We start from the raw sequence: 57,362 nt of genomic DNA on the forward strand, positions 1-57,362 counted from the left end.
TTCTTCGGCCTCGACCATGCCCGAACAACCATCGCCGAATGGGCAGACGACTACAACCGAGCGCGTCCACATTCGGCGCTCGGATACATCACGCCTGCGGCCTATGCCGCCAATCTCACCGCAACGGACGATCGGCTGCGCAACCCCGACCAGCTCCGCCGATCACCCGTTGCTCAACCCGCGCCATACGGCGCAAAACCCGCCGAGGCTCTAACTGCAGCCGGATGAAAATTCAGTGGCAGGTCAGGCCGTTTCTGCCCGTGACATCACCATCGCCGAAACGCGATGAGCAGTTGCGAAGAGAGCGCGCCGAGGCCGCCCTTCGCATCCAGCGCCTGCAGCTGCAGATCGATCGCTTCAACCGCAAGGCCTTCGGCCGTTCGTCCGAGAAGCTGGGCCAGATGCGGCTCGAACTCGAAGATCTCGAGACCGATTTCGCCGCAAATTCATTTGAAGTGGTATACTCCCAATTCTTCAAACGTCTTGTAGATCTCGTCGGCATACGCAGAGAATTCTGGGTATTGGCCGAGGTAGGCGGGCCGCGGCCGCGGCAGATCAATTCGAATTTCCTTCACCACTCTACCAGGCGAGTTCGACATCACTAGGACCCGGTCCGATAGACCAATAGCTTCCTCGATCGAGTGAGTAATGAATAGCACACTCTTGCGCGTTTCCATCCAAAGTATCTCAAGATCGTGTCTTATTTGGGTCCTCGAGATAGCGTCCAGGGCTCCAAACGGTTCGTCCATAAGCAGGACGGCCGGATTGTGCACTAAGGAACGCGCAATTGAGACGCGCTGTTGCATACCGCCCGACAGTTGCCGAGGGTAGCGCGCCTCCGCACCAGATAGTCCAAGTTTCTTGAATAGTTCCCGCGCGAGCTTTTCGGTTCCGCTGCGGTCAAGACCGCGAATTTCTTGCTGAAGAAGAACGTTGTCGAATGCAGTTCTGAATTCAAGTAAAAGATGATCCTGAAAAACAATACCGACGTCCGTCAGCGGCTTAGTTAGCAACTTTCCGTTGACCTTAATTGATCCCCTTGTTGGCTGCAGCAGGCCTGCGATCATTAACATCAAAGTGCTTTTACCGCATCCGGAAGGCCCAAGAACACTTACAAACTCACCTTCGCCTATTTCGACGTCAACCGGCCCCAGTGCAGCAAATTCCCCAAACGACTTAGAGACATCCGACGCGGCAATAGAGCCCCCGTTGACTTCAGCCACTGTGAGGGATCGTATGTTTTGAACCATGGGAGGGTTCATCCGTCGTAGAGTTCCTTCATCGAAACCACCTATTGCGCTCATTGATCTCTCCTCCAGGGCATCATGACTCTCTCAAGCCCGAGCAGCATACCAGTCAACAACATGGCTAGCACGGCGGTCGCAATTACTCCCGCGAACATAAGGCCGATATCCATATAGCTCGACGCTGTCAGTATTAGAACTTCCAGTCCTTCGTTTGCACCAACGAATTCAACGGTTATACAGGCTGTTACTGCATAGACCATCCCGATTTTCAAGCCAGAAAAGATATATGGCATTGCACCCGGAAATCGGATGAATCGAAAAGTCTGCCAGGGGTTGGCACCCATTGATTTTGTTATCAAATGCAGGCGCGGATTGACAGACGAAAACCCAGCGATGCTATTAACCAGTATCGGAAAGAACGTCATGAGAGCCGTCAATCCGATACGAGGCGTGAAGCCGAAGCCAAACCAGACGATCAAGAGGGGAGCAGTGATCGTTTTCGGTATGATTTCGAAAAACACGATTAGTGGAAACAAACTGCGCCTCAGGGACGAATACGAGGCAATCGCCAGTCCCAGCGGGATCGCAATCAACGTCGCGACGAGGAACCCGACTATCACTACATATCCGGTCGCAGCAAAATGATAAGCGAGGGTGCTCCGTTCAGTAATGAATTTGCCGATGAAGTCGCTTGGCGCTGGAAAGAGGTACTTTGGGATACCAAACCAGTCACTGCTAAACTCCCAAGCAAAAACAAAGACGATCAATATAATTGCCGGAGGAAGAACCCGATCAAGCCCTTGCGCCAAATGCGGCAGATAAGGTTTTTTGCTCTCGGCAAGCACGTTCGCCATCATTTTCCTGCTTCTTGTCGTAAGCATTTTAAGGTCGATAGCGCCACGGTACCCGTGGCGCCACGATTGTCATAGCCGATTAGGGACAGGGAGGAAGCTGAGCGGGAAGGTAGTCCTCAGTGTATTTCGTTTCGATACCGCCGTCGCCGAGTGACCCCAAGGTTTGGGTCAAAACCTCGCCGGTAATCTTCCATTCGTCGGCAGAAGGCTTGCCCAGACCAGCGGCGCCAGGTCCGCACAAGTTGGGGATTTGATACTTCGTCAGTTCTTCCATCAGATCCGATTTCGGCTGGGCATCGGAATTCCTCGACCGAAGGGCGTCGACTGCTGCCTCCGGACTCTTAACTACTGCAGCCATTCCTCTGAGAGTTGCATCAACAAACCTCTTATAAAGATCAGGATTCTTCTTGAGCCGGTCCTCTCGGGCGATGAGGCTCAGCCCCACGATAGGTGCTCCGTAATCCTTGTACCACATTGCCTTGGTTTCGACGCCCTTCGGTCCGAGCGGGATCATCACGTCGCCGGCTGCTGCGGAAACGGCATCAACTTTCTTCTCGGCCAAAAGCCCGATGAAACCTGCAGCATCGGCTGAAAGAACGTTTATTTTGGACCTATCGACCCCATTCACCTTAACCATCGTCTCAAAGAGAGGAATGTCTGCGCTCCCTGGCGATATAGCGATTGTTTTTCCCTCGAGGTCCTTTGGAGTTTTGATGGGCGTATCCTTAAGGGAGATGACACCCCAATCCGGCGCCTGATAAATGACCGCGATGATTTTGATCGGCGCTCCCTTCGCTGCGATTGAGATAGCAGATGCGCCGTTGGCAAGCCCGATATCAGTGCTGCCGGCCGCCACGATCTGGGACGTTGTTCCCGAGCCTTTTCCAGGCTCTATTTCAAGGTCGATCCCAGCTTCCTTGTAAAACCCCAGGGCTTCAGCATATTGAATTCCAATATCCGAATTGCCTGGAGTCCAGTTGAGGGTTATTTTGAGTTTGTCTGCCGCCAAGGCTGGCGAGATTACAAGAGCAACAGCTAGATACCCGCCTCCAGCTATGCGCAGACAACGGTTCAGGTATTTTTCAAACATCATGCTATCCTCCATTGGTATGACGTTCTTACTGCAGTTATCTCGGTTTAGTCGCGGTACCTCCGCATTATCTTGCGCTCCAATAGCAAGCTTGTCGTGTTGAGCAGGACGCCAACGAGAGCCGTTATCAGGACGACCGCGATGACTTGCACAGTGTCTCTATGTCGAGACCCTACCAACGCCACGTATCCGAGGCCGTCATTCGCCGCGAGGAACTCACTAACGACCGCGACGGTAGTAGCAATCGCCAAGGAGATGCGAAAAGCGCTCGTCAGATAAGGCAGTATCATGGGCCAATCGACGTATCGAAAGGTCTGCAGGGCGTTGGCGCCCATAGTTCCCGTCACGAAATAGAGACGATCAGGAATGCTTTTTATGCCAGCAATAGCGTTGACCAAGACCGGAAAAAAAACGCTGAAGCCAACTAGGATCGATGTCGGAACTAGTCCGTATCCAAACCAGATAATTAGAACCGGGATGACCGAGATCAGCGGCATCCCCTGCGAGAATGCAATGAACGGATAGAGCGCTCGTTCTACCCAACGTACTTTCCCCAGTAACAAACCTGCCGGAACCGCGGTGACGACTCCGCAAAAAAAACCGACGGCTATGACCGTAAGCGTGGAGACGGTACTGACCAGGAGATAAGCGGGCTTGGAGCTGATAAACCCGAACACCTGCTCAGGAGCCGGAAGGATGTAGTCCGGAATTTTCAGAAATCGAACGGCAGCTGACCAAATTCCAGCGAGGATCGAGAGCCAGAGGGATGTGATCATCCAATCTGGAAGAGCTGCAGTCGATCTTATAATTTTCATCATCCGCCAAGGCTCAACTGGAACATGTAAACAAATGGAACGTTGTTCCACGTTATCCATTTCCGGGCGTGTGTCAATCGAAACTTTAAAACGCAGCAGCATCCGACAACTTTGCCTTTGCGCGCATGGGGCTCGGTGTCGCGCCACAGGAGCGCAGTTGTCGAGGACCCTACGCTCTGGCGGCAGGCCTGCTTATTAAAAGCGCGTCCGCAGGCGCTTGACGGCTTCGCGGTTGCGCCGCTTCTGGACGGTCTTGTCTGCACATATCCGTCCTGATCAACCGCTCAGTGGGAACCGTCATCCGTCAAGGCGGTTTGCGGCGCATGCGGCGCAATCAGGGCCGTGCTTTCGGCGCCATCCTGGCAGATGGTCTCCGAGGAACGACGGCCCGATCGCGTATAGCCCACCCGTCTGCAAGGGCATTAGAAGATCAGCTGCGTTCCTCGTTCAAAGACCGAGCGATCCTAACGGTCGCTCCGGAGAGAGACAGGCTCCCCGCTCACACTGACCAGTTGACACGCCATTCTTCGATAAGCAGCTACATTCCCCTCCTGAGTGTCTGGAAACGATCGGTGCATCTGCGCCCCCTGTGAGATGCGCCCGGAGTGGTCGCCCCGATCGTAAAATTATGTCGTTCTGACTGGAACATCATTCTCATAACTGCTATGTTGCAAGCGTTTCACGAAGGGTCCTGTTAAATGTCAAATCAGTCATGGGATTTCGAAGCCGACTACTGTGTGGTTGGTGCCGGGTCAGCCGGGAGCGTCGTTGCTAGCCGACTTGCCGAGAACGGTCGTTTCAAGGTGCTGCTTCTGGAAGCGGGCCCCAAGGACTGGCACCCCTTCATTCACATCCCCGCGGGCTATTTCTTCCTTCTGAAGGACAAGCGCTTCAATTGGATGTACGAGACCGAATGTGACGCGAAAACCGGTAACCGGCGAATGGTTTTACCCGCAGGGCGCGGCATGGGTGGCAGCAGCTCAATCAACGGCATTTTGTTCGCCCGAGGGCAAGCGGCAGAGTACGACCGCTGGGCTGACGAACTTGGCTGCACAGGCTGGGATTATAACAGTTTGCTTCCCTATTTTCGACGAGCAGAGACATTCGCAGGGGAGCCATCTCAGCATCGAGGCGGCTCTGGCCCAATCTCTGTCGGTCCGTTCCGCACGATACACCCCTTGGCTAGGGACTTTGTTAACGCTTCGGTCCAGGCCGGCCATTGTGCCGTCGCTGATATGAATTCGCCTGTTCGAGAGGGAGCGAGCCTTTTCCAGCAAAATCGGAAAGGTCGTTTCAGGGCCAATACGACATCCGCGTATGTCCGGCCGTTGCTCAGAAAACGGCAGAACCTGCGTGTGGAAACAAATGCGGTCGGGTCGCAGGTAATCTTAGACGGGAGGAAGGTTATCGGCTTCGAGTTCATACGGGATCACCGGCGCTATCGAGTAAAAGTCAACAGAGAGGTTGTGCTTTCAGCGGGGGCCCTTCGTTCCCCCCAGATTCTTCAGATTAGCGGAATTGGCGAGCCGGGCCATTTGCGGGATATCGGCATTGACGTCGCGCTGCAATCCGTGAACGTCGGTCGCAATTTTAAGGACCAATTTATCGCAAGGACCTCCCACCGCACGAAAAATGTCCTCACCGTCAACGAGATGAATAATTTCCGGACCATAGCCTTCGAAACCCTAAAGTATGTATTCGGCAACAGAGGCCTGCTTACTCTCGGTGCCAGCATGGCTAGCCTTTACTGCAGAAGCGATCCGGCGGAAAAGTTCCCCGACCTTCAATTGATGTTTGCCCCCGTAAGCTTTTCTCCTAGTGAGCCTGGGGCATTGGAGCCATTTGGGGGAATGACGATCGGGACCTTTTTGGTGTGTCCCGATAGTTCAGGCTCAGTGCTTGCCCGGACCTGCGACCCGCTCGAGCGGCCCGTACTGCGTCCGAACTACCTTCATGAAGAAAGCGACAGAACGCGTTTGTTGCTGGGGCTCCGTATGGCGAGAAAAGTCTTTGCCTCTCCCGCGCTCAACCAATGGAGCGCCGGCGAGACCAGGCCCGGGGCTGATGTGCAGACCGACGACGAGCTTCTGGATTTCGCGCGCCGCACGGGATCTTCCGCTGCCCACTACGCAGGCACGTGTCAGATGGGGGCCGACGAAGACAGCGTAGTCGATCTGAATCTGCGAGTGCGCGGCGTCTCGGGCTTGCGGGTCGTCGACAACTCGGTTCTTCCGAGCCCTGTATCGGGCGGCATGAACGCAACCGCTGTTATGATAGGTGAGCGCGCTTCAGATCTCATCCTGCAATCGTAGTTTGAGGTAAAGAGATCGGCCCGTNACCGCTGTTATGATAGGTGAGCGCGCTTCAGATCTCATCCTGCAATCGTAGTTTGAGGTAAAGAGATCGGCCCGTCCGAAGCCGCCGGTCTTGAGTCCTAGAAAGCCATGTGGCCCGCGAATACAGGCGTCACGTTGGCGCGTCCAGTCTTACTGAGTCAGAAAGTCGCGACCGATCCGGGCGTGGATCGTCGACGACACCGGCTTTCCCAAGAAGGGCAAGCACTCGGTGGGCGTAGCGCGCCAGTATTGCGGCCAGTTGGGCAAGCAGGACAACTGTCAGATTGCGGTTAGCCTATCGATCGCAAATGACGCAGCCTCGCTTCCGATCGCCTACGAACTGTATCTCCCGCACAGCTGGGCGGAGGATCCGGAACGACGCAAGAAGGCCAAGATTCCGGCAGAGATCACGTTCCGGACCAAGCCGCAGATCGCGCTCGAGCAGATCAGGACGGCCAAGGCCGAGGGCGTCGCGCCCGGCGTGGTTCTCGCCGACGCCGGATATGGCGCCGACGGCGGTTTCCGGGCGGGCCTGTCCGAGCTCGGTTTGACCTATGTTGTCGGCGTTCAGCCCACACTCAGCGTCTGGCGCCCAGGCGAGAGCCCGCTGCCGCCCAAGCCTTGGAGCGGAATAGGCCGGCCGCCGTCTCGAGTCGGCCGAACCGACAATCACAAGCCGATCTCGGCCAAGGCCCTGGCCGAGGAGTTCGACGCCGAGACTTGGCGCACGATCGCCTGGCGTGAAGGAACCAACACCGAGCTCAATTCCCGCTTCTGCGGCGCGACAATGAAGCTGCGAGCGTTGCGTCAATCAAGATGAGAATGCTGGCGGGTTGGAACGCAGGGAGGGCGTAGCCCGACTGGAGTTTCAACCCGCCAGCGCCGCTGCCTTTTCGGGGGCGTTTGTCTGGTGATCGCGGTCGACCGGGTATGCCGGTGGTTTTTCCGATTTGGAGGAATCACTTTGTGCCCGGCCGCCACGTAACCGATCACCAGATGAGGCTCTACATGAAGTTCCGTCAGACCAATTCGACAGCCGTCGCGGCGGCAAAGGCGTCGATCAGCACAGCCACGGCCTATCGCATCGAGAAGGATTCGAGGCTGCCCTCGCAGAAGAAGGCGCCGCGGGAACGACGCCGTGCCGATCCGCTTGCCGATATTTTTCAGACCGAGGTCGTGCCGATGCTGCAAGCGGCGCCCGGCATTCGCGCGATAGCTATCTTCGAGGAGATGCTGCGCCGTCACCCCGATCTGGGCAACGGCGTTCGCCGCACGCTGGAGCGGCGCGTCCGCTCCTGGCGCGCCGTCCATGGCGCGGAGCAGGAGGTCATCTTCCGACAGGTGCATGAGCCCGGCCGCCTCGGCCTATCGGATTTCACCGACATGGGCAAAGCCGGCATCACGATCGCCGGCCAGCCGCTCGACCATCGGCTCTATCATTTCCGGCTCGCCTATTCCGGCTTCGAGCACGCTCATGTCGTGCTCGGCGGCGAGAGCTTTGTCGCCCTGGCGCAAGGCCTGCAGAACGCGCTGTGGTCGCTCGGCGGGGCTCCCCGCGAGCATCGCAGCGACAGCCTCTCGGCGGCATTCCGCAACCTGGACAAGGACGCCCGGGAGGACCTGACGCGCCGCTACGACGAACTGTGCGGCCACTACGGCATGATCCCTTCCCGCAACAATCGCGGCATCGCGCATGAGAACGGCTCCATCGAAGGCCCGCACGGCCATCTCAAGCGGGCGATCGACGAGGCGGCTCTGATGAGAGGATCGAGTGATTTCGGCGATCTGGCCTGCTACCGCCGCTTCGTCGACGAGATCGTCAGCCGTGTGAACGCCCGCAATTCCAAGCGCATCGACATCGAGCGCGCCGAGCTCCAGGAACTGCCCGTCCGGCGCACATCCGACTACGAGGAGGTCACCGTGCGCGTCACCTCATCGGGCGGCTTCACGCTGCGCAAGGTGTTCTACACCGTGCCCTCTCGCCTGATCGGCCACCGGCTCAGGGTGCGCCTTTTCGACGATCGGCTGGACATCTTCATCGGCGGCACCCTTCTCGTGACGCTGCCGCGCGGACGTGCCTCTCCATCGGGCAAACACGACCAGGTCGTCAATTACCGGCATGTCATCCATTCGCTGCGTCGCAAACCGATGGCGCTGTTGAACCTGGTCTATCGCGACCAGCTCTTTCCGCGCGAGGCGTATCGGCACACCTTCGACATGCTCATGGAGCGGCTGCCGGAGCGGCAGGCCTGCCGCATCATGGTGGATCTTCTCGCCATGGCTCACGAGCGCGCCTGCGAGAGCGAACTGGCCGACCAACTGGATGCCGCGCTGCAGGCGCGCCGATTGCCCGACTGACATGGCCGCCTTGCGGGAACGCTTCGCCCCCGATCCCTCCCGACTGCCGAATGTCGTCGTGCGCCTTGCCCCGCTCAATGCCTATGAAGCCCTGCTCGGCGCCAGCCTGACGGGAGACGCGGCATGAAGACCAACGCCACTGTCGATACCGCCAAGCTCAGCCTGCTCCTCAACGAACTGCGCTTGCCGGCCATCAAGCTCATGTGGCCGCAATTCGCCGAACAGGCCGACAAGGAAGGTTGGCCCGCCGCCCGCTTTCTGGCCGCGATCACCGAGCATGAACTGGCCGAACGCGACCGCCGCCGCATCGAACGTCACCTCGCCGAGGCCCGCCTCCTGCCGGGCAAGACCCTCGACACCTTCGCGTTCGAGGCCGTGCCGATGATCTCCAAGGCCCAGGTGATGGCGATCACCGCCGGCGACAGCTGGCTGGAGAAGGGGGCGAACCTGCTTCTGTTCGGCCCGCCCGGCGGCGGCAAAAGCCATCTCGCTTCAGCAATCGGCCTTGCGCTCATCGAGAATGGCTGGCGGGTGCTCTTCACCAGAACAACCGACCTCGTCCAGAAGCTTCAGACGGCACGGCGAGACCTGGCGCTCGAGAGCGCTCTGGCCAAGCTCGACAAGTTCCATCTCCTGATCCTCGATGATCTCGCCTACGTCACCAAGGACCAGGCCGAGACCAGCGTGCTGTTCGAGCTCATCAGCGCCCGCTACGAGCGGCGCTCGATGCTCATCACCGCCAACCAGCCGTTCGGCGAATGGGGCAAGGTCTTCCCCGACCCCGCCATGACGCTTGCCGCAGTCGACCGCCTGGTCCATCACGCCACCATCTTCGAGATGAATGTCGAGAGCTACAGGCGCCGCGAGGCCATGGAGCGAAAGCGTGGCCCGGGACGCCCCGCGTCCTATGCCACATCCGCCAACAGCGTCGCTGATTGACGCGCCGCGACAATCAAACCGACAAACCCTCTTGCGCGCGACAATCAATGCCGCGATCATCACCTCCGCCGCGACACCAGATTCTCATCCAGATTGTCGCGCGCTTCTCATCAGAATTGTCGCGCCACACGCTTCGCCGCCGTGCGCTTGCGGCCGGCATCCAGGGACTACAATCGGCCCGAGGCTCACGCCGAAGAGTGGCTCCTGATCGAGTGGCCTGAAGGCGAGGTCGAGCCGAGCAAGTATTGGCTCTCCACCTTGCCGGCCGACGCTACGATCCCCCAGTTGGTCGACGCCGCCAAGCTGCGTTGGCGGATCGAGCGAGACTATCAGGAACTCAAGCAGGAACTGGGACTGGGCCACTACGAAGGCCGAGGGTGGCGGGGCTTCCACCACCACGCCAGCCTCTGTATCGCCGCCTATGGCTTCTTAGTCTCTCTGAGGGACACGATTCCCCCCTCAACTCCAACTCGCGCCCAGGGCCGCCAAACACCTGGTCTTCCCGACGGTTATCGACCCCGCAGATCCTCCGATCCGACCAGAGCGGCACGTCCCGACCTCAATCCCGACCCTCAGGCGACCCCTGACTGTGGCCCTGGCCAACCGTCTGCAACGATGTCCGTGCTGCATAAGGGCAATGGACAGTCCGCGTCAGGCTTGGCAATTTATGACGCAGTAGTACTACCGACCTGACGACAATTTGTTGGGGTTCTTGAATAGCCTGTAAATCGGGCAGGCTATGTCGGGTGGCTCGGGCGTTTCTGCAGGAAATCTCCATGTTCTCAGATGCTTGCATTTGCGGTCGTAGCTACCCGACATAGTCGGGCGCGGTAGATAGTGCCGGAAGATGTGCGGCGATATGGGGTTGTCGGCCAAGGCAGGCCTGATAGCCACGGCCTCGGCGGCCGCACGTCGTACGATATGGGTCGCTCCGAAATGAGTCAGGCGCTCGTTGCGGGCGCCGACGAATATCGGTCGCGGCTCGTGATGGGCGATCCCGCGCTCGCTCAACAAAGTTGTCAGCGATCGCGCCAGGTCCTTAGGAATGGGGATGACGCGGTCTCTGCGCCCTTTGCCGCGCAGCAGCACTTGCGGGTGGGGGCGCTCCAACTGAACGTCGTTTGCGTTAACGCCGGTGGCTAAGATTCCTGACAGTCCCATCGNAGACGTGTGCTCTTCCGATCTCTTGCGGGTGGGGGCGCTCCAACTGAACGTCGTTTGCGTTAACGCCGGTGGCTAAGATTCCTGACAGTCCCATCGCCTTCCGGCACTGACGCCAGTGCCGCACTTCTCTCGGCGCCCGTTACTTCGACGAAATCGGGGGGCGCCGTGTGTCAGCACCAGCTTGGGGCCGGCTATTCCGCCGCGGGTGCCTGCCCACTTCTCGCCGCAGTTGCTGGAGCGCTTGAACCGGCGCAAGCGTGCGGTCGGCAGCAAGTGGCATATGGACGAGACGTACCTCAAGGTCCGCGGCCAATGGATGTATCTCTACCGCGCCATCGACAGCCTCTTCAGCGAAAACCGTGACCTGGTGGCGGCCAAAGGCTTCCTCCGCAAGGCGCAGGCGCGGCATGGCCGGCCGGCCGCATCGTCCTCGACCGCAGCCAGACCAACCACAAGGTGATCCGTTCCTGCGACGCTGAAAGCCGCCTGCGGCAGCGACCGCTGAAGCCGATCCGCATCCGCATAAGCCGGTGCCTCAACAATCGGATCGAACAGGATCACCGGCGTATCAAGCGCCGCATTCGATCCATGCTCGGCTTCAAATCGCAGGCGAGCGCCGTGGTTAGCCTCTCCGGCATCGCGATCATCCACATGATGTGCAAGCGACAGGCAAGGTATGCGTACAATCCTAGTCCGCCGTCGCCAAGCAGTTCGATATCCTTGACGCAGGCCGAAATGCCGAAATGGCCGTTCACTCTGTCCATCTCCATCCATCTCCATCTTCATCTCCAACTTGGCTTGGCGACAGAATCGCGCCCACCCACAACGATTCGGCGAGGTAAGTGCCGAAGATTATTCCCGTTGGTCATTGGTCGGAAATGGTATAATCGACCAATTGATCAAGTCGACGGCACGCCGAAGTATCGCCTCGGTCCGGGCAAGGCTGGGTGAAACGGCGATGACATATCCGATGCAGTCTCGGGCATCGCCTTTCCTGATGATCGGCGTCTTCGGTTCTACATACAGTTTGACCTCGGCGACACCTGGTACAGCAGCAGCCTGACTATCGCCATCGATCCAATCGAGGGTGCCATCGCGATCAGCAACTAGGAACCGCGCGGCCGCCGTGTCCGAATGCCTTTTGCGCAAATTCCATTGGTCGCCGGTGACAAGCTTGATGTGGTTGGTGATGAGATCAATGCCGTAAGCCAGCTGAACCAGTTGAGGATCAGGCGTGCCAGCAAGACGCGGATTGACTTCAATGACGACTGGGCCAAGTTTCGTCCACCGGACTTCAATGTTCGTTGGCCCCCAGCCAAGACCGAGAGCTCGCAAACAGCTCAGCGAAACATCGGCAATGCGTTTATGCTCGTCATCGGTCAGCGGGGCCGGATAGAGGCACTCACGATAGACGAAATGCGGTGGGCGGCCGAAGTCGGCGGCGCAAATCCCAATGACCTCATTCCCCATTATTGCGGCGCTATAGAGCGGGCCCCGTGCGAATTCTTCGACCAATATCTTCGGCGAGGACGGCCATATGTGCTCCGCGCCCAACAGATAGGTCGTATGCTCGGCCAACTCAGCGACATTGCGGCATAATCGGACACCCCTGCTGCAGCTGCCTACGGCTGGCTTGAGAACCACCGGCAGGCCGATCTCCGCGGCGGAGTTTTCTACATCCGTCGCATTCGCTGCCAAGCGATAAGCAGGTATTGGAACGCCGGCCTCCGCAAGGACCTGACGTTGAATAAATTTGTCGCGGCATCGTTCAATGGATTCGGAGTTCGGTCCCGGCAGATCGAAATGCCGGCAGAGCTTGCCAACTGTCGCATAGAATGACTCTTCGACCCCCGCAAACCCAGTAATGCCAGCAATGTCATACGTCGCATGCAGCCGGGAACATTCGCGGATCAGCGCATCGAGATTGTCTGTATCGACACGGATTGCCTCAACGTTTTCCGCCGCGAGATAATCGTACTGAGCTGGATCAGCCGACAAGGTAATTGGATGAAGGCGAAGACGCTGGGCCGCCTGGACGTACCGCAGACCATTACCCCTTGGATGGCCTTCGATCAGGATGAGCGCCCTTCTTGCCATTGGCTGTTGCCCCGAGTTGCGTGCTGTGCGACGATCCGAGCCTAAATCTGCAACAACTGTTTAGCCGTGCCTGACCTCGGACTTGGTGGTGAACGTACCATTGGCAGCGATTTGCGATCGTAAAAGTTCTGTGAATTTATTCCGGAAGGATATGTCGCAACATTTTGATTACTGGCGATACGGCACGGAGCATCTCGACGAATCAGGGGATGACAGTTCGACCAGTGTGTGATTCCGCTTTGGACCTACAACAGCCGGGCCATAGCCACTTGCGCAATTGGGTATAAAACTAAACTACGCGAGAAGATCGGCTTCAAACGCCCCGCTGTCGCTGTCGTCCGCAAGCTTGCCGTCATCATGCGATGCTCCGCTCCGGTGAGTTCTTCACCAAGGAGATGGCCACGGCCTAAGTCTCGAGCTCTGCGCTCATGGCGTGAAGAGAAGTCCCTGCCGGGACCGAGGCTGGTCCATTCCGTTAAGACCGTTGCACCACGAGTTTGCTCGGAGACATATATTGGAAGGACCATCCCGCGAAGCCCCATGATGCGGCGACACATGTCGAGCGCGTAGACGACCGTGCTCCAGGCAAACAACCTCCCGCACAAAAAGGCGCTTGCAAGTCTCTCTTAGGGCCTGACTCGAAACTCGGTGACGTGCGAGGTGGAGCTGCGCGGCGGCGGAGCATGAGGCGGATGGAGGCGATGAATATCCATGCCTCGGCGCTGGCGATAGTCGCCTCGAAATCCTTGGCGAGCCGGCGACAACGTCCGNGCGGCAGGACCTCGAAGCCCTTGGCCGCGTCGGAGCGCTTGATGATTTCGATGGTCCATGTACCCAGGTCGGCGAGAGCCTGCGTCAGTTTTTCTCCGGCATAGCCGCCGTCGGCGAATAGATGGCGCAGCCACTGGTAAAGCTGTCGAATGGAGGCGGTAACACCGCCCGGTGGTCTCCGTTCAACCCATGTTGTGATCCTGCTCAAGTCTAGGAGCCCGTCCAGTTAGCTTTCTGGCCGGGCTTATTTGATGACGATAGCTGGCTCATGCTGCCCTTGCGAGCTTCACGAGTTTGGGGCGGTGCAGATCATCGCCCATTCGGCACGAACGTTTGCCAAGCCTCGCAACAGGAACTGGCGGAAGCCGCGCGCCTGCTTGATCTGTCCGAACACCGCCTCCACGATCTGCTTTCGTAACCTGTAGGGGGTGTCGAAACCGCCGTCGGCGATCTTTTTTCTCATCGCCTGTGTCAGTGGTCCGCCGACCTTGCCGTTGTCGGCCGTGGGGCGGCTGGCGCGTCCAGTGGCGACGTAGCCGTCGATCCCGCGCTGATCGAGATTCGCGAGGTTGTCCTCGCTTAGATATCCGCTGTCGGCGGAAGCTTGTTGCGGTTTGCGGCCGAGGTTGGCTTCGATGCCATCGACCAGCGGCACCAGCTGGCCATGGTCGCTTGTGCTCGGCGTCAGGGTGTGCGCGACGATGATCTGCGCTTTGCCATCGACGGCCGCCTGCGCGTTATAGCCATGTATGAAGCCATCCTTGGTTTTGAGAATACGGCTTTCAGGATCGGTGAAGTTGCGCTGTGCCTTTGCGGCAGGCTCGTCGGACGGCGGCGCGGCGGCCTTGCCGGTCTTGTTGCGGCCATCGGCCTCGCGGCTCTTCTGCTTCTCGGCCTCGATGCGACGCTCCTCGTCGGCCGCGGCCTTCGCCTCGGCCTCCAGCTCAGCCTTGGCCTCGGCAATCCTGGCGATCCGCTTCTGCTTGTCGGCGACCCAGTTGGGCAGCTCGTCGCCGCGTTTGTGGCCGTGCAACTTGTCCTCTTCGGCATCGGCGGCCTCGGCGGCGGCAGCCAGCGATCGACCTCGGCCTGCAACTCGGCTTGGCGCCTCTTCATCCGATCGTAGCTCATCGCCTTGTGTTTGGACGCATTCGCCTTGATCTTGGTGCCGTCGAGCGCGACATGCCCGAGCCGCACCAGCCCGGCCTTCTCGGCGAGCTTCAACACCTCCACAAACAGCCCAGCCAACGGCTTCAAGTGCCGCTTGCGGAAGTCTGAGATCGTGCGGAAATCCGGCGCATCAAGGGCGGCGATCATCATGAAGTTTCGGCGCGCTCGACGCACGCCTTGGCGATGCGCCGAGAGGAATAGATGCCGCTCGCGTAGCCATTCAGCAGCAGCGCTACCATCAGACGAGGATCGAAGGGCGGCTGGCCGAGGGCACTCGTGTAGCTGCTGGCAATCTCGCTCAGGTCGAGGCTCTCCCGCACCAGTTCCACAATGAACCGCGACAGGTGGTCCCTCGGCACGAAGTCCTGCACGCTCGGTGGCAGCAGATGAGGCTGATCTATCTTCCAGGGGCGAAAATGCTTGCTCATGGCATACCGTGTCGGCGCCCCAGCGGATGGCCTAGACCATCTTCTCGACCGCTTCCGCCATCGACGAGGTGACGGCGGAATTGCCGATATTGGCGTTGATTTTGGAAGAAAATTGCGGCCGATGATCATCGGCTCGGTCTCGGGATGATTGATGTTGGCGGGGATGATCGCCCGCCCGCGCGCCACCTCATCGCGGACGAATTCCGGATCCCGGCTCTCGTCGAGATAGACGGAATCTGAATCGTATTGCCTAGTCTCAGCAGCTGGGGCGAAGCAGCCGGTAAGAACTAGAACCTATCGTTTTTCTGATCAAATCAGATGCCCGAATTTGTCGAATGGGCAGAGTGAGCAATTTTGTGCGCGTGTAAGTCACTTTCTTTGTTGTACCGTTGCCTCAAGGGCCAGAGCTCACCGAGTTTGGCAGCCGTTGACAAAACCGATGATGCCACATCTCCATGCCGATCTGCGGTTAGGCGCGAACTCGGACCTGCGACGCTGACCGTGCCGACCGTTTGGCCATCGGCCAATTTAATCGGGGCAGCAATCGCAACGATACCAGTCTCAGCCTCCTCGTCTGAAATCGCCCAACCTCTTTTCCGAGTCAGCTCCAATTCCTCAATGAAATCTTCTACTGAGGCCATCGATCGCCTCTGTCTTTCATCGACGCTGTCACTAATAGCTATGCGAATGGCGTCTGTCTGGCCTAGCGTCGACAGATAAGCCCTGCCGTTGGCCGTGGCCGCTAAGCGAACTCTCGCTGCCATTTCCGGCTGATATTTCAAACCGTTGCGAGCGCCTTGAACTTGTGCGATCCAAGTCAATGTCTCGCCCTGTACCACTGCCATACGAACAAGCTCGGCGCTTTCGGCAGCCAATTCCTCTAGTACAGGCTGGCAGACGTCGGTCAGGTGTGTGGCGCTCAGAAAGCGCTGCCCAAGAATGGCAAGCCTGAGGGTGAGTTTGTAAAAGCCCGTGACCGGCTCCTGCTCCACCCAGCCTATCTCACACAACACGTTGAGCATCCGGTGGGCAGCGCTTTTTTGTAAGTCGAGCTTTTCAGCGATTTCACCAAGCCGCATTGCCGACGCCTCGTTTGCCAGCAGCTCAACCACGGCAAAACACCGCTCCACAAGAGAGTTGACAACCCGCATGGCAGTCTCCAGAATTTTATTCCAACAGGAAAATCATTCTTTTAGGCCTGGCGTGCGCGTCGGTCAAGCGTTTTCCAGCGAACATCACTCAAATGAATTGACCACGCGCAAGCCCCTTTTCTATTCCAGTGAGAATGTTATTCTCACGCTGGGAAGGTTGAGGGGTCAAATGAAGTGTTGGGGTCAGGCGAGCGTTGCTGCTCCTCGACCGGCTAGTCTTCCTGACGTAAAGGCCCACCCTAGGTGGTGTCCGTGGCCTTCCAATATGATTCCGCCCTGACCGGTTGCACCGGCTGCATACAGACCCGGAATGATTTCGCCGTTGGTGCCTAGTACTTGCATGGATGCATTAATTCTCAATCCACCCTCGGTAAGAACCCAGCTGCGGACCGGACCTAAGGCTATGAACGGAGCGCGTCGTAGGCCCGGGGTGCCTTCCCGCGGCTTCTGGTTATAGGCAGCAACGGCCTTTTCAAGCGCGGGACCGGGGACTCCGATCTTAGTCGCTAGGCCGCCAATTGTGTTAGCCTGATAGAAAATATCTTTCCTGTTTCGCTTGTAGTCCGGCAGATAGGCATAGGCGACTCCTGGAGCAGTGGAAATGTAGTAAGGCCACTTGCTGAACTTCTCCGCGAGAGCACCATCTAGCAGGATAAATGCCTCGCGATCCTGCTGGAATGGCACACTGAACTCGGGCCTGTCGCATTCGTCAGTGAACCGCTCGCCCGCGCGGTTAATCAAGATCGCGCCACACTCGTAGAGCTTTCTCTGCGGCTCGAGGACGGTAGTGAGGAACATCATGATGAAGGGCCGGATGAGCGCTGGTGGAAGCTGCGTCATCGACCACTTCATGATGAGAGCGAGGAACCGGTTTGGCGGTAGCTTGGTCATGAGGTTGTTGCGGGGAGGTATGAAGCGGAGCTGCGGGCCGCTGACGAGATCGCCGTTGACGATCTCTCCGCCGGCCTCCAAACCCATCCGGATGGCGTCACCCGTGCTCGTGATTACGAGAGCGTCCGCGTGGGCCACGCTTTCTCCCGCAAATTCCTGTTTCATTTCCCGATTCGCGCTGAAATCGCCTCCGGCAAGGACCACGCCCCGAGTCGCGAGGTATCGATGTGTGACGCCTCCGTGCTCAGCCGCCACGCCGGAAATCCGACCCTTCTCCTTGATGAGACGGATAGCGCGGTGATTGAGGCGCACGTCAACTCCTAGACTGCGTGCTCTGCGATAGAGTGCATGTCCATAGGACCGCGAGTTGGGCAGCACGTTGTGCATTCTGGGCACACGATGGGGCGGTTCGGGCATGGGCCCGACAAAGACGACGCCCATGTCGAGGAGTTTTTTGAGCGTCTGTGGAACGTTGTCGACGAAAGCACGCCGGAGCTCTGGATGGTCCCTCGCGAGCAGCGGGCCATGAAAGAGTGCCATGTCTTCGAAATGAGCATCGGGGACGTCGTCGATTCCGATCGCCTTCTGCATTGGCGACGCGCTGGAAGAAAGTGACCCGATCGCCCAACTCGTCATACCCCCCGGCCGGGGGTTCTTTTCGAGGACAAGGACGCGACGGCCTAGCTCTGCAGCCTCCACCGCAGCGAAGAGCCCGGACCCTCCGCCTCCGACAACGATGACGTCAAATGTAGCGCCTGCTTGAGCCACGACATTACTCCATTTGATCGGCCGGGATCCCCGGCTCGGGAGGGAGATGCAGCGGCGCTGTCATTTTCCCAGATACCCTGTTGACCCCGGCGAGAAGACCGCATAGGGTTACTATAGAACGACATTCCAATTAGTATATCATGTCACAGAGCGCAAGCGAGCACATTCACTATCTTTCCGAACGTCTCTTGGCCGCATACCGCGGGCAGGACCGCCTTGTTGTCGATGATGCGGTACTGCGCGATGTAACCCGGTCGGCCGCTTTGGAAATCCAGCGGCGGGTTGTCCAAGGGCTGGCTACTCCCGTTGTCGCTTGGAAGGCTGCACTGCTCGCCGACGCCGACCTGGTGTCGGCACCGATCGTGGCAGAACGGCTGTTCACGAGCCCTTGCGCTCTGCCGCAGCAGTTGTATGGACGGGGCGGCGTTGAATGCGAGATCGCGTTCCGCTTTTCCCGCGCGCCAACGGGAGGCTACAGCTTCACACAAACCGATATCCTCGATGCGCTTGACGGTGCGTGCGCCGCGATCGAGGTGGTTGATAGCCGCTGGGGCGGCCCGTCCCCGGCTCCTCGAAATGCCATGGTCGCCGACCTCCTGGCGAATGGCGCGCTCGTCTGCGGCGCATTTAATGAGGTGTGGCAAGGCGTTCCGTTTTCGACGCAGCAGGTGAAACTAAGGGTCAATGGCGCTCTGGTGCACCAGAGTGCAGGAGGACATCCCGACAGCGATCTCATAGGCCTGCTCGTCAAATTTGCGGGCGACCTCCGCTGCCGGGGCATTCCTATCGAGCCGGGCACTATCGTGACGACTGGGAGTTTCACTGGGCTGTTCACTGCCAATCCGGGCGATGTGATCTCGGCCGAGTTTGAAGGGTTCGAGCCTGTTTCCGTAACATTTGAAGCCGGCGACACATAAGGAGTGGAAGATGCTTAGCGGCAACGGGGTGGTGGCGATCTGGAATGGCATCGCGAATGAGGGAAGGCTCGATTTCTACCAGTGGCACATCCACGAGCACATGCCCGAACGGACAGACATTCCGGGATTCCTGCGGGGCCGCCGGTATCGAGCGGCGGATGCAAACACACACCCGGAGTTTTTCACGCTGTACGAGGTGGAACAGTTCGAAGTCCTGACCGGCCCCGAATACGCCAAACGCCTTAATGCGCCGACACCCTGGACACGGCGGGCCACGTCCCATTTTCTCAATACGTCTCGGGGCCTAGCTCGCGTGTTGTACTCCGGAGGGCCGGGTCCTGGTGGAGCACTCGCGACTGTACGTTTTGAACTTTCCGCGGATGCCCCGGACAATCCGGAAGGCGAATTGACCGAGCTATTAACCGGCCTGGCACAAGCGCCCTTTCTGACGGGAGCGCACCTCTGTAGAGCCGACGGGGAAGCGACGCAGGTCAAAACTGCGGAAACCAGAAAAGAGAGCGACTACGACGCGCCCCCTGTGTGGATCATCATCTTGGAAGGGTGCAACGCGGAGGCTTTGTGGTCGCCAATGCAAACGATCCTGCAGCACCCATATGTGAGCCGGCCCAGAGCCGGTCGCTACCAACTGGAATACACGCGTCTGAAAACCGAAATGGCGGCAGGCTGAGGTCGATCATGAAACTTCTGAGATACGGCGCCGTCGGTGCAGAACGGCCCGGCGTAATTGATAACGAAGGGACCATTCGCGACCTCGGTGAAATTATCAGCGATATCGGGCCCAGCACGCTTTCCAGGCAGAGGCTGGATGAGTTGCGTTCACTCGACATCAGTTCGCTGCCGGTGGTCAGTGCGGATGTGCGCCTGGGGCCTCCTGTGGCATACGTCCGGCATTTCATTGCGGTTGGCCTCAACTACATAGATCATGCCACGGAGACAAATACGCCTGTTCCCGGAGAACCGGTCGTCTTTTCGAAGGCTCCCTCCTCCATATCAGGGCCTTATGACGTCATACCGATGCCGCCGGGCTCGAATATGCTGGACTGGGAAGCCGAAATTGCCGTGGTCATCGGTGAAAAAGCCTATCGGGTCGCCGAGAACGATGCGCTCTCTGTTGTTGCCGGTTACCTGCTTTGTCACGATGTCTCTGAGCGGCGTGACCAGATTCACCGTGGCGGCCAATGGATGAAAGGTAAGTCACGTCCGGGATTTGGGCCTCTCGGACCTTGGCTCGTAACGGTCGACGAAGTGGCCGATCCGCAGAATCTTGAGATCTGGCTCAAGGTTAACGGCGCAACTCGGCAGTCCGGAACCACGGCGAAGATGATATTCCCGTTTGCCCATCTGATCTCATACATCTCTCACTTTATGGCTTTGGAGCCAGGCGATGTCATCACTACGGGGACGCCGCACGGCGTCGGGCTCGGCATGAAGCCACCGCAATTCCTCAAAGAGGGTGACATCGTGGAGTTGGGCGCGACCGGGCTGGGCACACAGCGACAGCTTGTCGTCGCATCTGAAGGTTGCATTGCGCGGGACTACTCAGGTCGATGAGCCTGCGAACAAGGGATCGCCCTTCTAAACCCGGTCCTTTTCAAATCGTCGTCTCAGCCGCTGGCGGGGTCAGGGAGCCACCCGGCAATCGATGTTCGAATTGATGCTCTTCACGATCCCGGTCAATCTGACCAATCAACCCGCCGCGGGCATGCCATGCAGGTTCACCGCAGCCCGTCTGCCGGCCATGTTGCAGAGTTCGTTCTGGGCGCCAGCCACGCTTTTGAAAACGCCCGTCCCAACTATACTTCCGCCATCGTCTCGGCTGAGGCGGGGCCAAATGGGGCTCCGCGTTTATGATTTGCGCGAAGCTCGATCTGCCATTCGTTCTCGAAGGAGCCACTGATGACTGACCGCAATGAAAACGTCCTTGTGCCTGTGAGATTGTCGCACACGCCCATTCGGAGCATGTCGCAAGGCATGTTGCTCAAGGGGAGTGGAGTATATGTCACCAGTGGAATCCTGGGCCTGGATGGAGCGGGGAACCTGGTCAATGATTCATTCGAGGCCGAGGTCGAAGCGCTCTTTGAGGAGCTTGGTCGCACCTTGGCCGCGGCGGGCCTGGGGTATGAGCATGTTGCCAGGCTCACGTATTTCATTGTCGGACTCGAACCCTCACTCGTCAATATCCTTCGGAAGGTTCGGAGTCGCTACGTTAACGGCGACGCTCCCCCGGCCTCCACCCTGATAGGCGTGGCGGCACTTCATGGCGGGCCGCGCATTGAGGTGGAAGTCATTGCGGCCGTGCCTTAAGCGGGTGGAATCGTGAGTGTCTGGCCCCATCTCGACATGCGTAGCCTAAGCGCGGCAAGCCTGCACAGTCGGCGCTCGGCAGGACCTGTCGATCAGACTGCGTAGTGCGCCACGTGTGCAAAGAGGATGCAAAATGAAAGAGAAACCAGAGGAAAACCAGGAAGCTCGAAGGGCGGCTGGATCTTGGCCGTTTAAGATCATTTCAGCAAGTGGGGCGGCTTGGAACAGTTCCTGGGTGGAGGTGCCTGATCGATATGGCCTTCCTGCCGCATGGTGCTACAGCAACAAACTTGGCTACTCGCCTGGAGAACCGGTCAACCTGTTCATCTCGTCGACTGTGCCAAAGCTCGATATAACAATACAGAAGGAAGGATTTATTCCTGTCAGGTTAACAAGCTGGACGGGCGTGAGTGTGGACTTTCAAGAGATATCTGCTCAGTCCTACATGAACGGCTGCGGCTGGCAGGAAACCATTAGTCTTAAGTTGCCCGAGGACATTGCCGCAGGCGCATACACAGTCGAAATGCGCGATTCCAGCCGAGAAAGCAACGAGCCGGCATTGGGCCATCACATTTTCTTTGTTCGCTCGAACAGAGATAGGTCGGACAAAACGGTTCTGCTCGTAGCTTCCACATGTACTTGGGCAGCTTACAACGATTGGGGTGGCGCATCTCATTACATTGGACTCTATCCAGATTATCCAGACGGGTTTTCGCCAATCTTGTCTTCACAACGCCCTTGGGCAAGAGGTCAAGTATGGCTGCCGTCGGCCGCGCCCCGCAACGTTCCCAAAACTCGGCCGCGTATGCCCGAGCAACCCTATTGGGGCTCGAAAGAGTGGGCATTTGCCAACGGGTACGCACGCTATTACGCCTCGGCAGGATGGGCAACGTATGAGCGCCCGTTCCTGAGATGGGCTGAGCAAGCCGGTTACGATGTGCATGTTATTCCTCAAGAGGACTTGGAACTTAACCCAGACTGTGTCCAAGCGTACCCATGTCTGGCATTCGTCGGCCATTGCGAATATTGGTCGGCTCCAATGCGTCGAACCGTTGAAGCATTCGCAGAACGGGGAGGCAAGGTTGCCAGGTTTGCAGGAAACTTCTTTTGGCAAATCAGGCTCCGTGAAGGAGGATCCGGCCAGATATGTTATAAGTCTCAGGCGCGACATCACGATCCTATGAGCCATGAGAACCCCGAGCTGATGACTAGTCTTTGGGAGGATCCGTTGATTGGCTATCCTGGCGCCCAAACCTTCGGTGTAAATGGAACGCGAGGCATCTACGCCGCAACGTTTGGAATAGCACAACGATCTTCGCGGGGTTTCAACGTATTCAGGCATAAGCATTGGTCGTTGGAGGGGACGGGTCTTGGGTATGCCGATACATTTGGCGATGAAGCAAGCATCTTCGCCTATGAGGTGGATGGATTGGACTATACATTTGTTGATGGTCTCCCGGTGGCAACCGGAAAGGATTGGTACTCCAGAGGGGCTTGAAATTATCGCAATGAATTGGGCAAGTAACTCTGAATACGGATTGCCAGAGCATTCTTATCAGCTTGAACGTGGCGATACTGAAGCTCGCTTTATCGCGTCTGTTTTGGAGGCGCCTCCTGGTCCCTCCGCCGAGGCGACTGACAAATACTCTCGCGGCAGCGGCATGATAGTCTCTTTTAAGAGAGGGAGCGGCGAGGTCTTTTGCGCTGCAACGTGTGAGTGGGTAAGAGGTTTAATTGAGAGCGATTTCTATACGGACCGGATAACTCGTAATGTATTAGACCGGTTTTTGCTTCCAGACTAGAGCGAAGGCTGTCCGGAACAATTTCATCGAATCCGCATATTGTCGAGAACCGATCGCCGAATGCCGTTGTTGAGCCGGTCACTCGGCACGTATCGCCGGTTTTTACAGCGAGCTATGGAGTCTACACAACAGCGGCGGTGTCTGCCGCCACTGATCCCGCGTCCTCAACCCTTTCGGCATTTTGGCGGCGAAAGAGAATGAATCTGATCTGTGCCACGATGCCTCCTCAAAAGGTCAGATTGACAGTAGGTAGCACAGCGGTTAAATAAAACCGCGTTCCATTTGCAACCGCATTCTTCTGATCGCCATCCATTCGTAGAGGGGTAAGGCGTATGCTAATCGGCTACACCAATCGGCTTTCCGCCCGGGCTGGTGAAAACATCGAAGTAAAAGTATCCAGTAATTTTTCCAGCGACTATGCTGCTGATCTCGTTCGCATTATCTCGGCCGATCCCAATCCGGAAGGGGCCGGGCTAGATGTTCGTCGAGTGCCGTCAAGTTTCGAAGGTACCTACACATCAATTGCGAAGCCGACGCGCCCGGGCTCTTAGAGTCCGTTTTGAAATTCACGGATGAGCGTTTCGGCGGATGAGATTGCCGCCCATTGCGACAAGGATCATGGCTTGCGAGACGTCGATGCGCTGCTCGTAGTCGCGCACGAGGCGGCGCCATCTNGCCCATTGCGACAAGGATCATGGCTTGCGAGACGTCGATGCGCTGCTCGTAGTCGCGCACGAGGCGGCGCCATCTTGTCATCCAGCCGAAGGTCCGCTCGACGACCCAGCGGCGGGGCAGGATCTGGAAGCCCTTCTGGTCGTCGGATCGACGGATGATCTCGACCACGAAGTCGAGATAGGTGGCTTTGTCCATGAGCTTCAGCCGGTCATAGGCGCCGTCGGCGAACAGATGCTTCACCCANATACCATCCAGGATCGCCTGAGCGCCGGCACTGTCGGAGATATCGGCGGTGGTGAGGTTGACCATCAACAGCCGCCCATCCGTATCGACGGCAATGTGTCGCTTGCGGCCGACAATCTTCTTGCCGGCGTCGTAACCCCTTGTTTCAGCTTGCGGAGCCTTGACCGACTGGCTGTCGATCACGCCAGCCGTGGGAGTGGCCTCGCGGGTGCCGACAAGGCCTACGACACTGAAGACTTTGTCAATGAGCTGCGCTCGATGAGGGTGACGCCGCATGTAGCGCAGAACAACACGAGCGGCCGCAGTTCCGCGATCGACGGGCGCACGACGCGGCATGGCGGCTATGCCGTCAGCCAGCGCATCAGGAAGCGCATTGAAGAGGCATTCGGTTGGATCAAGGTCGTGGCCGGCCAGCACAAGACGAGGTTCCGCGGCCGCGACCGTGTCGGATGGGCCTTCACCTTCGCAGCCGCTGCCTACAATCTGGTGCGACTGCCAAAGCTCATGGCGGAGACCGGCTGATGGCCAAGGTTCCCGGCTTCGCCAAGGCCTTTGCCGGCCGCTGGCGCATCGTCGAGATGGATGTTTGGGATAACGACTTCCTCGATCTCGTCGAGGGCAAGCGCTCATTTCCCCGCACGTGGACAGCCCTTGCAACAGCTGATCGCTTTCAGACGGACGCGTCGGGTCAGGCTGCGGCGGCTTTGAGGAAGTTGAAGGGCAGGAGATCGTCGATAGCCACTTTCTCGGGGCGCTGAGGTAGTTCAGTGAGGACGCGGCGCAGCCACGCTAACGGCTCGACGCCACAGGCGCGGCAGGTCAACATCAGGCTGTAGATGACGGCGCTGGCCCTGGCTCCGTCGACGGTATCGCTGAACAGCCAACTTTTCCGGCCAGTGGCAAAGATTCTGATGTCACGCTCGAGAAGATTGTTGTCGATCGGCATGCTGCCGTCCTCGGTGTAACGAGTCAGATATCCCCATTGGTTCAGGGTGTAGGAGACGGCGTCGCCGAGCTTGCTGTCCGGCAAGACTTTTGGGGCGATGTCGTCGAGCCATGCCTTGAGAGCATGGAGGATGGGGACACTATGTTGCTGGCGGAAGCGGCGAATGCAGTCATCTCGCGTTTCGCCGTCATCGGGGATTTCGTTCCGCGCCTGACTTTCAACCCGATAAAGCTGTTCGAAGAACCGGAGCGCCTGTTCCGGCGGGCCGCCGCCTTTCTTCCTCGCCTTTAGGGCATCGACGAAGCGCCGCCTCGAATGGGCCATGCATCCAAGATGCGTTGCCCCTTCCAGCGTGCGCCAAGCGGAATAGCCATCACTCATGACTATGCCGCGGTAATCGCCCAAGAAGGTCTGCGGGTGTATCTGGCCGCGACCCGGTTGATAATCGAGCAGCACGATCGGCTCGTCACTGTCGTGGCCGCTCCGGTATGCCCACATGTACGAGGTGCTGGCGGCCGCTCTGTCCATTTCCTTCAGCACCTGGACCGTGGTCTCGTCGCCATGGATGAGGGGCTGCGAACTGAGCCGCAGCTTCAGGGCGTCATAGATGCGGGAGAGATGCTTTTCGCTCGAGCCGATCACCCAGTGGCCCAGAGCGCCACGGCTGACAGGAACACCGGCGCGCTCGAAGGCCTGCGCCAGGCGGTAGAGCGGTGTGCCGTCGACGTATTTGTGAACGAGCGCGAAGGCCAGCGTCGAAGCCGTGGCGATGCTGCCCGGCAAGGGTTGCGCGGGCATCGGCGCGGTCACGACCGGCGTGTTGATGCCGGTACGCTCACAATGGCGGCAAGCATATTTGAACCGCACATTCTGCAGAACCTTCGCCTTCACCTCGATATGAAGTTGCTCGGTAACGGCCTCGCCCAGGCGATGCATCTGGTGACGGCAGCAAGGACAAGCCTTCTGGTCGTCGGGAAGGTCATACTCGACACGCTCGCGCGGCAGGTTTTCCGGCAAGGCCTTGCGGCCGCGCTTCTTTCCCGTCGCCCCTTCGGTCGCCGGCAAGCCCGTGTCCGGCAGGACAACGACATCGCCATCTTCGCTGTCGGCGTCATCCTCATCCGCGGCCTGTTCGGCTTCATTGAAGAGGCGGTCAATGTGCTTTTCGCTCTTCGGCGCAAAACGATGCAGTCGTGCAAGCGCCAGCTCTTCCTCGAGTTTGACGACGCGTTCGGCGAGGTGACGGTTCTGCGCCTGCAGCGCAGCAATACGCGCCATCAACTCTTCAACAGTCGGTTCGCCGGGTCGATTCATCAGATTCTTGAATCGAAAGCATGCCGGCGCGTCAACCGCTCAATTCGAGAGCCCTCAACCGGCAACCTGATATTGCCGCACCGGATGGCGGACCATCGCATCGATGTCGATGCCGTCGAGGATCCAGTGCAATTGCTCGGTCGTAAGCGTGACCACCGCTGCCTCCCGGCGCGGCCACCTGAACCTGTCCTCGGTCAGCCGCTTCAGGACCAGCACAAAGCCCGACCGATCGAAGAACAGGAGCTTCATCCGGTCGCGACGGCGATTGCAGAACGCAAAAACCGCCGGAGCAAACGGTCGAGCGCCATCGTCTCTTGGACCAGAACCGCAAGGCTGTTGATGCCGGCCCGGAAGTCGATCGGCTCGCGGTGCAGGTAGACTTTCAGGTCAGCGCCCAGTCTGAACATGACCCAGTGCTCCGATGGTCGCAGTCAATGCATCCACATCAGCGCATTCCAGCGTCAACTTCACGCCGTTCGGCAGCGACGCGCTCACCTTGGCTGGAGAGGAAAAATGCGCTGTCCTTTTCGATGCCGACCAACGCACCCCATCGCAAGTCCCCGGCAAAGCCACCGCAGCCATGCTGCTCTGTCGCAGCAAGGCCCGATCGGAAGTGCTTTCAATCTGAACCGGGATGAACGCCGATGGTGAGGACGGCGGGAGGGACTGGATCTCCGCGCGCTTCTTTATCCACTTCCGAAGAAGGTTCGCATTGACCCCATGTTCGAGCACGAGCCTCGATACCGACACGCCAGGCTCAAGGCAGGCCGAGACAAGACGCTCCTTCGATGCGCGGTCGTATCGGCGTCGCCCGTCCCGACCGACAAGCCTCACCCGCAGTTTCTGCTCATCTTCTTCCATCACTTGGTGTCCACCTATTTCGGTGGACACCTGCATGCATCAGAGCACTCAACAGCAAAAGGTGCGGGGAAATTCGCGCTTACCGTCGAGGAAGCGCATCTGACATTCAAAGGCTCGGCGGATGGCGAGATCGCCTTCGGCGCACTCAAGGGCTTCCTCGACGTCCGATATGGCACCCGCGATGGCTCAGCATGCGCGGAATTCTCGTGGGAGGGGCATGATGAGAACGACCCAGCCTCTGGCCGCGGCTGGGCTGTCTTTGGCACTGCAGGCCGCCTCGTCGGCCACTTCTACATCCACAACGCCGACGATTCAGGCTTCGTTTGCGAAAGAGCCTGAATTCTTCAACAGCCTGCTAGGGCGCCGCGCGATCTCTCTGGCGGTCGCCGAAAAGCTTCTGGAACCCATCGAATGGTGGCGTCGCCATGCGGAGCGTGGGATGCCGTGATGAACAACAATCCTTCCCATGGCAACAAGGCCGGCGGCCGCGGATGCCACTTGCTGCCGACCGCACGCTTGCAAATGACGGCATCACGTGCTCCTCCATAGCTGAGGAGCGTTCCATACTATGCTCCACTTACCGAAAGGTTTGTTTGCGACAGAGCCGATGTGTGCTGATGAGCTCTTGAAGGAGCTGTGCTGTGCGTCGCCAGATAGGACAAAGCCGGATCGGCTTTAACGTAATATTTATACACAAAACATCGCGGTAAATTCAAAAATTATGCGCGGCACCCCTGCTAAGATTCCTGTGGCGTGAGCTTTGGCCGTCGCTTGGCAAACCGGCCTGGTAAGTGATTGTGCATCATCTAATAGGAGTGCGCGGATGAGCGTGGTGAGCGAAATCGATCAGCTGAAACGGCGTCTTGCTGATAGTCAGAATCAGACCTATCCGTATGTTATGCAGGCATTCGGGTTGGATCTCGTCGTTCATGAAGGCGTGTTCCCACCGTCCCACTTCTTCTCGTGGCGATGGTCTGTAGAGAACTTTCCATCCGTCAGGGGACAGCGCGTCCTTGAAATCGGCTGCGGCATGGGTCTGCCCTCAATCTGCCTGGCGAAGAACGGAGCTGCCCTCGTCGTCGCAGTCGACATAGATCCTCGGGCGGTCGCAAATACGCGGGAGAACGCTGAACGAAACCGCATCGACAACATCGTAGTTCTGCAAAGCGACATGTTCGCTGCCGTAGAGCCCTCTCAAAAATTCGACACGATTTACTGGAATATTCCAGACGTTCACGTTCCGGAAGACTACGAATATGCCAATGATCTTGAGCGAGGCGTCTTCGATCCTGGATATAAGATGCTCCACAGCTTTCTCAAACAGGCCGCCGCGTATCTCGCGGAAGACGGACGAGTACTCCTAGAATTTGCTGAAGGCGACCATGTCACCACTCTGTCGGACTTGGCAATGGCAAATGGATATGCCATCAAGCTAATCGCTAGAGGAGCCCTCCCCGAGGGCGGGAGAGTGTATCAGTTCTACGAGCTTAAGACACACATCCCAACCTGAATAATGCCAGGTTGGGCCGCCGATCGCAGATCTTTTCACGAATGTGGGCGTCCAATTTTCCTTACCTGACAGGTGAAGGAGCCCGGTGATCAGCGGGCATCTTGATCGTCGGATTTCGCTCCTGGCGGGCGGCCGCGTTTTTTCGGCGGCGGAGGCGGGTTGATATGTGCTTTTGATCGAACGTGCTCGGGGACGAAATCGTCGTGCTGTCGAAGGCGGTAGCTTGATCCCTCGATCTCGGATAATGACGGCGTGGTGAAGCAGGCTATCCCGAAGTGCGGTAGCGACGACAGGATCAGCGAAGTTTTCACCCTTCTTCCTTGATCGCCTGGTGCGAGCGGTCTTGCGCGCCGCCGCTTCGACATCGGCCAGCTCGAACACTTTGCGCCGGCTGTGGGCCCAGCAGCTGGCTTCCAGAATAGGCGCCGGCTGACGGGCCGCCGCATAGAGATCGCCATAACCGCCATAGGCATCGGCCTGCAGAATGCCGCTCCAGCCGGCGAGATGCGCCGTGGGATGTTCGCCTCGGCGATCGCGGGAATAATAGAACACCGCCGCCGGCGGATCGGCGCCGCCGAATGGTCGGTCATCGCGCACATAGGTCCATAATCGGCCGGTATCGGTCTTGCCCTTGGCCAGGACCGGCACCGTCGTGTCGTCGCCGTGCAGACGTGAAGCNCAGACGCGAAGCGGACAGCACATGCGCTTCGAGCCGCTTGAACAGCGGCATCAGCACCGCGGCGCCGGCGCCGACCTGATCGGCGGGCATCGACAGGCTGAACGGCACGCCTTCGCGGCCATAGCGTTCAGCCTGGCGGTTGAGCGGCTGATGCTGGCCGAACTTCTCGAACAGGATCATCGCCAGCAGGCCGGGACCGGCCCAGCCGCGCGGGGTGGCGTGGAACGGCGCCGGAGCCTGGCTGATCGTCTCGCAGTCGCGGCAGGTGAACTTCTCCCGCACGTGCTGGATCACCTTCCATTGCCGCGGCACCACCTCCAGCGTCTCGGGTGATATTCTCACCCAGCTTGCGCAGCCGATGACCGCCGCAGCAGTGGCAAGCGGTCGGCGCCGGCTCGACCACGCGTTCGCGCGGCAGGTGCTCGGGAAATGGCTGGCGCGNCCCCAGCCGATGACCGCCGCAGCAGTGGCAAGCGGTCGGCGCCGGCTCGACCACGCGTTCGCGCGGCAGGTGCTCGGGAAATGGCTGGCGCGCCGGTCGCTTGCGCATGTAAGGCGCCACCTCGGTGGTCCGGGCCGCTGCCTGTTCGGCGGCGATCTCGTCTTCCGTCGCCGTGCTCTCGAGTTCCTCGAAGGTGAGTTCCATCTGGTCGTGCAGGCGGGCTGAGCGTTCAGAACTCTGACCATGCAGCGCCCGCTGCAGCTTCCGGATCGTCAGATGCTGATGCGCGATCAGCGCCGCATCATCCGATGCCTTGGCCCTGGCGACCGCCAGTTCGGCCTCGACCAGCGCAGCGCGCGCNGCGATCAGCGCCGCATCATCCGATGCCTTGGCCCTGGCGACCGCCAGTTCGGCCTCGACCAGCGCAGCGCGCGCGGCCTCGTCTTCGGCTCTGGCCAGCGCCGCGGTCAGCGCTGCTCTCAGCGCGCCAATATCGTCCGGAACAGCATCCAGGGCGGTGGCAACCATGCCCTGGAGTGAATCATAAAACGCGTGCGTTGACTCGCGGAAAATGGCGCAAACGCAAAGAAAAACTCAGCCCGCGCGCTCAGGGCGGAACGTGTGAAGCGGATTGCGCCAATCGATCCCGTCGAGCATGTAGGCCAACTGAGAAGGTGATATGGAAACCGTGCCGTTCGCCGGCGACGGCCATAGGAACCGGCCCTTCTCGAGTCGTTTTGCATACAGCGACATGCCGAGCCCATCATGCCAGATAATCTTGATCAGATTGCCGCTGCGGCCGCGGAAGACATAAAGATCGCCGGCATGCGGATCCCGGCCCAACGTCTCCTGAACCTGCAGNTTGCCGCTGCGGCCGCGGAAGACATAAAGATCGCCGGCATGCGGATCCCGGCCCAACGTCTCCTGAACCTGCAGAGCGAGGCCTTGCATTCCGCGACGCATATCGGTCCGGCCGACCGCCAACCAGATCCGCACCTGGCTCGGAACCGGGATCATGAAACGCCCAGCGCCTTCACCATCGCCGCCGCCAGTGTCGGCGGTGTAGTCAACGGAATCCGCAGCCGCACCTTGCCGGCGATCTCCAGCTCGATCACCGCTGGTGGCGCCGCCGGCACCGAAGCGGCGACAGGCTCATCGGGAACCACGACAACTTCGGCAAAGCCCGTCTNCGCATATCGGTCCGGCCGACCGCCAACCAGATCCGCACCTGGCTCGGAACCGGGATCATGAAACGCCCGCGCCTTCACCATCGCCGCCGCCAGTGTCGGCGGCGTGGTCAGCGGAATCCGCAGCCGCACCTTGCCGGCGATCTCCAGCTCGATCACCGCTGGGGGCGCCGCCGGCACCGAAGCGGCGACAGGCTCATCGGGAACCACGACAACTTCGGCAAAGCCCGTCTCGCGGGCCCTCATCGTGCGGCGCCACTTATAGATCAGGCTGGTCGCGACATCGTACTGGCGCGCTACCGCCGCCACTGTGGCCCCGGGCGCGAATGCCGCAGCCAGTATCCGGCACTGATCCTCTTCACTCCAACGACGACGACGCTCCGGCCCGGTCAATAATGTCACATGGCTCATGCTGTGCTGCTAACTACGCTCGTAAGGACGACCTTAAGAGCGCAGCCTCGCTTCCGTGCCATGCTCGCGCAAGGCGGCCCTCGCCGGAGGCGTACGAGCGGTCCGCGCCCGCAGCGTGTTGATCTGATCGTCTGAGAGTTCGATTTGCCGCGGCTGCCCCTTTGTGAGCTGGCGTCCCTCGATCCAGCCGCGGGCGAGGTAGTCAAAGACGGTTTGGGGTGTGACGCCAGGGCGGCGGCCGCCCCTTGAACAGAGTAGGTTCCGTCTGGCCAGCGGTCGGGATTGGCGCTCGTCCCATTGATCTTGACCGTGGGGATGCCCCAACGTGTCCGCAGAAGCCAGACCTTCTCACTTTTGAACGCGCAGCCGCCTGCTGCGACAAAGCCTTCCGCGTTCGACGCCACCGCGATCTCCTTGTCCATTTTGCCCGCCGCGTTGAGTTCGATCACTCGGCTCCGCAGCCGCTCCAGATTGATGTAGTCGCCATAGGCGTGGACCCGCCTCTGGAGAGAGTGCTCGCTTGTCGCTCCCGTCTGCCACAGGATCTTGAACCAGACCTGGCCCTGGAAGCGCTTTTGGTCGAGGACGACCTCGCAGATGATGAGGCGCAGAATGCCCTTGCGCTCGGCCGCCGTTGTCGAAGGGGAGTGCCAAAGGCCGGGCAGATCTTCGCCCAGCTTTTGAAGCCCTTGGCGGTCGGACTCGCTCAAGACCAGGGGCTCGTCATGTCGCCAGCGTTCGTAATCCTGTTCGACGGGCCCGCTCGCGCCGCAGCGCCCACCTCGAGGCCTCGAGCAGGATGCTTTCGACATGCGCATCGACAGGCAGCGCACGCACTTCCTGGCATAGCGGCCCGCCCTCCTGATCGCGGTCGGCGCGACACGTGTAGACGGGGTAGTCGCCCGCAGGACCGCTATAGCGCAGGCTCATCCGGCGACCGCACCGCCCACAAACAGCGATGCCCTGCAGCAGTGCCGCTCCCTTGCGCGGCACGCCCGAATGGCCGGCTTCGTAGCGGTTGATGTTGTTTGCCAGCCGCCTCTGGTTCTCCATGAATTCCTCTCAGCCGATATAACCAGGATGGGCAGCCTGAAGGCAAACCTCCCAGTCGGCGATGGGGACCTTGGTCGTCCTCGGGCGAATCCGCACGCCTTCCACCCGCCTGCGGCCATAGACATACGCTCCAGCATAGGCAGGATTTTGAAGAATGCTGAGTACTCATGAGCTATCGGCCTGGCGCCACACAACATCGTGCGGCGCTGGGCCGAGCACGGGACGCACGGGCAGCGGCAGATCGTTCTTTCGCAGGTAGCGCATCACGGCCCGCGCACTGTGAAGCTCGCGGAATTTGGCGAAGACGATCGCCTGCACCTGCTCATCGGGATTGAGAATGACCTCGCCGGAGCGACGATGCGCCAGTCAGGCGGGAACAGGAAGGCGTAGCTCGCCGCGCGCCGCCTTCTGACGTTCGCCCTGATGGAGGCACTGCCTGATCTGGTGCAACTCCGCTTCGCTCATAATGCCCGACAAACCGAGCAACAGGCGGTCATGGTAAGCGCAGGGATCGTAGAGACGTTCGCCATCGGCAATGATGACGCCGAAGAGCGAGCACAAATCGAGGAGCTGATGCCAATCGCGGTTGTTGCGAGCAAGGCTAGAGGCATCGAGGCTTATGACCAGACCGGCATTCCCCAATCCGATCTCGGCGACCAGCTTCTTGAAGCCCATCCGCTCGATGGTCCCGGCTCCGGATTTGCCAAGATCTTCGTCAATGACTTGCACACGTTCATCCGGCCAGCCGAGAGCGACCGCGCGATTGACAAGACGGTACTGCAACTCCGTGCTTTCCTGATGATGCCGCACCTGGTTCACGGAGGACTGGCGGACGTAAATGTAAGCGAGCTTGCCGCGATGCGAAGCAGTGACGCACTCGTCCGGTCTATTCGATGCTCTCAACATGCCGATCCGCCGCTGTCGACGTGCCCGTCGATCGCATCCGCAAGAGAAGTCGCGCGAGGCTCTGCGCGATCTGCCCCGGCAAGTTGAGCCAAAGGCTCGGGAGTGTCGTCAGGCCTGGGTTCGGAAGTTCGGTGAGAGTCTGGGACGCTACGCGGTACAGATTCGACTGTATGTTCATCGCGAATCACCTCCTCGATACGGGAGGCCAAGGTGCTGTTCAAATGCTGCATCAATGTGAGCAGCGTTCGGACGTTGATGCAGGCCAACGGTTTCGACGCGTCCTGTTCTTCAGGTGACGCCGCTGCAAGGTCGGTCACCGAGCGCCGAATTGAGCGGCGGCGTCCGTCAGGCAGTCGAACAACGACGAAAGCCGGACCGCGCGCGGAACGGGACGACACGAGCTCCAGACGCTGACCCGCAAGGCCGTGACGCGGGTCGATCACCGTCAAATGAGACACCACCCCGGTCGAGAATGGCGGCGGCCTCTGATGTTTGGTTCCCCGAAGGCCCCGCCCCATTCGGCAAGTCCGCGGTTGAGGTGAGGATCATGGCGCCCTTCTCATAGCGGGCGTTGACGAGCTGGAAGAACAGATTGCCGCCGCTGGTATGAGCAAGCGCCAGGCGACATGGTCGCCGAGACGGCCGACGATGATATCCGAGGCGCTCTTCCTCGCCGCGTGACGAACTGCCCCCTGCTGATGAGCAGGATCGATCCGATATTGGCGGCCCTCGAGCACAGGATGGCTGGCGACCAGCCTGGTTTCGTCCAGGATGCGGATGCAGTCGGCAAGCTGGTGAACCTCGACAAGGCGCTGGGTGCGATCGGGAACGCTGGGGGAATATTTACCGCCCGATGACAGACACCTTCTGTCGGGTTTGTCGGGTCAGCGACATACGCCTGCTTGGCAACCTGTCGCCTTGCCAGGCTAAACACTTGAAAGGAAAGTAGACAATTTTTTCTTCGACTCGATCAAACAATTGGCACGGGCTTTGATGCTCTTTGTTGCGAGCGGCATCTGCTGAAGGGCATTCTTATGCGGTAAGCGTCGGATGAACCAGGAAGGAGAAAAATATTAGGTCCGTATCAGATCGCAGTCCATATGAAAAGAAGTACCGGTTAGCAACTTCGAGAGGCGAGGCCCGGATGGTGCTGTTTCAACATACTGTTTGGACAAGTACGTTAGGAATACGTCATGAACGATCATGTGCAATTGAACGACGCTTACACCGGCTACGGCGACATATGGGGCGATATTTACGATGGATATGAGGAGGCGCTCAATACATCAGTCGAGCACCAGCGGGCAGTCAGATTTCTCGCGCCTTTCGCAAAGAACGGAACCGCGCTCGAATTGGGCGTTGGCAGCGGCCAAATCGCCTTGCCCCTTTTGCAGACAGGAGCTTCAGTTCACGGTCTCGACAACTCGGAAACGATGCTTGCCTTGCTTCGCACAAAGAACGGCGGAGATTCGGTTACGACACACCTTGGCGACATGGCAGAGTTCGATCTAGGAACTCAATACGATCTCGTGTACTGTAGTCGTAACACCTTTTCGCTTATGGCAGATGCCGAACAACAAATCAGTTGTCTTGGCTCCGCTATGAAGTCTCTAAGGCCGAACGGACGCCTTGTAATCCATTTGGACTACCCATATACTTCCGATTTCTCTGACTCAGGCGCCTATGGCGACCAGAGAACTACGGTTATCCATATTGATGAGCAGCGTGCGATGGTACGCTTTGCCAGACATGACCGGAATCAACAGCTTTTTATTTCTCAAAACCTTTGGATCACACCAGCCGGAAGCCGGACGCTGCCGCTTAAGATGCGATATGTCTATCCCTCCGAGCTCGACTTGCTCGCAAAGATCAGCGGGCTTGAGCTTTTCGAGCGCCACGGAGACTGGCAGAGGCGCCCGTTTGACAATGCATCTCGGCAATACATATCGGTGTTTCGCAAAACACCATGAGAATCGTTTGTCGCGAGCAACACTTTATCTTCATGACGGATGATCCAGGGCGTACCCTTGCAATACTGCTCGGCCTTCAGATCGCCGGCGCGGATCATGCGCAGCACGGTCATTGGCCGCAGGCCGAGCTTCGCAGCCGTTTCCTGCAATGTATACTCGCCGCGCTCCGACCGTTCGTCCTTTTTGTAGACGGCGATGTCGTGCTGGTTGCGGAAAGTGCAGACACGGGACTGCGTCCATCCGTTCAGACGACCCGTGGTTTTGCCGAGCCGGTTGAGAAGAGATGCGATCGCTCTATCCGGCAATTGGCGTGCCAGGGCACGGATCAGGTCCTCGATGTCCGGCGGGGCGCCCCAACGGTGATGGCCTGCCTTGTTCTTCCTGACCGAAAGCGCGGTATGGTCGCCGCCCTGCCAATGCACCAGCATTTTGATGTGGTCGTCTTCGATGGCGACGACAATCTCGCGGATCACGGCACGGATGATCCGCTTGCGCGTGGTGGCGGTGGCGTTGGCATGATGCCATGCCAGTTCGAGATCGGCGCCCATGCTAGCAGGCTCCGCCGTTCCTCTTCTCCCAGAGCCTCAGGCTTGTGGCGGTCGAGCGCGTCAAGCTCGTCCTGACGCTCGCGGACGGCTACGAGCGCGGCATTCCAGCGTCGCTCCAGTTCGCCTGCTACAAGCCGGTTGTCCGGGTCGACGGCGTCATACTGGCGGCGTGCATGGGCGGCTTCATAACGTGCCTGCTCGAGTGCGAGCTCCACATGGCGCCGCTTCTCTCCAGCCTGCACGGTGGAGGTCTCGATGGCCTTGATCGCCGCTTCCATGCCGAGCGGTTGAAGGCGTTGAAGAACCTCCGCGCTGACCGCCTGATCGACCCGCAACGATCCAAAGCCGATGCACGGGTCGGTTCCGTGGTTGACCTGCGCTCCGCGGCAATGATAGCGCCCCGTATTGCCGTTGCTGCCGGAATAGGAGACATGCAGCTTGCGGCCGCAATGGCCGCAGCGCAAGAGACCGCCGAGCAGCAACTCGCCCCGGCGAAGAGCGCCGCGCGGCACCAGGCCTTTGCTTGTGGCATTGTCCGTGATCAGGCGCTGATTCCTCTCAAAATCGTGCCAGCTCAGGTAACCTTCGTGATGGTCGATGAGCAAGACCTCCCCCCAGTCTGCGCGATCGCGCCTGATCCCACGCAAAATCCGTTTGCGTCCGGCCTCTAGGGTGACTTTGCTGCAGGTTCGCCCGAACGCATAGGCGCCGGCGTAGATCGGGTTGGTGAGAATGTGGTGCACCGTATTGTAGACGGGCAGCTTCCAGACGATCGCCCTGTCCGCCGCGCGCGTGTAATTTACGGCAGGGAGCATAATGCCTCGCGGCGCAACCACAGATGCACCTGCCGGATGCTCTGCAGTTCGTCGAAACGCCGGAACACAAGATCGATCGCCTCGCGGATCCGCAGGTCCGGGTCTTTCTCGACCCGGTTCCGGCCCGACTTGACGTAACCGATCGCCACCGTCAGGAAAAGTTCGCCCCGTCGTGCCTTCTGCTTCAGGGCTTCGATCGAGCGGGCCCGCAGGATCGAAAGCTCCAGTTCGCTCATCGTGCCCTTCATGCCGAGCAGCAGCCTGTCGTTGGGATGACGCGGTTCGTAGATGCCGTCCTCATCGATGATGAGCGTTCCGACAAGGCCGCAAAATTCGATGAGCGTATGCCAGTCCCGGCCATTGCGGGCCAGCCGGGAGGCCTCAATGGCGAGGACCGCATCAACCCGACCTTCGCAGATCGCCGCCAGAAGCTTCTCAAAGCCCGGACGGCTGATGCCAGACCCTGAACGACCGAGATCTTCATCGATGACGATGGCGTCTTTCCAGCCAAGGGACCGCGCTCGCTCGGCAAGGCCATATTGGCGTCGCCGGCTCTCGGGATTGTTGACGAGCTGATCGGCCGTCGACTGCCGGACATAGACATAGGCACCGCGCGCGAGATGTTCAGCGGTGATCTTCATGATCTGCCTCCCGTCCCGTCTGGCTCACCACCGCTTCCCTCAGCAAGGTCTCGATCAGCGGGAGGGTGCGTTCCCGGACTTGCCTGGAAGACTCGATGGCGGAGCCTTCTTGGAAAACAGGTCTGGCTGGTCGGTTCGGCATTGCCTGCGCTGCATGGTCGTCTCCTGGGCTGGCGTGAGTCGCTCTGCAGAAAACGTAGACATGCATCGACCTCGCGGCGCAGGTCGCGCAGGCATGAAAGGGGAAAACGGGGCGCCTCGCGAACCGCCATCGTCAGGGCGATCTCTTCCGTCATCCAGATCGGAATCAGCGGCAGGCTGCCATCCGGTTGTCGCCCGACATAGGCCGGCTCACCGCAATAACGCTGACGGCCTGTGACGAAAATCTCCCCGCCCGAACGTGGATGAAAGGCTAACGGACAATCTTCTTTGCCTCGCCATCCTGATAACGGGCATTATGAGCCCAGTCCGGCGGGCGTGGGCAAGAGCTGGCTGGCCTGCGCTCTCGGCCACAAGGCCTGCCGCGAAGACTTCTCCGTCGCCTATCACCGCGTTCCCCGGCTGTTTGCAACGCTTGCCCTCGCCAGAGGCGACGGACGTTATGGCCGGATCCAAGCAACTTGCCAAAACCGACCTTCTCATTCTCGATGACTGGGGACCGGAAAAACTCAATGATGACCAGCGGCGTGATGTGCTTGAGATCATTGAAGACCGCTACGAACGCCGATCAACAATCGTCACCAGTCAGCTGCCCCTGGATCGCTGGTACGAGATCATTGCAAACCCAACTCTGGCCGATGCCATCCTGGACCGCCTCGTTCACAACGCCTATCGCATCGATCTCACCGGTGAAAGCATGCGAAAACAGCGCTCGCCAAGAGCGTCTGAAACAGCGCAAGCTTGACCTGAAACGAAACCCAATCCAAACATCAACGAGACCCAGGATCAGTCCGAAAAATGGCCGGCTTCAAATCGGAACACCGGCCGGAATGAAATCGGAATGACTGGCCGGCTTCAAATCGGAATCGATGGCCGGCTTCGTCGGAATACGCATCCTCGTCAAGGGCGGTCATGCCCGGCGCAACGATGCACTCGATCTGCTGGTGCAGCCGGACCGCCCTCCCCTTCGATTTATGGCGCCGCGTCTGCCGGGCGAGATGCGGGGGGCTGTCCGCGATTTAGCGGAACGACTGTCCCGTTTTTGCGAAATACGCACTGGAGAGGATGCAGCCCGTCCAGTTTCACTAAGTCGCGTACAGTAGGATGGGGTCGGCCCTCGGTTGCCTGGTTGAACTGGGCCGCTGCGCGTCATTACCGCTGGGCTGCTGTCGGCCCGCGTTGAAAAGCCATCTGGAAGTAGCCTTACTACGAGCGCGTAGTGAGGAGAACCTTTGCTCTTTCCAGATCCGCAAGCGTGTCGACTCCCAACGGCTCGGTCTGGATCACCACCGCATCAATGCGCATACCAAACTCAATAGCCCGAAGCTGTTCCAAGTTTTCCCGTTGCTCCAGAACGCCACGCGGCAAGCTGATATAGCTGGCTAGCGCCTCTCGTCGGTAAGTGTACATGCCGATATGATGGTAATGTTTCCCCGCGCCGGCAGGGATAACCATTCGGCTGAAATATACCGCTCGGCCAATCGTTTCGCCGGGCCGAATAGCCAATGCAATTTTTACCACTTGCGGTGCCTGAAGCTCCAGAGGATCCTCGATCTCCGTCGCGAGAGTGGCGATCGCACACTGCGCGTCTCGATCCAGAGGCGCCAGTGTGGCTTGGATGGCCGTTGGATCGATTGTCGGCAGGTCTCCTTGCAGGACGACAGCCACGTCATGCCTCTCATCAGGGTCAACCAGACCTAAGGCTGCGTGCGCGCGGTCCGAGCCCGATGGAAGGGTAGCATCTGTCAATACTGCTTGACCGCCGAGATCTCTAACGACGTCGACGATCTGCTGGTCACCGCAAGCGACGACGACCGGGCCAATATCCGCTTCAACGCCCCTCCGCCAGACATGAGCGATCATCGGCCGGCCATTGATGTCCATAAGTGCCTTGCCGGGAAGCCTGGTAGAACCAAGCCGAGTCGGTATGATCACGATCGGCCGCACAGGCACTCCTCCGTATTCGCGTACCAGCACTTCTACAGTTACGATACCTAACAGGTGCCCTCGTGCGAGCGCATCTGCAATTGCCAACACATGTCTGATTCACAGGATCGCTGCAACGCGGTCACACGTTTCCGGTGGTGAAACATCACGGAAGATAGGAGAGCCAGATTCGAGGCTGCCTTCGCAGAGGAAGGCGCCGCGGCGGGCGCCGGGCGAGCCTTCCTTGTCAGCCTGTTCGGCGATTGCGGCGGCGTGGTCTTGAGAAGATGATAGCCGAGCGGGGGATTGCCGCTGGCCACACGACCATTCACCGACAGACGCGGCTTCGAATGCCAGCTCAAGGTATGTCGAGCTTCGGCATGGCCTTGATGAGGTCATCTACGGCCTTGATCTGTTCAAGGAATGGACGAAGCTGGCTAAGAGGAAGCGCGCTGGGACCATCGCATTTTGCCTCGTCGGGATTGGGGTGGGCCTCGAGAAACAAGCCTGCAACACCGACGGCGACCCCCGCCCTTCCCAATTCGGCAACTTGGCTGCGTCGGCCGCTGGAAGCGTCTGCGGATGCGTGGCGGTTCTGCAGCGCATGAGTCACGTCGAAGACAATTGGAGCGTCACCGCTTGCCTCCCTCATCAGGCGAATCCCCAGCATATCCACCACAAGGTTGTCATAACCGAAACAGGCTCCACGCTCGCACAGCAAGACCTGCTCGTTGCCACATTGGCGAAACTTTTCGATCAGATTGCGGACCTGTGGAGGACTCATGAACTGGGGTTTTTTCACATTGACGACGGCGCCTGTCTTTGCCGCCGCAGCAATCAAATCGGTCTGCCGCGCCAAAAAAGCCGGGATTTGCAGAACATCACAGATTTCTGCGACGGGTGCAGCCTGCGACGGCTCGTGTATGTCGGTGATCACCGGAATACCAAATTTATCCCTGACTTCACGTAGCACCTCGAGTCCATTTTCCAGTCCCGGTCCCCGGAAGGAACGGATAGACGAGCGATTCGCCTTGTCGAACGAGGCCTTAAAAACAAATGGAATGCCAAGATTTGCCGTTACGCTGACGAATTCTTCTGCCGCGATCATAACAAGGTCCCGAGACTCGATGACATTTAGCCCGCCGATCAGCGTTATAGGGCGACTGTTGCCGATCACGTGATTTTTGACCTGAACCTCTGTCACTAGCGCTTACCTTTTCGATGTTATTTGACTTAGCGGCGCTGTTGAAAGTTTGACCTGGCAACGGCACCATCCGGTTGTACGTCAGCTGCTCTGCAGTACGCTTTCCCAACCATCGCTCTCGTGCCGCGATTTCGGAAAAGTGTGCCAACAAGCCGATTAGCCATAGATAGGAGCACGGGCAATTGCACTGCAGACAGGCACGATCCGCTCGCCGCCTGCAGGGCCAGCGGGTCGCCAATTTCGTCGAAACCAAAACCAGTCGTGGGTCAAACGAGTTCGATCACCATTTCTCGGCGGGCCGTCGAGTTGCCTCAAGGCCATTCGCAGAAGCATTCTTCCCCTCCCTTTCGACCCGCCTGAAGACCGAATTCGCACCACCGGGGCGACGATCAAATGTGCTGCGGCAGCCACCGAGGTCGCGGCCGTCAAGGCTACGAGATCGAAGGCGTAGAATCGAGTGTTCGAGACGTAGTGCCGACCTGTGCACCCCAACTTAGGATAACCCAGCAAGACAGATGCGGAGCTCTGACTATACGCTGACATTTGCATCCTTCAACATGATTAGCTCAGAGCGAATAAGCGCGCTTGTCCAATGTGCGGCAGCCCCTGGAGCAATGGCCGAGGCGGTATCATCTTACAGTGCTACGGAACCAGGCGTTTGCATCTTCAGACTTGCACACAGAGTTGGTGCCCTTCGCAAAAGCAACCAAGGGCTTGAGAGCGGAGCAAATACTACACCAACATAACTCATATGGCGCCACATCGACCAACATGGAGAAGCTAAAAAATGCGACGACCACCACAAGATGGCCAACGTTTCAGCTCCGGACTACCGCTTTTTTGATCAGAGATCATGAATATCGCTGGGCTAGACGATGCTCACGGCTCCGTTCTCCTCTGTATACTAACGAAATACTAGTGGCCTAGTGTCACGAGCTTCAGGACGACCTCCGAATGGAGAACATCCTGTATTTGTAGCTCGAATAAGAGTGGGTGCCGGAGCGGATCAGTTCACAGATGAGATCATTTGCAGTAATGATTTCCCATAGGAGATCGTCTCGAAGACCGCGCGGGAACCCCAAGAGGATGCTGCCCGAGGCACTGAGGAACTCAGGCCCCTCGGACAGAAACCGTCTAAGCAATCCATAACCCGGATCGATCGCTCCTGGCTCGAGGTCGTCTCGATACTGATAATCCTTCGGCGCAAATTCCGATGGGCAGTTCCAGAATATGAAATCGAATTTGCTCTCGGAGGGAATGTTGTTGAAAATATCGCTTTCGATTACCTCGACGTTCCTGATGTCGTTTCTTTCAGCGTTTTCCAACGTATTCGCGACCGCCTTTGGATTGATATCGCAAGCCACCAAAGACAGCGCGCCACATTTCGCGAGGTACAGACCTGGTAAGCCGAAACCGCACCCTACTTCCAGAATGCGTTTCCCCGCGAAGGGAGGAAAATTCTCCGTATACCAGCGCCATCCCGTAAACTCGAGTGGCGATAGCACGCCTTCACTCGCAGTTAGCTTCAAGCCGGAATAATGAATGCGCAGTGGGAATTCATGGTCCTGACTCCACTGTAACCTTAATCGAATATGGTCAAGGTCTGTCATATTCTGTTCCTCGCTAAATTGAGCGCAAGTACCGTCGGCGCTTTTGCGAACCTGCTCTTCCCTGGCTGCTCATCCAATCGCGCCATTCAGCACGTATCAGGTGGACGTTTCCTCGCTTCGGTCCATCGCTGCAAGATAGAAATTCTCCAGTGTGCTCACCCGGCCTAGGGGCTGTAAGGTTGATCCCCCGTTTCGCGGCAGTCGAACCGCAGCGGTTGATATACGTGCCATTCACCCCCAATGTTCAGACTCAACTCGGACAAATAGGCCTCGTGTGCGTAACTGTGGATCCGTTGGGACGTCGTGGAGGTCATGCACATCCCCAAGGGATTTTGGCAGCCTCGAAACGGCCTTTCCATGTCTCTCGCCGCTGGCTGGCGATCGTGGCGGCAAGCTGCTCCCGATACTCAGCTTGCTGAACGCGGTCACGGTGGCATGCAGGGCCAGATGGGCCAAACCAGTACATTCACAGAGCGTTTTCCAGTAGCGATCTTCGCTCGGGATGCTGAGCGTAATCATCTTGTTGTCCGCGCACACAAATAATCCCGTAGGCTGCTTCCTCATATACCTCTGCCATTGGTCCTCCATTTTGCGCAGCGTAGCGATACGCGGTCATCCACGATACAAGGCTATGGGTCATAGCCAGATCGATGTAGCAGTCGTGCCCCGTTCGCTTCCGAGCCAAAATAGCCGAAACGACACCAAAATGCCGCCAAGGTGCTTGAAGCGAGATCATCAACGGGTAATTGAAACGATACCCCGGTCCGACGTTGATAAAAGAGAACACCGGCCAACCCTTGACAGGAAAGATCTTGCGTTGGACGCCTCGGTACGGGCCACTTTGACCGAAGCCGGTGACTGAGAGATATGTTAGGCCGCGGTTTGCTTTAACTTCTTTATAACTCGATCCGAATTTGTGCATTACTCCTGGCCGGCAGCCTTCGACCAGAACATCCGCAGTCGCACTCAGCTGAGATAATTGCTTTTGCCCGCCAGACGACTCCAAATCAAGAACAATACGTCGCATATTTCGGCGTAGCGAGGTAAACAGGCTTTCGACCTTGCGGGCAGGATCACCGCCCCCGGGTCTCTCGATAAGAGCGATATCTGCGCCTAGATCCGCTGGGAGCGCCGGTGCATGGGGACCAGGATAGTGCTCCGTCAAGCAGAGCACTTTCACTCCTTCAAGTGGTGATCCGATCACGAAAATCTCCCGACAATTTGTCAGTTGAGCGACTCGCTGTTCAGCGCCACTCGGGGCAGCACCTACATGACGGCGAGACCTTAGGGCTTTTGATGTGATGTAGTGATAAGAGTTAGTGAAAACGTGTGAACGAGCGCGGTCGTTTTTATTAAACCGCGACAACCAAAGACCTTCAAAATGATCCTTTCATACATCATAAGCGAAAACTTCAACGAAGTTTCACATTCGTCCAGACAGTTTCCGGTTATTTAGTTTTAATGCTTGCGAGTGACCTCGCTGTCCACGAACGGCATTGACGCGCGGCACGCAAGTCGGCTGAGACCGACAGCGATGGCGCATCAAGCCATAAGCTCTGATGCAATGCAGGAGAAACATATGGCGCGAAACGCACTTCAGAACCTTCAGCGACCCTGATGTAGGAAATGCAATATGGCCGAAAAATGGAACACTGTAGCGCGCCTCGTTTCACCGCGCCGCTTAGTCCTCAAATGCGACGAAGTCAGCGAGGAACTCCCGCCAGATTTTGTACGGATAAGAATCGAATTCTGCGGGGTCTGTGGGACGGACCGCTCATTCTATTTGGGCCACCGCGATGAAGGCTATCCGGTCAGTCTTGGTCATGAGCATTGTGGCAGCGTTATCGCAATTGGAGAGCAGATCACCTCCTATCGAGTTGGAGACTTTGTGGCTATTGACCCAAACTTTCGGTGTGGGTCATGCTATTATTGCAGGATAGGTGCCAGTCATTTATGTGCAAACTCTGTCATTAACTGCTATTCAAACCGGGGATTCGCCACTTTTACAGATATAAATGCCGCATATCTTGTCAATATGCCGAGGTACCGAACTAATCAGTTGGCTGCATTGGTTGAGCCGCTGTCCGTTGCCATAAACGCGACGTCTATTTCTCAATGCAAGCCAGCCTCGGAAGCGGCACTTGTGATTGGCGTTGGTGGAATTGGTACGTTACTGGCGTTCAATCTACTCGAATCGCTGGACGGTGAGATATGGATCTATGACAAGGCGCCTCACAAAATGGCGGCGTTGAAGAACCTCTATCCAGATCGAATCAGAATATTAGAGCGCACCGATAATCGTGTGTTCGATGTAATTTTTGAGGCAAGCGGCAGTTCAGACGGCTTCATAGATGCGTGTGCTCGATTAGCAAAACTCGGCAGATTGATCGTCGTAAGTAGGTACCATTCCGATGAACCCCTCGTCCCCGAAAGACTTCCGTGGAAACAACCGACACTTTATTTCGTACATCTTAATGGTCGCAGGAGCACGTTCATTAAAGCGGCGAATTTGATCAAAGATAGATGGAGCATTGAACATGATAGCTTAGTAAGCATTCACCACATCAAAGATATAAAGCATGTCTTTGCGGATTACGAACGGATTTCATCAAACAAGAAGATTATATCAACGACAGACAACTGACCGGCGTTTGCCAGCCCCGAATTGCCGACAAGGCATTCAATTTCCCTTTCGGACGGATGTAAAGCGCGAAAATCATCAATCGCACAATAGTGGCCTTAGTTCGTTTGAAATTCACGGATCAGCGCCGGAGGCGGTCACCCCCGGTTCCCACAGAACTGGCGTGCGGAGCTACCGCACCACGCTCTTCGGCAGTTGGTTCACAGCACCGCGAGTGCCTGCAGTTCCCTATGCGGGGGCCGCAGTTTGGGTCGCAGTAGTTGCTCTGGTTGAAAGTGCCCCACCTGAGAGTTTGTCCGGGGACTTCATGAAGGATTACAGAGTTTTCCAATCATGAGGCGAATGGAAGCGAGTTTGAGGACGGCGAGCGCCTTTGCGTTGAGGCACTCCCAGCTTGGCGAGGCGGCGGCATCGCCCCAGCCACACGAAGGTTCTCTCAACGACCCATGTGCGGGGCAGCGCGACGAAGCCCTTGGCCTGATCCGACCGCAACGATCTCCACATTCACTTGGGCAACGACCTTTTTCAGCCCCTTCTGGAACTGCGCCCCCTGATAGCCGCCGTCGGCATTGAGCAGGAATGGGTAGAGCCCGAACAGCTTCGCCATCACCACCAGCCGCCGTCGCGGTCTGAATGTCGGCGGCATGAACGAGGGCGTGCATCAGGAGGCCTTGGGTGTCGACGAGAATATGCCGCTTCTTGCCGTTGATCTTCTTGCCCGCATCATAGCCATGCGGGTCGATGCAACTCCCCCTTTTTCCGCGCTTTTGACGCTCTGGCTGTCGATGATGGCGGCGGTCGGGGAAGCTTCACCCGCCGCCTGCTCGCGGTAGGTGACATAGAGCGTATGATGGATGCGGTGGAGCGTGCGGTCCCACGTCCAAACGTCGAAATAGTCGTAAACCGTCGAGCGCGGCGGCAGATCCTTCGGGATCGCCCGCCACTGGCAGCCGGTCGACAGCACATACGTCAGCCCGTTGACCACCTCGCGCATATCTACTCGCCGCTTGCCGCCGCCCCGCCTGCCCGGCGGGATCAACGGCTCGATCAGCGCCCATTCCTCATCCGTCAGGTCGCTCGGATAGCGCAGGTGATCGCGTCTGTAGCGGGCGCGGTTCTCAACAGTCCACATCGGCACCTTCCCTCTCGAATCGGTGCCCACATAAGGAATCAAAACCGATTCCAACCCCGCAAGCCCAAATCCGCTAACCGATTCTCCCGATTCAAAAAGTGCCCGGACAGACACTGAGGCGACCGCCATTCACGGCTGCGCCTGCATAGCATTCTGCGCCAGCAGCACTCTTTCGACTGTGCGCTAAGATCTGGATGGTGAAGATATACTTGGAATTTCAGATTATTACAATGATTTACGGAACTGAAACGTGGATTAACCAAACTTCTTGTAATTTAATGATTGACGCCCGAAACCGGTGACTTAAAGTTGTAACCATCATCGTTTCAGGTATGAAGGCCATCGAATGGCAATTGTAGGCGACAAACGCGTTTCTTGCACCCGGCAAGACATCGAGCTAAACACATGCAGTAGAGACAGCGAAATGCTGATGCTTGATCGGGCCCGGGCTATCCTGCGCCACGAGGCTGCAGCATTGGAAGCCCTTTCCAACAGGATCGACCAAAGTATCTGCAAGCTCGCAAACTGCATTCTTACTTCCCCTGGCGTCGTCGTCGTTTGCGGGATCGGCAAGTCGCGACTGGTTGGAAAAAAGATTTCAGCAACTCTTGCTTCGACCGGCACCCGATCGATCACCCTCGACCCAGTCGATGCCTTGCACGGGGATCTCGGGCGCGTCCGTCCGGGAGACCTTATTCTCGCGCTCTCCAATTCTGGCGAAACTGCCGAAATTATGCAACTCATCTGCGCCGCTCGACAGCTATCTGTCATCGTTGCTCTCATAACTGGACGGGCCTCATCGCCTTTGGCACAGGCTGCCGACGTGATACTTGACATCGGCCCAATTGAGGAGGCGTGCGCGCTCGGTCTGGCTCCCACCACCTCGACGACGGCAATGCTGGCAGTGGGGGACGCTCTAGCGCTTCTGGCGCAGGAACGGCGGGGTTTCTCACGGCACGATTTCGCGCGCCTTCATCCCGCGGGTAGCCTGGGACGGGGGCTGTTGACAGTACGTGAGGTGATGTGGCCATTGGATTCAATTCCAATACTCAGGCCGAACACGCCCTTGTCGATAGCGCTCCTGTCGATATGCGGTGCCCCCCGAAGGACTGGTGTCGCCGCTATCGTCGGTGATAGCGGTAGGGTCATCGGGCTCCTGACTGGGGAAGCGATTAGTCGTTTAGTCGAATCTGCAGCGGCTCCTGATCTTAGCGATCCGGTTGAGCGGCACATGCTCCATCCGACCGCTTGGATTCCCGGAAATGCGTCCCTCGATGAGGCCGTGCAGCTTTTCCATCGGTACGGAATAGATCTGGTCCCAGTCTATGATGAGCAGGAGAGCTTCATCGGCCTCATATTCCGCCAAGATGTCCTAAGGCCAACGTGAGCAATGATACGCATTGCACGAATTGGGATCATTTTGCACCAGCTTGCTTCAGGGCAGTCTGAATCATGGTAGGAGTCTGAGCATGCATGCGATGGCAGACGAGTTCGACATCGTCTATCGGTCCGAGCGGCCACAAGATCTCTTCTGCTATACGCCAGGCATTGTAGTTACGGCGAGCCGCAGAGTCGTAGCAACGTTTGATCTCGGCGGCGACGGTGTTAGGCACCTCCTCGGACCGAAGGGATCTCGGGCCGGCGGCACGCGCTTCGGAATGGGAAAGGTATACGTGTCCGACAATGGTGGCTCAGTCTGGGCTGAGCGGTACACGTTTCCATTCTGGCACGCTCGGCCGTTTATAGCTGGCGGGCGGCTCTACATCCTTGGCCATGCGGGAGACCTCATGATCACGGCCTCTGACGACGAAGGCGAGACCTGGAGCGTACCGGCTACTCTGACTTCGAATATGAAGTGGCACGGGTCGTCCTGCAACGTGCATTACTCTGATCGGTACGTTTATCTCGCCTTGGACGAGCGGCGCGACCTCACAATCGAGGGATGGAATACAGCGGGTTTGGCACCGCGAGTTTTGCGCGCGAAAAGCGACTGCGATCTCCTGGATCCCAGCAACTGGTCCATCTCGGACGCGCCTGCGTTTAACGAAACAATCTCCTCCGGTGACTTGGATTTCTTTGGAATTCCGTTCTATCGCACGCCGGCCCGAGCCCCGGCCGAGCTCGGACCGGGACAAGTGTGTGCGCCCATGGGTTGGCTTGAACCGAACATAGTCCGATTCCGCGATCCCGCACATTTGTGGCATGATCCGGATGACCGCACGTTGCATCTCTTCTTGCGCACGAACACGGGGGGGACGGGCTATGCTGCTCTGGTGAAAGTTGTCGAGGACAGTCATGGTCATCTGACTGCGGCACTTGAGACTGTGCCATCGGGTAAAAAGGCCCTTTTCGTCCCATTTCCGGGCGGTCATTTAAAGTTCTTTTTGCTTTATGATGACGAGAGCCGGCTCTTCTGGTTGCTGAGTTCTCAGGCAACGGATTCAATGGTGCGCCTCACCCACATATCGCAGGAGCGCCACAATTTGCCAAATAATGAGCGTCATAGACTGCAGCTTAACTTCTCAAAGAACTGCATCGATTGGTGTTTTGCTGGACTTGTGGCTGCGGGAAAGACGGAGCGGCACGCTCGGAACTACGCGAGCATGGCGATTGACGGCCAAGATCTTCTTGTGTTGTGCCGATCAGGGGACGACGGAGCACACGACCCCCAATATACAAACCTGATCACGTTCCATCGCGTCAGGGATTTTCGCAATCTCGTCTATTGAACTTTCGGCATTCTGAGGGAGAACATGCCCAGAAACTCGAAACCGATCGCCATCATTATAGCCGCCCGGTATGCCTCGCGCCGTTTCCTCGGCAAGCCTCTCGCGCGAATCAATGACTTGACAATGATTAATCGCGACTTGCGCATTCCCGAGCATGTGCAAACCTTTGGTGGAGACGTGCTGATGACTCCGGCCACAAACGGAACAGAGCGGGTGCTGAGAGCGGCCGGGATGCTCGCCACGACACCTGCCCTCGTGTTGACCCTCCAAGGCAGCCGGACTCATTGGGCTGTCGACAGTCGCGAGGCAATCATTGACGACGAGGGCGATTTCCTAAATGTTCAGGACTGGCCAGCTCCAGCAAGTCGACAGTACGCAAGAGCGCCCGCCCATTCCCCATGACAACTTCTGGATCCGGGCTCGCAAGATCAGTCCGTTCGGGGGAACAGACCACACGGCAGTATCGTCGGCCTGCAGCAAAAGGCGTTCGCCATGCCGATTGTATCGCCTGCCGACACATGGCAGCAGCCGCGAGAACAGAGGAGGAAACGGATGCGTGATCCGCACTAATTGCGTAACTGCGTTCGTAGAGTCTGCATTCCCAAGTGAGATACAAGCGGCTGGATGAGGCGAAGTTCTGCTGGCCGGCATTACCGATGGCGTCGTGCGACTGACGGCGGCACAGTTGCAGGCACTCCTGGAAGGCTTCGACTGGCACGACGGGTGCACGAGACACGCGGGACGCGTGTTCCAACGACGGCGAGCTGACCACCGCATCATTGCCAAATCACTGGAATCCTAGGCGAATTCGCTTCGTGACCCACGCGGCCGCTGCCCTACCCCACGATCCTCACGCGCTTCAGGCGAAGCTTCATGCTTCTGGCCGCGCGTGCGGAGAATGAGAGGCTGCGCCAGATATCAAGGAGTTGCAGCGCTATCGCTTCGGGCGAAGGGCGGAGAGTGCAGCGCGACATTCAAGTTGAGAGCGCGGATTGCCTCCCGTAACGTGCCCCGAGACTCGAGCGTTACCTCATCCATTTTGCTCCCGGCTTGGAGCGAAGGAGGCCGGGCGCGGAGATGGCCGGGGTTTCGCAGCGCCCGGCCTCCTTCGCGAGCGCCAAGGTGCCTCAGTGTGGCCTTGCGATCTCCAGGTGCGCATTTCGCAAAAGCCGGACAGGGGTTCCGCTAATTCCCGGACAGCGATTTCGCTAATGTCGGGGGCGGCGACGGTCCTCGGCTGCCTTGTTGCGTTCATGGATGATTGATTTCGCTGTTTTCGGCGCCGGTCAAGAGGGGCGCTGCCTTTTGCTTTCGCATGCTGTCGCCATGGAGCACGATGCGGTGGGCGTTGTGCACGATCCGATCGAGAATGGCGTCGGCGACGGTTGGGTCTGCGATCAAGTCATGCCATCTGGCCACCGGGACCTGGGCGGTGATCAGGGTGGATTTGCGGCGATAGCGTTCCTCGACGATTTCGAACAGATGGAAGCGCTGTTGGTCGGTGAGGGAGTGGGTTCCGAAGTCATCCAGGATGAGCAGTTGCGCGCGGGTGAGCTTGTCAATGAGGCGTGGGAAGCGGCCATCGAGACGAGCGAGCGCCAAATCCTCGAACAGGCGCGGCACGCGCACATAGAGCACGGAATGATCGAGCCGTGCCGCTTGCCGGCCGAAGGCGCAGGCCAGCCACGACTTGCCGGTTCCGGTCTGGCCGGTGAAGATTAGGTTCTCATGCGCCTTCAGCCATTCGCCCTGGGCGAGCGCCATGGTGCTGCGCCGGTCGAGCCCGCGCGGCGCGGCAAAGTCGATGTCCTCAATGCAGGCTTCGGGAAAGCGCAACCTGGCTGAGGCGAGCCGGTTCCGGACGCGCTTGTCGGCCCGTATGGCNCGGCTGAGCTCGTTGGCGTTGTTCCGTTCGGCCAGTTCGCGCCAGGCGGCAGCCATGCCGGCCAGACCGAGGGATTGCATCTGGTCGAGGGTGGGGTTCGTCAGCATTCTTTCTTCCTTTCCTTCACTGGTAATAGGTCGAGCCGCGGATGTTGGCGTGCTGGGGAGTCGGCTTTGCCGGTTCTGAGGAGCTGGCCCGGTCGAGGCCGGCTTTGAGGATGGCGGTGACGGAGGAGTAGGCGATCGCGTTGATCAGCAGCGCCCGCTCGCAGGCGGCATTGAGACGCTCCGGCCCATAGCGCGGCGCCAGCGACAGGATGCCCATGGCCGAGCGATATCCCTGTTCCGGATGCGGTCGGTCGCGCATCATGCGCTCGACCAGAATGGCGGCGTTGGGGCCGATCCCGGCCGCCCGGCTGATCAGGCTGGCCGGCGTGGTGTTGGCGTAGCGCTGGTGCGCCTTGGGCATGTGTTCGTTGACGGTGACATGGCCGGAACGCTGTGAGCGACGCACATGGCTGGCGACACGCTGGTGATCGTGGAAGATCTCGACCACTCGANGAGTAAGCCGCACCTCGACGGTGCGCCCGATCAGCCGGTGCGGCACCGAGTAGAAGGTCTTGTCGACTTCGACATGGTAGTCAGGATGCACCTTCGCCGACTTCCACTCGGCGTATTCGAACGGTGCTGCCGGCAGCGGCTTCAAGGCGGCCCGCTCGATCTCCTCGAACAGTTCGCGGCGGCTTTGGCCGACATGGCGCATCGGCCGGTTGTTCAGATCCTCGAGCAGTTCGGCGATCAAGCTCGGCGATCGAGAAGAAGGATCTATTCCTGAGCCGTGCCAGAATCCAACGCTCGACGATCAGCACCGCGCCCTCGACCTTGCCCTTGTCGCGCGGCTTCCGGCTTCGGGTCGGCAGGATGGTGGTATCGTAATGCTCGGCCATGGCTGCAAAGGTCGCGTTCAGCGTCGGCTCGAACCACAGCGCCTTGACGACACCGGCCTTCAGGTTGTCGCATACGATCGCTCTGGTGACACCGCCGAAGAAGGCGAGCGCTCGCACCTGGCCCTCGATCCAGTCCGGCAGCTTTTGGCTGGAGCTGGCAAAGGCGAAGGTCAGATTGGAGGCACCCAGCACCGCGACAAAAATCTGCGCCGGGTAAATGGCGCCGGTCGCCGGATCCATCACCGGCACCGTCTGCCCGGCATAGTCCGTCTGCATCACCGCGCCCGCCGCATGCCGGTTGCGGAATGTGGCGCTCGTCCGGCGCTCGAAAGCGGCGAAGTGCTCGCAGAACCAAGTGTNCCGCCGCATGCCGGTTGCGGAATGTGGCGCTCGTCCGGCGCTCGAAAGCGGCGAAGTGCTCGCAGAACCAAGTGAAGTGTTATGCTGAACATATCACTTGTTATGTTGCGGCCAAATTTATGTTGTGGCCGCAGGGGGATGAGCCAAGGATCTCGGTGATTTCCTTGGCCCAAGCCGCCACATAACAAGAACGGCGACGGTGGTTCGCTACAGGGCCCTCAGGAATGCCATCAATGACGGCAGAGATCGCTGCCGCGGGGGCTCTTTCAAACCGCTGATGTCGACCTTGGCCAACGCCTTGGCCTTCATTTCCAGATCAACCTCGGCGTAGATGTGCGTGGTGTCCAACGACACATGGCCGAGCCAGGCGCGGATCGTGTTGATATCGACGCCGGCACGCAGGAGGTGGACGGCTGTCGTGTGCCGAATCGTATGGGGGCTGACGCGCTTCGTGGCCAGGGTCGGCACGTTTTTGCTCGCCATGGCTGCATATCGCGTCACGACGCGGTGTATTCCGAACCGTGTCAAAGGTTCCTTCATCCGCCCCAGAAAGACTGCATCGCTGCTATCCCGATCGGTCACGAGGCGAGCCAGCGATAGCGCCGTCGCTGGCCACAATGGGCAGGTCCGGATCTTGTTTCCCTTGCCATGAAGGCGCACGGACGGAGACCCGCCCAGCTGAAGATTGCCGACCGTCAACTTTGCTGCCTCATCGGCGCGCGCACCGCTGTTGTACAGGAATAGCAGCAGGGCATGGTCGCGCGCCCCAAGACTCGTACGCCTGTCGGGTTGACCGAGGAGCGCATCCATCTCAGCCTTTTCGAGATAGCCGATCGCGGCCTTTGCCGTCTTCTTGAATGGTACTGCCCTTAACTCGGAACACCAGGCCAGGTGGACTGGCGAACGCATGCCGATGAAGCGTGCCAGCGAATGAATGGTCGCAAGCCGTTGGTTACGGGTTGCTTCGCTGCATTGGCGATCACGTTCCACATGGTCCAGGAATTTGCGGACGATCGCCGGTGTCAGCTCTTCCACCGTCATACGATCGATTGCACGACCTCCCTGCTTGCTTGCAAACGGCAGCAGCAGTGCAAGCGTGTCGCGGTAGCTGGCTTGGGTGTTGCGGGAAAGATTGCGTTCGGCGACCAGGTGCTCCAACAGGAAACGACGGATCCACGGACCAAGGAGGCTCTCATCCTTCATGGTTGGCCCCCATTGCATATTGCGCAAAGCGCTGGCTGGCTGCATCGAGGAGATCGGGCGTCATGTGCAGATAGCGCTGCGTTGAACGTATATCGATGTGGCCAAGGTAGGTTGCGAGTTGCGGGAGCAACCGTTGCACGTCTTGACCGGAGCGATACCAGGCAATCACCCGATGCACGGCGGCCGTGTGACGAATATCGTGCAGTCGTGGTGGCCGAAGCTCTCCGACAGGACAACTGATTCCGGCGGCTCGGCGGACATGCTGGAACCAGGAAATGACCCGCACATAGTGCCACGGCCGGCCATCGCGCGTGGTGAACAACGGGGATTCTTCCCCGCGCGGCAAAGGGAGAAGGTGCCGGCGTTCGATATGCGCAGCCAGCTCGCAGTTGAGCTTTGGTCCGATCGGCACGAGACGCGTTTTGAAGAACTTCGTGTCGCGGACGGTGATGATCTGCTCGGTCAGGTCCACGTCGTGCAAGACCAAGCGAAGCGCCTCGCCGATGCGCATACCGCTACCGTAAAGCAGCAGGAGAAGGGTACGATAGATTGCCGGCACCTGAGGACTGTGCCCAACCTTCAGGATCGAGGTCGCGTCCAGCAGTCGACGTAGCTCTTCGGTGGAGTAGACGTACGGGGTCTGTTGCGGCGGCAGCTTCGGCAATGATGTCGGCAGTGGCGAGAACGCCGCATGGCCGCGGCTGACGGCGAAGCGGTAAAAGCCGCTCAGGACTTTGTAGCGCAGCATCCAGGCGGCGCTGAGAGAGCCGCTGCCTTGGAGAAACGCGGCTACCGTCTCTGGGGTAATCTCGCCGATCTCGGGATTGCCCATTACGTGGCAGAACCTGCGCAGCAGCACCTCGGCGGACTCGAAACGCATGCCCAATGACCGCTGCTTGGTCAGATAAGCGTCGACGACATCGGTCAGCATCATTGCAGCGCTCCCAGGTCGAATGCACCAACCTCGCGAAGAGCTGCCAAGTTCACCTTGGCGTAGATGCTAGTTGTCGCCGCGCTACGGTGCCCCAAATGGTCCCCGATCTCCTTTATCGACAGACCTTCGGCAAGAAGCCGAGAGGCGCAGGCATGGCGCAGCGCGTGCCCCCCGCGATGGGCCGCTTCGATCCCGAGCGCGACAAATCTGCGGTTCGCGACATCATAGATGCTCCCCGCCTTCAACGGTCGGCGGGGCGCTTGCATACAGAGGAAGACTTCCGGGCACGCCGACGACGGCCGTATCGTGTCAATGTAGCGGGCGAGCGCCTAACAGACGAGACGAGCGGATACATTTGTGGCTGGCGGCGCTTCAGACGGAAAAGCCGTAGCGTCCGACCGGCCCAGTCGATCTGATCGAGGCGCAATGCCACTACTTCCCCACTGCGCATTCCATAGACCGCAAGCAGCAGCAGGATTGCACGATCGCGGATGTCCCGCGGCTTGTCGGTCTCAGCATCGGCCAACATGCGTTGCACGTCTGACCAGTCCGGGGCGTACGGCAGAGATTCCTGTCGGTATAGCCGGGGACGGCAAATCGATCCCGCCAGGCTTTCGGCGCACATTCCCCGCTTTCCTGCGTAGCGCAGAAATCCGCGCAGAGCCGAAGCCGTGTTGGCGACCGAGACGCGGGACCATCGTCCCGTTGCCTTGGTAACGAAATAAGCGTCGATGTCTGCGGCCTGAAGATCCCCGAGTTGCCGATCTGTCTGGTCGCACCAGCGCAGGAACCTGCCGATCACACGCGTCCATTGCTCGAGCGTGGACGCTGTGAAGCCGCGCTCATCGCGCATCCACCTCACATACTCGTCGAGTTGGCTCTGATATACGAATCTGGCACTCGGTTCACGCCACCAACCGAGAAATCGAAGCCAAGGTCGTCCGATATCGACCACTCTTCGCGCCGCGGTGACGGCTCCGTGGGCCTGTTGCCTCTCAATGGCGATCCGTCGAAGTGCCTCGATGTCGATGCCTTTGGAAGAAGCATCCGGGCCGAGACGCGTGGCAATCCACAACAGCTCGCTGCGCTTGGTTCTGAGAGAAAAGGGAGTGGTGCCGCGTTCCGCGCAGTGGCGAAGGTAACGATTCCGCTCTTCGGCAAACGGCGCGCCATCATTGTGGTGGCCCGACGAGTGGCCGGCATCAGTCGTCTGATCCATAGCAAACCTCCATTGGAAAAGGCTTGCTAGCCAGCCATTAAGTTATGTTGCGTCAAGAACCCAACGACGGCCAAACGCCTGAGAAATAAAAGGACTTCCGCAACATAAATTTGGCCGCAACATAACAGGTGTAGCCGTAGCCGTCGGGATGGGCGGCGCGATACTCCTGCCACAACAGCGTCAGCGTCACCCCCTTGCGCTTTAACTCCCTGGCGATCAGCGCAAAGTCCGGTTCGCTCAGGTCTTGCGGCGGACGACCGGCACGGCCAAACAGCAGCCGCTNAAGCGTCGCCTCGTCGTGGCCGGGCGGCAGCGGCCAGCATGCCAGCCCGGCCTCCCGCGCCCGCAGCAAATAGGTCGATACCGTCGTCTTGCTGATCTTCAGCCGTTCTGACACCTCACGCACCGAAAGACCCTGCTCATGGGTCAGGCGCAAGATCGCTTGGATATCCCTCACACTCGTTCGTCTCGCTTGCTTCCGTCTCGGCATGGCCCCTCTCAACGTCATCGTGAGAGGCCAAACTGCCAGAACGGCGCAGCCGAGAACCGACCGTTAAATCCGCTCCCGAAAACTGTCCGGGATTTANGAGAGGCCAAACTGCCAGAACGGCGCAGCCGAGAACCGACCGTTAAATCCGCTCCCGAAAACTGTCCGGGATTTAACGGAAACGCTGTCCGCGAATTACCGAAATCACTGTCCGGGATTTAGCGAAAAGGGTGTCCGGGAATTACCGAAAAACGCACTCCAGGATCGGCTGCTCCTTGTTCAAGCGGCCAAACAGCAACGCGTCCGCCTGTTCGCTGCGCCAGACCTTTAGCCGGTGCTGAAGCGTTCGAAGCAGTTTGTCCGGGTAATCGCCGGGATACTCGGCCTGCAGTCGTGACAGTAGTTCGCTGCCGGTCCGCTATGGTTCGGCTTCGAACCAATTTCTAAGTCCGCAGTCGCCTTGACGAGAGGGTCGGGACGACGTCGGCCTCTTTTGGCGTTCATAATCGGGCGATCCGTCGGCCGGAGAGCACCGTCCTTCCAGGCAGTCCGCAAAGTCGCCAGGAAAAGGTCGATCGGCTGAGCTACCCCGTCAGGGCGCACGGCCGGCGAAGTATCGGCATGCGCAGCGAGCCGCTCCTGCATGGCGCGGATATCGCGCAACAGCAGGAGAACGAGTCCGGCGTAGATTTCCTGCAGACGGGAGCGGACTGCATCTGAAGTGCGAGGTCGGCAACCAGACGCTGATGCGGCGTAGCCGGCGGACTGTACGTCTTGCGCACACGTGCGCCGTCGCGCTGCTTTGCGATCAATTTGAACGACGGTTGAAAGAAGTTAACGAACAGCCGCGCTGATCGGTAGAGCTTCGCCAACAGCGTGACGGCCTCGAGCCCCTCGAACCGACGATATCCGACCATCCTACGCACCACGGCGCCATTCTTCTGCTCGACAAAGGCCTGGTCATTCTTGCGGTAGGGGCGGCAACGCGTGAAGACGATGTTTGCGGCGGCGCAATAGGCCTTCAACGTCTCGTTTATGAAAACGGTGCCGTTGTCCGTATCCAGGCCGAGAAGCGCGAAGGGCAGTTGCTGCGCTATTCTGGGAGCACCGTGCTCAACAGCGTCTGTTCGCGAACCAGCAGCGGCGCACATTCCGTCCAGCCGGTCGCGATGTCGGTGAGCACGAGGGTTTGGATGAAACTGCCGCGAGCCCAGGGGCCGCTATGGGCAACGAGGTCCGCCTCAACGAAGCCTCGCGCTGGATCGTCGCAATCCGCCGATGTTCTAATGGGAATGCTCGGTCGCAGGGCGTGCGCTGCAGTCCCAAGCCTTCTCGGATCGGTCCCAGCGTCCTGTCGATCGTGGCTGCGCTCATCGCCATCAATTTGCCCCGGATTTCGGGCGCCAGGTCAAAATGACCGTGCCGTTCCATCGCGTCGAGAAGGACGGGCAGCAACGCCTTCAGCCGTTTGCGCAGACGCGGTCAGACGCCTCCCAGAGCAATATTAGCGCATTGCGTTTCGCTTCATCATAAATCCGCGGCCGCGCTCGCCGGCCTGCAAATGGCCCCTCGCCGCGTCGTAGCAGCCGCATCGCGTGCTTGC

45 protein-coding genes and 20 pseudogenes (1 of these 65 running past the window's edge) are annotated in these 57,362 nt (G+C 58.8%); 24 read left to right on the top strand and 41 right to left on the bottom strand.

The window, feature by feature from the left end:
- Positions 1 to 228: integrase core domain-containing protein (locus tag X743_RS150195; RefSeq protein ID WP_023766772.1), on the top strand; the 228-nt coding region annotated here is incomplete at its 5' end.
- A pseudogene (locus X743_RS1000000173420) lies at positions 225 to 392 on the top strand (hypothetical protein); the annotation flags it as partial. The gene X743_RS150195 and the pseudogene X743_RS1000000173420, both read left to right, overlap by 4 nt.
- Positions 393 to 446: 54 nt before the next feature.
- Here X743_RS1000000173420 and X743_RS150190 read toward each other — a convergent pair.
- The 4 genes from X743_RS150190 to X743_RS150175 all read right to left on the bottom strand — a co-directional run bounded on the left by X743_RS150190 (position 447) and on the right by X743_RS150175 (position 4,108).
- Complete coding sequence (locus X743_RS150190) at positions 447 to 1,304, bottom strand: ABC transporter ATP-binding protein (RefSeq protein ID WP_245264255.1); 858 nt, start codon at positions 1,302 to 1,304, stop codon at positions 447 to 449.
- Entirely contained in the window at positions 1,301 to 2,104 is an 804-nt protein-coding gene (locus X743_RS150185) for an ABC transporter permease (RefSeq protein WP_023766774.1), read from the bottom strand. The genes X743_RS150190 and X743_RS150185 overlap by 4 nt, the downstream gene beginning before the upstream one ends.
- Positions 2,105 to 2,180: 76 nt before the next feature.
- A complete protein-coding gene (locus X743_RS150180; RefSeq protein ID WP_198028454.1) occupies positions 2,181 to 3,191 on the bottom strand; it encodes an ABC transporter substrate-binding protein in 1,011 nt (336 codons plus the stop codon).
- A gap of 47 nt (positions 3,192 to 3,238) precedes the next feature.
- Positions 3,239 to 4,108, bottom strand: a complete 870-nt coding sequence (locus tag X743_RS150175) for an ABC transporter permease (RefSeq protein WP_084555552.1) — start codon at positions 4,106 to 4,108, stop codon at positions 3,239 to 3,241.
- Positions 4,109 to 4,704: 596 nt separating this feature from the next.
- Between X743_RS150175 and X743_RS150170 the strand changes: the two genes are divergently transcribed.
- The 5 genes and pseudogenes from X743_RS150170 to X743_RS1000000173425 form a co-directional block, all read left to right on the top strand.
- Positions 4,705 to 6,318 (top strand): GMC family oxidoreductase N-terminal domain-containing protein, encoded by a 1,614-nt coding sequence (locus X743_RS150170; protein ID WP_023766777.1) that lies wholly within the window; start codon positions 4,705 to 4,707, stop codon positions 6,316 to 6,318.
- A gap of 199 nt (positions 6,319 to 6,517) precedes the next feature.
- Positions 6,518 to 7,141 (top strand): annotated as a pseudogene (locus X743_RS150165) (IS701 family transposase); the annotation flags it as partial.
- A gap of 197 nt (positions 7,142 to 7,338) precedes the next feature.
- Positions 7,339 to 8,827 (top strand): annotated as a pseudogene (gene istA, locus X743_RS12620) (IS21 family transposase).
- Positions 8,824 to 9,639 (top strand): IS21-like element helper ATPase IstB, encoded by an 816-nt coding sequence (gene istB / locus X743_RS150160; protein ID WP_023766781.1) that lies wholly within the window; start codon positions 8,824 to 8,826, stop codon positions 9,637 to 9,639. The pseudogene istA (X743_RS12620) and the gene istB (X743_RS150160) overlap by 4 nt, the downstream one beginning before the upstream one ends.
- Positions 9,640 to 9,762: 123 nt before the next feature.
- A pseudogene (locus X743_RS1000000173425) lies at positions 9,763 to 10,332 on the top strand (transposase); the annotation flags it as partial.
- On the opposite strand, the gene X743_RS1000000173430 reads toward X743_RS1000000173425, so the two are convergent.
- Positions 10,321 to 10,800, bottom strand: coding sequence for a tyrosine-type recombinase/integrase (locus tag X743_RS1000000173430; protein WP_245264256.1), 480 nt, complete (start codon positions 10,798 to 10,800; stop codon positions 10,321 to 10,323). The pseudogene X743_RS1000000173425 and the gene X743_RS1000000173430 sit on opposite strands and share 12 nt — an antisense overlap.
- Before the next feature lie 223 nt (positions 10,801 to 11,023).
- On the opposite strand from X743_RS1000000173430, the pseudogene X743_RS1000000170810 reads away from it, so the two are divergent.
- Positions 11,024 to 11,472 (top strand): annotated as a pseudogene (locus X743_RS1000000170810) (DDE-type integrase/transposase/recombinase); the annotation flags it as partial.
- A 183-nt stretch (positions 11,473 to 11,655) separates the two neighbouring features.
- Here X743_RS1000000170810 and X743_RS0136320 read toward each other — a convergent pair.
- The 6 genes and pseudogenes from X743_RS0136320 to X743_RS150145 form a co-directional block, all read right to left on the bottom strand.
- Entirely contained in the window at positions 11,656 to 12,900 is a 1,245-nt protein-coding gene (locus X743_RS0136320) for an acetyl-CoA carboxylase biotin carboxylase subunit family protein (protein ID WP_031257890.1), read from the bottom strand.
- A gap of 667 nt (positions 12,901 to 13,567) precedes the next feature.
- Positions 13,568 to 13,825, bottom strand: a pseudogene (locus tag X743_RS1000000170815) (IS5/IS1182 family transposase); the annotation flags it as partial.
- Between the two features lie 132 nt (positions 13,826 to 13,957).
- Positions 13,958 to 15,269: pseudogene (locus X743_RS01000000169140) on the bottom strand (IS1182 family transposase).
- Between the two features lie 34 nt (positions 15,270 to 15,303).
- Positions 15,304 to 15,473 (bottom strand): annotated as a pseudogene (locus X743_RS1000000172190) (phosphomethylpyrimidine synthase ThiC); the annotation flags it as partial.
- A gap of 110 nt (positions 15,474 to 15,583) precedes the next feature.
- Positions 15,584 to 16,420 carry an IclR family transcriptional regulator gene (locus tag X743_RS150150; RefSeq protein WP_023766792.1) on the bottom strand — a complete coding sequence of 279 codons (837 nt, stop codon included), beginning with the start codon at positions 16,418 to 16,420 and terminating at the stop codon, positions 15,584 to 15,586.
- Between the two features lie 183 nt (positions 16,421 to 16,603).
- Positions 16,604 to 18,079 carry an FAD-dependent oxidoreductase gene (locus tag X743_RS150145; RefSeq protein WP_031257892.1) on the bottom strand — a complete coding sequence of 492 codons (1,476 nt, stop codon included), beginning with the start codon at positions 18,077 to 18,079 and terminating at the stop codon, positions 16,604 to 16,606.
- 140 nt (positions 18,080 to 18,219) lie between these two features.
- Between X743_RS150145 and X743_RS150140 the strand changes: the two genes are divergently transcribed.
- From X743_RS150140 to X743_RS1000000172200, 6 genes are all read left to right on the top strand, one after another.
- Positions 18,220 to 18,996, top strand: coding sequence for a fumarylacetoacetate hydrolase family protein (locus X743_RS150140; protein WP_023766794.1), 777 nt, complete (start codon positions 18,220 to 18,222; stop codon positions 18,994 to 18,996).
- Positions 18,997 to 19,006: 10 nt separating this feature from the next.
- A complete protein-coding gene (locus X743_RS150135; protein ID WP_023766795.1) occupies positions 19,007 to 19,684 on the top strand; it encodes a hypothetical protein in 678 nt (225 codons plus the stop codon).
- 8 nt (positions 19,685 to 19,692) lie between these two features.
- Positions 19,693 to 20,568: a fumarylacetoacetate hydrolase family protein gene (locus X743_RS150130; RefSeq protein ID WP_023766796.1), complete on the top strand. Its 876-nt coding sequence runs from the start codon at positions 19,693 to 19,695 to the stop codon at positions 20,566 to 20,568.
- Positions 20,569 to 20,913: 345 nt separating this feature from the next.
- On the top strand, positions 20,914 to 21,321 hold the full coding sequence (locus tag X743_RS150125) for a RidA family protein (protein ID WP_023766797.1): 408 nt from the start codon (positions 20,914 to 20,916) through the stop codon (positions 21,319 to 21,321).
- 133 nt (positions 21,322 to 21,454) lie between these two features.
- Positions 21,455 to 22,819, top strand: a complete 1,365-nt coding sequence (locus X743_RS1000000172195; RefSeq protein ID WP_156934458.1) for a N,N-dimethylformamidase beta subunit family domain-containing protein — start codon at positions 21,455 to 21,457, stop codon at positions 22,817 to 22,819.
- Between the two features lie 636 nt (positions 22,820 to 23,455).
- Complete coding sequence (locus X743_RS1000000172200; protein ID WP_156934459.1) at positions 23,456 to 23,674, top strand: hypothetical protein; 219 nt, start codon at positions 23,456 to 23,458, stop codon at positions 23,672 to 23,674.
- Positions 23,675 to 23,689: 15 nt separating this feature from the next.
- Here X743_RS1000000172200 and X743_RS1000000172205 read toward each other — a convergent pair.
- Positions 23,690 to 23,797: pseudogene (locus X743_RS1000000172205) on the bottom strand (IS5/IS1182 family transposase); the annotation flags it as partial.
- Position 23,798: 1 nt separating this feature from the next.
- Positions 23,799 to 24,248, bottom strand: a pseudogene (locus X743_RS0136330) (IS5 family transposase); the annotation flags it as partial.
- Between X743_RS0136330 and X743_RS1000000170820 the strand changes: the two are divergent.
- Positions 24,249 to 24,563: pseudogene (locus tag X743_RS1000000170820) on the top strand (transposase); the annotation flags it as partial.
- On the top strand, positions 24,563 to 24,799 hold the full coding sequence (locus tag X743_RS1000000170825) for a hypothetical protein (RefSeq protein ID WP_084555553.1): 237 nt from the start codon (positions 24,563 to 24,565) through the stop codon (positions 24,797 to 24,799). The pseudogene X743_RS1000000170820 and the gene X743_RS1000000170825, both read left to right, overlap by 1 nt.
- On the opposite strand, the gene X743_RS150120 is transcribed toward X743_RS1000000170825, so the two are convergent.
- The 4 genes from X743_RS150120 to X743_RS1000000170835 are packed head-to-tail and all read right to left on the bottom strand — an operon-like array spanning position 24,730 to position 27,162.
- The gene (locus X743_RS150120; protein WP_023766800.1) at positions 24,730 to 26,301 is read right to left on the bottom strand and encodes an IS66 family transposase; all 1,572 of its coding nucleotides are present in this window, start codon (positions 26,299 to 26,301) and stop codon (positions 24,730 to 24,732) included. The genes X743_RS1000000170825 and X743_RS150120 overlap by 70 nt on opposite strands.
- Before the next feature lie 54 nt (positions 26,302 to 26,355).
- Positions 26,356 to 26,550 carry an IS66 family insertion sequence element accessory protein TnpB gene (gene tnpB, locus X743_RS1000000170830; RefSeq protein ID WP_023766801.1) on the bottom strand — a complete coding sequence of 65 codons (195 nt, stop codon included), beginning with the start codon at positions 26,548 to 26,550 and terminating at the stop codon, positions 26,356 to 26,358.
- Entirely contained in the window at positions 26,547 to 26,708 is a 162-nt protein-coding gene (gene tnpB, locus X743_RS1000000172210; protein WP_023766802.1) for an IS66 family insertion sequence element accessory protein TnpB, read from the bottom strand. Before tnpB (X743_RS1000000172210) ends, tnpB (X743_RS1000000170830) begins: the two co-directional genes overlap by 4 nt.
- Positions 26,689 to 27,162: a transposase gene (locus X743_RS1000000170835; RefSeq protein WP_198028456.1), complete on the bottom strand. Its 474-nt coding sequence runs from the start codon at positions 27,160 to 27,162 to the stop codon at positions 26,689 to 26,691. The genes tnpB (X743_RS1000000172210) and X743_RS1000000170835 overlap by 20 nt, the downstream gene beginning before the upstream one ends.
- Positions 27,163 to 27,192: 30 nt before the next feature.
- On the opposite strand from X743_RS1000000170835, the gene X743_RS0136345 reads away from it, so the two are divergent.
- Together X743_RS0136345 and X743_RS01000000169150 are read left to right on the top strand one after the other, a co-directional pair.
- Entirely contained in the window at positions 27,193 to 27,501 is a 309-nt protein-coding gene (locus tag X743_RS0136345; RefSeq protein ID WP_051508570.1) for a hypothetical protein, read from the top strand.
- 484 nt (positions 27,502 to 27,985) lie between these two features.
- Positions 27,986 to 28,672 carry a class I SAM-dependent methyltransferase gene (locus tag X743_RS01000000169150; protein ID WP_023766805.1) on the top strand — a complete coding sequence of 229 codons (687 nt, stop codon included), beginning with the start codon at positions 27,986 to 27,988 and terminating at the stop codon, positions 28,670 to 28,672.
- 89 nt (positions 28,673 to 28,761) lie between these two features.
- Here the strand turns inward: X743_RS01000000169150 and X743_RS1000000170840 are convergent.
- The 9 genes and pseudogenes from X743_RS1000000170840 to X743_RS1000000173440 form a co-directional block, all read right to left on the bottom strand.
- Positions 28,762 to 28,990: pseudogene (locus X743_RS1000000170840) on the bottom strand (ATP-binding protein); the annotation flags it as partial.
- Positions 28,991 to 29,026: 36 nt separating this feature from the next.
- Positions 29,027 to 30,141: pseudogene (locus X743_RS1000000172215) on the bottom strand (IS66 family transposase); the annotation flags it as partial.
- Positions 30,142 to 30,387: 246 nt separating this feature from the next.
- Positions 30,388 to 30,777, bottom strand: a complete 390-nt coding sequence (gene tnpB, locus X743_RS150110; RefSeq protein ID WP_280801306.1) for an IS66 family insertion sequence element accessory protein TnpB — start codon at positions 30,775 to 30,777, stop codon at positions 30,388 to 30,390.
- Between the two features lie 29 nt (positions 30,778 to 30,806).
- The gene (locus tag X743_RS1000000173435; protein WP_245264257.1) at positions 30,807 to 31,391 is read right to left on the bottom strand and encodes a transposase; all 585 of its coding nucleotides are present in this window, start codon (positions 31,389 to 31,391) and stop codon (positions 30,807 to 30,809) included.
- Positions 31,388 to 32,101: a hypothetical protein gene (locus X743_RS1000000172830; RefSeq protein WP_023766812.1), complete on the bottom strand. Its 714-nt coding sequence runs from the start codon at positions 32,099 to 32,101 to the stop codon at positions 31,388 to 31,390. Before X743_RS1000000172830 ends, X743_RS1000000173435 begins: the two co-directional genes overlap by 4 nt.
- Positions 32,102 to 32,114: 13 nt before the next feature.
- A complete protein-coding gene (locus X743_RS1000000172835; RefSeq protein WP_023766813.1) occupies positions 32,115 to 32,444 on the bottom strand; it encodes a zinc ribbon domain-containing protein in 330 nt (109 codons plus the stop codon).
- Between the two features lie 9 nt (positions 32,445 to 32,453).
- Positions 32,454 to 32,600: a recombinase family protein gene (locus X743_RS1000000172840; RefSeq protein ID WP_198028464.1), complete on the bottom strand. Its 147-nt coding sequence runs from the start codon at positions 32,598 to 32,600 to the stop codon at positions 32,454 to 32,456.
- A 210-nt stretch (positions 32,601 to 32,810) separates the two neighbouring features.
- Entirely contained in the window at positions 32,811 to 33,350 is a 540-nt protein-coding gene (locus X743_RS1000000172850; RefSeq protein ID WP_198028457.1) for a recombinase family protein, read from the bottom strand.
- Positions 33,351 to 33,958: 608 nt separating this feature from the next.
- A pseudogene (locus tag X743_RS1000000173440) lies at positions 33,959 to 34,207 on the bottom strand (IS21 family transposase); the annotation flags it as partial.
- A gap of 336 nt (positions 34,208 to 34,543) precedes the next feature.
- Here X743_RS1000000173440 and X743_RS1000000170855 point away from each other — a divergent pair.
- A complete protein-coding gene (locus X743_RS1000000170855) occupies positions 34,544 to 35,320 on the top strand; it encodes a class I SAM-dependent methyltransferase (RefSeq protein ID WP_084555554.1) in 777 nt (258 codons plus the stop codon).
- A 469-nt stretch (positions 35,321 to 35,789) separates the two neighbouring features.
- Here X743_RS1000000170855 and X743_RS1000000170860 read toward each other — a convergent pair whose 3' ends face one another.
- On the bottom strand, positions 35,790 to 36,704 hold the full coding sequence (locus X743_RS1000000170860) for a recombinase zinc beta ribbon domain-containing protein (protein ID WP_156934461.1): 915 nt from the start codon (positions 36,702 to 36,704) through the stop codon (positions 35,790 to 35,792).
- Entirely contained in the window at positions 36,668 to 37,324 is a 657-nt protein-coding gene (locus X743_RS1000000170865; protein ID WP_023766820.1) for a recombinase family protein, read from the bottom strand. The genes X743_RS1000000170860 and X743_RS1000000170865 overlap by 37 nt, the downstream gene beginning before the upstream one ends.
- Before the next feature lie 468 nt (positions 37,325 to 37,792).
- Here X743_RS1000000170865 and X743_RS01000000169175 point away from each other — a divergent pair.
- Positions 37,793 to 38,228, top strand: a pseudogene (locus X743_RS01000000169175) (ATP-binding protein); the annotation flags it as partial.
- A gap of 461 nt (positions 38,229 to 38,689) precedes the next feature.
- On the opposite strand, the gene X743_RS150100 reads toward X743_RS01000000169175, so the two are convergent.
- The 4 genes from X743_RS150100 to X743_RS1000000170870 all read right to left on the bottom strand — a co-directional run bounded on the left by X743_RS150100 (position 38,690) and on the right by X743_RS1000000170870 (position 43,427).
- Positions 38,690 to 39,430 carry a 3-deoxy-manno-octulosonate cytidylyltransferase gene (locus X743_RS150100; RefSeq protein ID WP_198028459.1) on the bottom strand — a complete coding sequence of 247 codons (741 nt, stop codon included), beginning with the start codon at positions 39,428 to 39,430 and terminating at the stop codon, positions 38,690 to 38,692.
- Positions 39,431 to 39,767: 337 nt separating this feature from the next.
- Positions 39,768 to 40,613: a 3-deoxy-8-phosphooctulonate synthase gene (kdsA, locus tag X743_RS150095; RefSeq protein WP_023766823.1), complete on the bottom strand. Its 846-nt coding sequence runs from the start codon at positions 40,611 to 40,613 to the stop codon at positions 39,768 to 39,770.
- A gap of 938 nt (positions 40,614 to 41,551) precedes the next feature.
- The gene (locus X743_RS150090; RefSeq protein ID WP_023766824.1) at positions 41,552 to 42,223 is read right to left on the bottom strand and encodes a methyltransferase; all 672 of its coding nucleotides are present in this window, start codon (positions 42,221 to 42,223) and stop codon (positions 41,552 to 41,554) included.
- 466 nt (positions 42,224 to 42,689) lie between these two features.
- Positions 42,690 to 43,427: a CoA transferase gene (locus X743_RS1000000170870; protein ID WP_198028460.1), complete on the bottom strand. Its 738-nt coding sequence runs from the start codon at positions 43,425 to 43,427 to the stop codon at positions 42,690 to 42,692.
- Positions 43,428 to 43,856: 429 nt separating this feature from the next.
- Here X743_RS1000000170870 and X743_RS1000000170875 point away from each other — a divergent pair, with 429 nt between their 5' ends.
- Entirely contained in the window at positions 43,857 to 44,867 is a 1,011-nt protein-coding gene (locus X743_RS1000000170875; protein WP_084555556.1) for a zinc-binding dehydrogenase, read from the top strand.
- Positions 44,868 to 45,169: 302 nt separating this feature from the next.
- On the opposite strand, the pseudogene X743_RS1000000170880 reads toward X743_RS1000000170875, so the two are convergent.
- A pseudogene (locus X743_RS1000000170880) lies at positions 45,170 to 45,996 on the bottom strand (IS5 family transposase).
- Between the two features lie 424 nt (positions 45,997 to 46,420).
- On the opposite strand from X743_RS1000000170880, the gene X743_RS150080 reads away from it, so the two are divergent.
- The 3 genes from X743_RS150080 to X743_RS150070 all read left to right on the top strand — a co-directional run bounded on the left by X743_RS150080 (position 46,421) and on the right by X743_RS150070 (position 49,127).
- Entirely contained in the window at positions 46,421 to 47,383 is a 963-nt protein-coding gene (locus X743_RS150080) for a KpsF/GutQ family sugar-phosphate isomerase (protein WP_023766827.1), read from the top strand.
- 82 nt (positions 47,384 to 47,465) lie between these two features.
- Entirely contained in the window at positions 47,466 to 48,725 is a 1,260-nt protein-coding gene (locus X743_RS150075) for a hypothetical protein (protein WP_023766828.1), read from the top strand.
- A 24-nt stretch (positions 48,726 to 48,749) separates the two neighbouring features.
- Positions 48,750 to 49,127 carry a hypothetical protein gene (locus tag X743_RS150070; RefSeq protein WP_023766829.1) on the top strand — a complete coding sequence of 126 codons (378 nt, stop codon included), beginning with the start codon at positions 48,750 to 48,752 and terminating at the stop codon, positions 49,125 to 49,127.
- 849 nt (positions 49,128 to 49,976) lie between these two features.
- Here X743_RS150070 and istB (X743_RS150065) read toward each other — a convergent pair.
- The 8 genes and pseudogenes from istB (X743_RS150065) to X743_RS01000000169190 form a co-directional block, all read right to left on the bottom strand.
- On the bottom strand, positions 49,977 to 50,717 hold the full coding sequence (gene istB / locus X743_RS150065) for an IS21-like element helper ATPase IstB (RefSeq protein ID WP_023766830.1): 741 nt from the start codon (positions 50,715 to 50,717) through the stop codon (positions 49,977 to 49,979).
- A 16-nt stretch (positions 50,718 to 50,733) separates the two neighbouring features.
- Positions 50,734 to 52,138 (bottom strand): annotated as a pseudogene (istA, locus tag X743_RS1000000170885) (IS21 family transposase); the annotation flags it as partial.
- A gap of 105 nt (positions 52,139 to 52,243) precedes the next feature.
- A pseudogene (locus X743_RS150060) lies at positions 52,244 to 53,164 on the bottom strand (tyrosine-type recombinase/integrase); the annotation flags it as partial.
- Positions 53,109 to 54,053: a tyrosine-type recombinase/integrase gene (locus tag X743_RS150055; RefSeq protein ID WP_023766834.1), complete on the bottom strand. Its 945-nt coding sequence runs from the start codon at positions 54,051 to 54,053 to the stop codon at positions 53,109 to 53,111. The gene X743_RS150055 and the pseudogene X743_RS150060, both read right to left, overlap by 56 nt.
- Positions 54,050 to 54,319: a tyrosine-type recombinase/integrase gene (locus X743_RS1000000173975; RefSeq protein ID WP_280801307.1), complete on the bottom strand. Its 270-nt coding sequence runs from the start codon at positions 54,317 to 54,319 to the stop codon at positions 54,050 to 54,052. The genes X743_RS150055 and X743_RS1000000173975 overlap by 4 nt, the downstream gene beginning before the upstream one ends.
- Complete coding sequence (locus X743_RS01000000169185) at positions 54,295 to 55,272, bottom strand: tyrosine-type recombinase/integrase (protein ID WP_023766836.1); 978 nt, start codon at positions 55,270 to 55,272, stop codon at positions 54,295 to 54,297. The genes X743_RS1000000173975 and X743_RS01000000169185 overlap by 25 nt, the downstream gene beginning before the upstream one ends.
- 127 nt (positions 55,273 to 55,399) lie before the next feature.
- Positions 55,400 to 55,762 (bottom strand): annotated as a pseudogene (locus X743_RS150050) (helix-turn-helix domain-containing protein); the annotation flags it as partial.
- A 238-nt stretch (positions 55,763 to 56,000) separates the two neighbouring features.
- A pseudogene (locus X743_RS01000000169190) lies at positions 56,001 to 57,362 on the bottom strand (ISNCY family transposase) (it continues 126 nt past the right edge of the window).

It is taken from the genome of Mesorhizobium sp. LNHC232B00, assembly GCF_000502435.1.
Lineage (GTDB): Bacteria > Pseudomonadota > Alphaproteobacteria > Rhizobiales > Rhizobiaceae > Mesorhizobium > Mesorhizobium opportunistum.

Coding starts and splice junctions, on each gene's coding strand:
- X743_RS150130 (WP_023766796.1), top strand. CDS start 19,693: ATGAAACTTCTGAGATACGGCGCCGTCGGTGCAGAACGGCCCGGCGTA.
- X743_RS150125 (WP_023766797.1), top strand. CDS start 20,914: ATGACTGACCGCAATGAAAACGTCCTTGTGCCTGTGAGATTGTCGCAC.
- X743_RS1000000172200 (WP_156934459.1), top strand. CDS start 23,456: ATGCTAATCGGCTACACCAATCGGCTTTCCGCCCGGGCTGGTGAAAAC.
- X743_RS150175 (WP_084555552.1), bottom strand. CDS start 4,108: ATGCTGCTGCGTTTTAAAGTTTCGATTGACACACGCCCGGAAATGGAT.
- X743_RS0136320 (WP_031257890.1), bottom strand. CDS start 12,900: ATGGCAAGAAGGGCGCTCATCCTGATCGAAGGCCATCCAAGGGGTAAT.
- tnpB (WP_023766801.1), bottom strand. CDS start 26,550: ATGAAGCTCCTGTTCTTCGATCGGTCGGGCTTTGTGCTGGTCCTGAAG.
- X743_RS150120 (WP_023766800.1), bottom strand. CDS start 26,301: ATGAATCGACCCGGCGAACCGACTGTTGAAGAGTTGATGGCGCGTATT.
- X743_RS150075 (WP_023766828.1), top strand. CDS start 47,466: ATGCATGCGATGGCAGACGAGTTCGACATCGTCTATCGGTCCGAGCGG.
- X743_RS1000000172850 (WP_198028457.1), bottom strand. CDS start 33,350: ATGTTGAGAGCATCGAATAGACCGGACGAGTGCGTCACTGCTTCGCAT.
- X743_RS1000000172195 (WP_156934458.1), top strand. CDS start 21,455: ATGAAAGAGAAACCAGAGGAAAACCAGGAAGCTCGAAGGGCGGCTGGA.
- X743_RS150055 (WP_023766834.1), bottom strand. CDS start 54,053: ATGATGCTGACCGATGTCGTCGACGCTTATCTGACCAAGCAGCGGTCA.
- X743_RS1000000170855 (WP_084555554.1), top strand. CDS start 34,544: ATGAACGATCATGTGCAATTGAACGACGCTTACACCGGCTACGGCGAC.
- istB (WP_023766781.1), top strand. CDS start 8,824: ATGAAGACCAACGCCACTGTCGATACCGCCAAGCTCAGCCTGCTCCTC.
- X743_RS150150 (WP_023766792.1), bottom strand. CDS start 16,420: ATGCGGGTTGTCAACTCTCTTGTGGAGCGGTGTTTTGCCGTGGTTGAG.
- X743_RS150080 (WP_023766827.1), top strand. CDS start 46,421: ATGCTGATGCTTGATCGGGCCCGGGCTATCCTGCGCCACGAGGCTGCA.
- tnpB (WP_023766802.1), bottom strand. CDS start 26,708: ATGTTCAGACTGGGCGCTGACCTGAAAGTCTACCTGCACCGCGAGCCG.
- X743_RS150070 (WP_023766829.1), top strand. CDS start 48,750: ATGCCCAGAAACTCGAAACCGATCGCCATCATTATAGCCGCCCGGTAT.
- X743_RS150090 (WP_023766824.1), bottom strand. CDS start 42,223: ATGACAGACCTTGACCATATTCGATTAAGGTTACAGTGGAGTCAGGAC.
- X743_RS01000000169150 (WP_023766805.1), top strand. CDS start 27,986: ATGAGCGTGGTGAGCGAAATCGATCAGCTGAAACGGCGTCTTGCTGAT.
- X743_RS1000000173975 (WP_280801307.1), bottom strand. CDS start 54,319: ATGCAAGCGCCCCGCCGACCGTTGAAGGCGGGGAGCATCTATGATGTC.
- X743_RS1000000173430 (WP_245264256.1), bottom strand. CDS start 10,800: ATGGGACTGTCAGGAATCTTAGCCACCGGCGTTAACGCAAACGACGTT.
- X743_RS1000000170835 (WP_198028456.1), bottom strand. CDS start 27,162: ATGGAAGAAGATGAGCAGAAACTGCGGGTGAGGCTTGTCGGTCGGGAC.
- X743_RS1000000170825 (WP_084555553.1), top strand. CDS start 24,563: ATGGCCAAGGTTCCCGGCTTCGCCAAGGCCTTTGCCGGCCGCTGGCGC.
- X743_RS1000000170865 (WP_023766820.1), bottom strand. CDS start 37,324: ATGAAGATCACCGCTGAACATCTCGCGCGCGGTGCCTATGTCTATGTC.
- X743_RS150170 (WP_023766777.1), top strand. CDS start 4,705: ATGTCAAATCAGTCATGGGATTTCGAAGCCGACTACTGTGTGGTTGGT.
- X743_RS1000000172835 (WP_023766813.1), bottom strand. CDS start 32,444: ATGGAGAACCAGAGGCGGCTGGCAAACAACATCAACCGCTACGAAGCC.
- X743_RS150140 (WP_023766794.1), top strand. CDS start 18,220: ATGTCACAGAGCGCAAGCGAGCACATTCACTATCTTTCCGAACGTCTC.
- X743_RS01000000169185 (WP_023766836.1), bottom strand. CDS start 55,272: ATGGATCAGACGACTGATGCCGGCCACTCGTCGGGCCACCACAATGAT.
- X743_RS150180 (WP_198028454.1), bottom strand. CDS start 3,191: ATGTTTGAAAAATACCTGAACCGTTGTCTGCGCATAGCTGGAGGCGGG.
- X743_RS1000000170875 (WP_084555556.1), top strand. CDS start 43,857: ATGGCCGAAAAATGGAACACTGTAGCGCGCCTCGTTTCACCGCGCCGC.
- X743_RS150135 (WP_023766795.1), top strand. CDS start 19,007: ATGCTTAGCGGCAACGGGGTGGTGGCGATCTGGAATGGCATCGCGAAT.
- X743_RS150190 (WP_245264255.1), bottom strand. CDS start 1,304: ATGAGCGCAATAGGTGGTTTCGATGAAGGAACTCTACGACGGATGAAC.
- X743_RS150185 (WP_023766774.1), bottom strand. CDS start 2,104: ATGATGGCGAACGTGCTTGCCGAGAGCAAAAAACCTTATCTGCCGCAT.